Here is a 49,643-nt window from a genome sequence, read left to right on the forward strand (position 1 = left end):
TGCCAGTCTCGATGACGGCCTGCAACAAGTGACGCATATCATGCGTGGTTTGGATATTTTACCCATGACCACGGCGCAAATTAGTATCATGCATGCCGCTCGTTTGCCAGCTGTCGACTATTGGTATCACCTGCCTCTAATATGTAATCCTGATGGTCAAAAGTTATCTAAACAAAACCTTGCTCAACCGATTGATACTCGCGATCCAAGTCGGCTCATTGCCCATGCTTTGGAGCTGTTGCAGCAGCCTGCCGTTGATATAGACACCCCTACTAATATGCTTGAACAAGCGATTGCGCAGTGGGCCAATTCGCCATTACAAGACAAGCAACAGATGACCCTGACGAGCCAATAACGAAGGGGTGAAAAGCAAAAAGCGCCACTCATAATAGCGACGCTTTTCGTTTAGACAGTCTTTCTCATCTTTCTTTCGATGCTTACTGCTTCAACGCTGTTTTAGAGGCTACCGCTACCGACTACTATTCACTGCGTCGGTTAATGGCATTTACGTTGTTAGTAGTTGTTAATAATAACGGCACTGGCTTTTTTCAATCTCAGGGCTCTCTTTATATATCTTTAATAATAGCGCTACCATTACCAAGCTAATCAGCATGGATGAACCACCATAACTAAAGAATGGCATGGTCAGACCTTTAGTCGGAATGGCACCCATATTCATAGCGGCGTTAATGATGGTCTGCGCGATAAATACCACGCCAATACCGAAAGCGGTATAACTCATACGCATTTGCCGACGTTTTAGCGCATTGTAACTAATACGCATCGCACTACCGATAATCAGCGCTTCGAGCACCAATACCATGGTGACCCCAACAAAGCCCAGCTCCTCACCGGTAATGGCTAATAAAAAATCCGTATGTGCTTCTGGTAAATGCGAGAGTTTCTGCACACTTTCACCATAACCGACACCGGTAAACTGACCACGACCAAAGGCAATCAGACTACGCGCCAACTGATAATCAGTATCTTGTACATCATCGAACGGATCCATGAACGACATCACACGTACTAAGCGATATTGCGCTGTTGTCACCATGAGCACTGCACCACCAACGGCGGCGGCGGCCAATGCGACGAAATGCTTATAAGGTGCCCCAGCGATATAAAAAATCGCGAAGATGGTACCCAAAATAACGACAAATGAACCAAAATCTGGCTGCGATAACAGCAAAATAGTGATGAGCGCTACCACCAACATAATCCGCAAAAAACCATCTAAGCCATTACGAACTTCAAAAGATCGACGCACCACAAAGTCAGATACGAAGACAATCATCACCAGCTTTGCAAGCTCTGCCACCTGAAAATTGAGCACGCCCAAATTCAACCAGCGCTTGGATCCGTTAATGGGTGTACTAAACAGGGTCGCTACCAATAATATGCCGGTAATACCCAACAGTATAAACTGGGTTTCCGTCTTATACAGTCGTCGCAAAGACACACTATAATAAGGGATAGCCGCGATAACCAGCCCGATTATCATATACAGTAGCTGGTTTCTAAAAAAATGCAGCTCCGTCATACCGCGACTGAGCGCAAAAGGAATAGAAGCAGATGCCACCATCAATAAACTGAGCACCAACATGCAGCCGACGCTCGATATTAAAACGGCGCGTGCTGACGGCATAGAAAGAATGCCATCGGAGCCAGAGACTTGCTTGGATGGGGTCTGGGACGAAGAACGAAAAAAAGAAGAGAGCGCCATAATTTTATATACACTAACGAACGAAAAAACACGGCGTTCATGAAACGCCACCGTTTGAAAACTTAAAATAGATAATGCCAATCCGCGAGTAATCGTTGGCAATCACTAAAAAAAATATGAGTAAATAGGTGGTCATATGATTTGGCTGACTGGCTATGATTGACAGTAGCAGCAATCCATAAGCAAAACAATCATTTATCAAGAAAATACGCGCATCAATTTAAATACCAATGACATAATACGCGATTAATTGACAGTGGCTACTGTCCGCCATCAAAACAGCCAAGGGTTCACCTATTTAATGACTGGCAATACTCTCTAACGGTACGCTTTCTAATTGACTGACCAACTGACTAAAATGTTCACCGCGAGCAGCATAACCACTGTATTGATCGAAACTGGCACAGGCAGGTGACAGTAACACAGCTTGTACTTGCGAGAGACTACTTGATGTCACTTGTGCTACCGTGGCAAAAGCATTTTCTAAGGTTTGGCACTGGTGTAGCGCCACGTCAGCACTTATCTTCGCGGCTCGCAGGTGTTGTTCAATCAGCTGCGCATCTTCACCAATAAACAGTACTTGGCTGACATACTGATTGATAAATGGCGTCAGCTCGCCAAATTCTTGACCTTTACCTTGCCCACCCAAAATCAATAACAGCTTACCGTCTTTTGGTGCATAGACCGCACCCAGTCCTTCGATAGCAGCCATGGTCGAGCCGATGTTGGTGCCCTTAGAGTCATTAAAATAATCAATACCAGCGGTGTTTGCGACATATTCGCAGCGATGCGCCAGTCCAGTGAACTGCTGCAACGTATTTAACATACTATCTAGTGGCAAGCCGGCCAGTTCACCCAATGCCAAGGCCGCCTGTGCATTGAGCAAATTATGACGACCTTTAATCAACAGTTTGTCTGCCGATAGTAGGCGTTCTGTACCGCGAGCGAGATAAGTCTGGCCTTCAGGGTCAGTGATGAGACCATATTGACCTTTATCAGGGGCATGAATGCCCGTGCTGACTCTTGGTAAGTTATCAGCCACCAGTGGCCGCGTCAATGCATCTTCACGATTGATCACAACGGATTTGGCACCTTGAAAGATACGATGTTTGGCTTGATGATAGCCGAGCATATCGCCGTGACGGTCTAAATGGTCGGGTGACATATTCAGCACAGTTGCCACTTGCGCGCCCAAATTGCTGACCGTTTCTAACTGAAAACTCGACAACTCAAGCACAGCCAGCTCCATCTCCGTATTATCCAGTAGCGTCAACGCAGGTACGCCGATATTGCCACCGACACCGACATTGATACCGGCATCCTCAGCCATTTTTCCGACCAATGTGGTCACGGTACTTTTCGCATTAGAGCCAGTAATCGCTACTATCGGTACGGTGCAAGCGTCACAAAAAAGCTGAATATCACTGACCACTGGAATACCGGCTTGACGGGCAGCAGCAACGGCTGGGGTCGCAAGAGAGATACCTGGGCTGATAATAATACGTGCCGCTTGTTGCAATAGTTCGGCATCAATCGCGCCAAATTGGCGAATATTAATCTCAGCTGGCAACTGATCTGCTAAGCTCGGAGCAGCCTGAGCGTCAGTCACTGCGACCTGATAGCCTTGATTGGCCAAATAGCGCGCAACGGATAGCCCAGATTGTCCCAAACCGACCACGACTTGTAGACCACTGCCTTTATGAAGTAAGGCATCTGTTGCAGTGTTGGTGGTCATATCTATTCCTTCTGTTAGACAAACATGCTGTTTATAAAATGAGAAAATTATAATATAAAAACGCCATATAGCACGCAAATCGCATCAAGCAATGCGCCTATCAATATCATACAAAGTCAGCCAAAAACATGAGCAGCAGCATAATGGTATCACTCAGATTTCGGTACTGGTATTTTATGACTTTATGCTATGATGCGCCTGTTTTTATATTGAGTAGCTAATGCTATAATAGCTGCCCTAATCTGTAGGTGACTGGGTATTGACCCAAGCACTTTAGTTTAGCATGTTGTCACCGTTTACGTGCTATTCGCGTGTGATTGTCACGTCTCTTTTGCAACGATTGGTGTTGTGGTCATGCGATGTCAGACCAGCGTGTTTTTTGACAGATTATTTATCGCCTTCTACCGCAGCAAATCATTGCTGACTCTATTCGTTATTGTAGGTGCTATTTTCGACACACTACTTTAAGCAGCCTACTTTAAACATTTTTTTTAGGTAATCTCACTGAATTTATCATCATATTTATTATTGGTGAGCGTATTAGTGATACCAGTAAGTAAATCAGTAGACCTAATGATTACTGACGTTTAATAATTCAATACCTCAACATGACCCAGTGCCTGTTGTGATAAAAGAAAGATGAATAGCTATCTTTATAGCGACGCGATCATTTTATAAATGAGTAATGATTACTTTTTTTGCCTCTAACCCTATGCAGTTTACTTATGACATCTTTTATTGATAACTTACGTGACGAGTGGTTTTCCAATGTTCGTGGTGACGTTTTGTCAGGTTTGGTCGTTGCCCTAGCGCTGATTCCTGAAGCCATTGCCTTTTCTATTATCGCAGGTGTTGACCCAAAGGTCGGCCTGTATGCCTCATTTTGTATCGCAGTCGTCATCAGTTTCGTCGGTGGTCGCCCAGGCATGATTTCGGCAGCAACTGGAGCGATGGCGCTAGTCATGGTCGATTTGGTCGCCGAACATGGTTTGCAGTATTTATTGGCTGCAACTTTATTGTGCGGTGGTATTCAAATTGTGATGGGTATTTTTAAGCTCGGTAATTTGATGCGCTTTGTCTCACGCTCTGTTGTCATTGGCTTCGTCAATGCCTTAGCGATATTGATATTTGCCGCTCAGCTGCCTGAGCTTAACCCGATGACCGAGCGTGTCGGCATGACGGTTTATATTATGACGGCCGCCGGCTTGGCGATTATCTATTTGTTTCCACTGATTCCTAAAATTGGGCGCATCATACCTTCACCACTTATTTGTATCGTTGGCTTGACCGCTGTGGCGATGTATATGAACCTTGATATTCGTAACGTCGGTAGCATGGGTGATCTGCCAGATTCATTACCGGTGTTTTTGTTGCCTGATATTCCATTAAACCTAAACACCTTACTGATTATTGCCCCATACTCTATCGCGCTTGCCATTGTTGGCTTGTTAGAGTCGATGATGACGGCGACGATCGTTGATGAATTGACCGATACCCCAAGTGATAAGAATAAAGAATGCCGAGGTCAAGGTATGGCCAACGTGGTGTCAGGTTTCTTTGGTGGTATGGCAGGTTGTGCGATGATTGGTCAGTCGATGATCAACGTCAAGTCTGGTGGACGTACGCGTTTATCAACGCTCATCGCCGGTGTGGTGTTGCTTATCATGGTGGTGTTCTTAAGTGATTGGGTCAGCCTGATACCGATGGCCGCACTGGTGGCGGTGATGATTATGGTCTCTATTGGTACTTTTAACTGGCAGTCTATCCGCGAGTTTAAAACCCATCCGATGTCATTCAACATCGTCATGTTAGCGACGGTTTTGACCACCGTATTTACGCACAACCTAGCTTATGGTGTGGGCGTCGGTGTTCTACTATCGGCTCTGGCATTTGCCAATAAGATTGGTCAGTTCCTAACTATCTTTAGTGAGTATGACGACAGCAGCAACACCCGCTATTACTACGTACAGGGGCAAGTGTTCTTTGCTTCTACCACTCAGTTCTTGCAAAGCTTCGATACCAAAGAAGCCTTGGACAGCATTCAAATTGATGTCAGCCAAGCGCATTTCTGGGACGTTAGCGCCGTGGACACCTTGGATAAGCTGGTCATGCGCTTGCAACGAGAAGGCATTGATGTCAAAGTGGTCGGACTCAACAATGCGAGTCGAACCCTGATTGATCGCTTTTCTATCCACGACCGCCGAGATATTGGCCTATTGGATTAAGCAAAGGCGCATCGGCTTGATTGTTTATAAAAACATGACTTAGAAACCATGTGTATGTGAACAGATGGCTTATCATTAAACAGTTGAATAGATAGTTTAATAAACAGCTGCATTGGTAAAGAGGATTGGGCTTCAGTATTACTGCCCTCTCTTTGAGCCAAGCAGCTGTATTTTTTATTATTGGATAATGTGGTGGTCTTATGAGTAATTTGAAACCAGATAGTGTGATTGCCTGCTTGGACTGCCCTGACCATGTGCAAGCGGTGTTAGAAGCCAGCATGTGGGCAGCGACTCGCCTGCAAGCCCCTATTGGACTATTACACTCTGTTCCAAGTTTGCAGCAAAAAGCAGCGGTGGACTATTCTGGCTGTCTAAATATCGATGATGAAAACATGCTGCTCGAGCAATTCACGACTAAAGAGCACTTGAGTAACTGCGAGCTGAAAGCTCAAGGCAAGCTGTTGCTACATCAGGCGACAACCTACTGCGAACAGCAGCGACAGAAACTAAAAACCTATACCCTGCATCGGCATGAGAACCTCAATGAAAGTATCGATTATGTCGATGATAAAGCGCAACTAATCGTTATCGGTCACAAGGTTACTTGTAAGTCGACACTGAGCCAGCTGATTAGAGTCAGTCTCTGCCCCATTTTGGTGACTCATGCACCATTTTTGCCCCCTACGAGCGCTTTATTTGCTTTCGACAACAGTCCCACCTCGCATAAGCTGCTTAATTGGCTCTGTAAAACACCGCTGATTCGGGCGCTAACTGTGCATATCGTCATGGTAGGCAAAGAAACCTCTGATAACTGCGATGCACTGCGTGAAGCGTATGCCAAACTCAAGCAAGCAGGGATTAAATCCAAAAAAACACTGTTGGACTGCCGCGATGTCACTGCAGCCTTAAATTATTATCAAAATGAAAACGACATCGGTCTACTAATGACCGGTGCTTTTGGCCAATCTCGTCTTCGTGAGCTCTTACAAGGCAGCGATACCGAAAAGCTGCTGGGCAGCACTAAAACGCCTTATCTTTTATTCCCAAAAGCATAGGTCTCAATCTACCATCCAGTCCATAGTCTATATAGCCGGCACGATTCCTATAGGCGCAGAGCACAAACATAAGCACGAACCAGTACCATACTTACTCTGCCGCCTAGTGCTACTTAACCCCGCCTGCGCTCTCTAATGATTCTTCTACTCCTCTCCTTTATCCATTGCGACACCTTGCTATCTATCAAATCAATTTAGCAAATCATCACATGAAATAAATGGATAGCCTCCCCAAGCACCTAAAAAGTTGGTTATAATAAAGTTTTCGCTGGTTTAACGTCAAAGGTTGAATCACGTTGTTTATGTGAGTAAGGACGGTTTTATCATAATAGTACAATCGTTATTACTCCCCCTTTGCTTTGGTTGTTTTTGAATAAATGAGTCCACTCCTACCTACCCCCTTGAGTAGATTTGGCACAGTTCTTGAATGACTGATAGTAAGCATGGCAGCGGTACGATGCACCACAATGCCTCTATCAACCTGCGGCATCACACAAATAAGGAATTTTTTATGAAGCTAATCACTGCGATCTTAAAACCGTTTAAGCTCGATGATGTACGTGAAGCGCTTTCTGACATCGGTGTCAAAGGCGTTACCGTCACTGAAGTTAAAGGTTTCGGTCGCCAAAAAGGCCATACAGAGCTCTATCGCGGCGCAGAATACGTGGTGGACTTCTTACCTAAAGTAAAAGTCGAAGTGGCGGTCATCGATGAGATGGTCGAACCTGCTATCGAAGCAATCACTCGCATTGCTAGTACCGGCAAAATTGGTGATGGCAAAATCTTTGTCACCGCACTCGAGCAAGTCATTCGTATTCGTACGGGTGAGACTGGTCCTGACGCTATCTAAAGCGCCAAACCTGCCTATAAACACAGTGTTATAGGTCACGCCGACAGCTTTACTATTGCATCAATTCAAGGGGGAATTAACATGCAAAACCAAATCTTTGAGCTCCAGTACGCACTTGATACGTTTTATTTTTTAATGTGTGGCGCACTCGTCATGTGGATGGCAGCAGGCTTTACCATGCTGGAAGCCGGCCTTGTCCGCTCAAAAAACACCGTTGAAATCTTAACCAAAAATATCGCCTTATTTGCCACCGCCTGTACCATGTATATGATATGTGGCTATGCCATTATGTATGGTGGTGAGTTATTTTTAAGCGGCATCGCTGGTGGTGAGACACTGGTAGAAGACGCGTTAGCAGCCTCTGCGGAGAACGGCTTTGGCGGTGACTCAGTCTACTCAGCTGCCTCTGATTTTTTCTTTCAAGTGGTATTCGTCGCGACCTGTATGTCTATCGTCTCAGGAGCCGTGGCTGAACGTATGAAGCTATGGTCATTTTTATTATTTGCGGTAGTCATGACTGGGGTGATTTATCCATTGGAAGGCAGCTGGACATGGGGTGGTAATGATGTCTTTGGCCTATATAATCTGAGCGATTTAGGATTCTCTGATTTTGCTGGCTCTGGCATCGTTCACATGGCAGGAGCGGCAGCGGCTTTGGCAGGCGTACTACTATTAGGCGCGCGTAAAGGCAAATATGGACCGAAGGGCGAGATACGTGCGATTCCGGGTGCGAACCTGCCATTGGCAGCACTTGGGACATTAATCCTATGGATGGGCTGGTTTGGCTTCAATGGTGGTTCGGTGCTGAAACTAGGTGATATTGCCAGTGCCAATTCAGTTGCCATGGTGTTTTTAAATACCAATGCAGCAGCGGCAGGCGGTGCCATCGGCGCACTATTATTGGCACGTTTGATTTTTGGCAAGGCCGATTTGACCATGTTATTAAACGGTGCACTCGCAGGACTGGTTGCCATCACTGCCGAGCCTTCTACGCCATCTGCACTGCAGGCTACCATTTTCGGTCTAATCGCTGGCGCCATCGTGGTACTGTCTATCTTAGCATTAGATAAAATAAAAATAGATGACCCAGTGGGTGCAATCTCTGTTCATGGCGTCGTTGGTCTATTCGGTTTATTAATTGTCCCAATCACCAATCCAGCAGCGACTTTCTTAGGTCAAATCGCTGGGGCAGCCACCATATTCGCTTGGGTGTTCATCGCCAGCTTGATGGTTTGGTCAGTCATCAAACTAACCATAGGTCTGCGTATCTCTGAAGAAGATGAGTATGAAGGTGCTGATATAGCAGAGTGTGGTATGGAAGCGTATCCAGAGTTTGTGATATAAAACCAGAATCAGACATACAAGTAGCAGCATTCATCTTGCCAGCTTTACTGGCTTAGCCTAGCAAATATGCTACTTGTATTCACTTTCATTACTAGAGTCAGTTCGATATAAAAGGAACATATTTTTATTAGCGTCCTGCTGGTATAAATTTTTCTCGCTTGCTGTGCGCTTCGCACTACAGAGGCTTCGAAAAACTCATTCCAGCAGTACCACCCTCTTATTGAGCTGAATCAGCTCTACATTAGTTTTTAGCAGCGTCATAGTTTCTGACAAGGGTAAGGTCTTAATAACAGTATCACCTTTATAAACCTTACCCACTAAAAATCCCGCAAAACCTTTCGGTAATGCGGGATTTTTTATTTATCAAGATTAGACTTGATAATCAAAATAAGCCATCAGCTTATTTCTTTTTCCACTCTTGGCTACGTGAGAATGGACCAATATAGCCTTTTAGCTTCAAAGTGTTGCCGCTTAGGTTAGCCGTCATACGATAGTCTTTGCCTTTTTCTGGATCAGTAATCGTACCACCGCTGTATTTACCACCGCCATCAGCTTTTAGACCTTTGATGACAGTCATACCAACGTGCTTTTTACCTTTAGCAGAGTTAGTAGCGATAAGCGTACCAGTCAATACACCGTTAGACTCAGTGATTTTAACCGTACCTTTTGGCTTACCTTCATCAAACGTCTGCCATGTAGTATTGTGCAATGGGTCAGCAGCAAATGCCATAGTGGCCATACTGATACCAACAGCAGCTAGAGCAGTTTTAGTAAATAATTTCATAGATTGACTCCCTTCATACAATGATTAATCGAAACGTTATGTTTCTGATGTTCTATGCTTATCCTTTGCTAGCATCTTTTATTATGAGGTTTACGAGTTGATACTGTCTAACTGTTTGTATTAACTAATACCAAGGTTGCAATTGCTCATAAGCTTTTGTTTAAAGATTTAAGCGACATAAGCGATGTCTTGACCCATTATAAGCAATTTTTGGATTTTGCCTAGTAATTTTTTTATACTTTATTATTTCTATAAAAACAAAACTATATCAAAGAGTTACAGGAAGGGATTGTCAATATTTTCGCCCGATTGGTCATCATTTTCTTTTGACTTTACCGCGCTAGTGCTATAAAGACTATCTTTGTCAAAGGCCTGCATAATTTTGGTCGTTAGCTCATGCAGCTGCTGGGCTTGCTGATATCCAGACTCATCTAACGTCACATCAATATCACCATAAATAATAATTTTATCTTGCTGATTTTCAATGACCAGCTCACCAATTTGCATACTTTGGTGGTTGTTGGCAAATGGTTCAATCATTTTATTGTTCCTTTTCTTATTAACAGCATCTCACGTGATATTTCAATAGAGAACACTTCTAGACACATGCTTAGTCTTAACAGTAGGCATGTTTCCTAAAAAACCAGCCTTTATGCCTGCAATTGTGCCAATAACCACTCAAGTATAGCCCAAACAAACAACATCCATGTAGGCTCTTCTACCGGCTCATCAGGCAAATCTGAGCTGTCACCTGCCTTCAATGGTAAATCAAACGCTTGCGATTTGGTTTGTGAGTCCAGCACAGGCAAAACATCAATGCCGATTTCAGCCGTTAGCTCATCTAGACTAATGACGTCTATCCGCTCAGACTCATCATTGGGCGCGTAATACACGCCTGCTTGATTGGTCGCTGGAATATAGACGGCTTTAAAAAAATGACTGGGTACCAACACGCGCTTGGCAAGTTGCTTGGTCTTTTTGCCTGTGAATGCGACTCCTGTGATGGTATAAACCTCACCGTACTGCTGGGTCAAATAACGGGTGGCGGACTCGATATTACGCCAAATATAGCGATTATTACGTGGTGACTGGGGGGCGATATTGGCCAAACTAAAACTATCGTATTGCTGACTTCGAGTGGCCATATTGGCATTGGGCGCTAAGTGCCCTCGATCATAGCCAGAGCCTGAATAGTCAGACAATGAGGCACGAGCTGATTTGGGTAGCCTACTCTCTTCATGAAAGCTGTCTTCACGATCGATTTCTTTGGCTTGTCGTAGCCGCTTGCGATCCAAATACTCTGCTGACCATAGCGGTGTACGTGATACGCCAGAATACATAACGGCAAAACCATCCATGCATAATGCTTGGGTGTTATTGCTGAGCTTGGTGTTGGTAAACTCTGGATAAATACCGCCATAGAAAGACTGGCTACACTGAGTAAAGTCATCCGCTTGTGCCGACGACAACCCTATAACGACAGTGAGCACTGTCATGACTATACTGTTTTTAACACCACTTTTATGCTTGCCAAAACTTATCATTCAACTTTCAACCATCTTTGCTTGTCATTACGTATGTGTATCCTAGCAGGGGCTTAGTAATAAAGAAAGATAAGGCGTAAGTCGTGACATTTTAAATGGTATCCGCTATACTTAGCCGTTCAAAAATCAGTATCGTGCAAATGCAATGCGGTCTGTCTAAACGGTGAAGTGGGTGAGTGGCTGAAACCGCACGCCTGGAAAGTGTGTATACGTTCATAGCGTATCGAGGGTTCGAATCCCTCCTTCACCGCCAATCTTATAAAACACTCCTTTTCCCACCTTGTCCTAAACACTCCCATATACCTCTGTAACCCTTTATAAATAACGCGTCTAGCGTTTTTTTTATGTCTAGTGTTTTCCCAATCTATCCGAATATAACCCACCTATCCCGTGGCTTGTGTTGGTCTATCTGTTGGTCTATGATTTCATTAGACCTCAAAAAGACCAACATTTAGGCTTTATAATTCAGCTTTAGACCAACGTTATATTTGTAACGCTTGAATTACAAGGCTTGGAAGCATAGGGAGTAGACCAACATGTTAAGCGATAGCAAAATCCGCAAGCTCAAACCAAGTGAAAAATGTACGCCTTCACGTCCTGACAAATATAGTGATCAGTATGGGCTACAGCTTTTAGTCCGTAGCACAAGCACAAAAACATGGATAAGCGCTTATCGCTTTGATGGTAAGCAGACACGCCTCACACTTGGCACTTACCCCATCATGTCACTCGCTGAAGCCAGACAAGCCAATACTGAGATTAAAGCGCTACTAGCAGATGGTATCGATCCAAAAAATAAAAAGCGTCAAGATAGGCTCAATAATGTTCATGCACAAAAATTCAATGATTATGCGTTAGACTGGCTCGCTGAACGTCAGCGTAACGTCAAGCCACGTACCTATCAGCAAGACTATAACCGTATGCATAAAGACGTGTTGCCCCACTTTGAAGGCATTGCACTAAAAGATGTAAGCTTTGAGGATTGTCGATCAATGGCAGATGAGATCGAAAAGCGTGTGAACAAAGACGGTGAGCCGCCACGCGAGGTAACCAGACGCACTATCGATCTGGTGGCTAATGTCTTAAGACGTGCCAAACGCGAACGCATCATTGAGCAAAATCCAATCGATGATCTAAAAGCACTCTATCCTAAAGCCAAAAGTCAGCACATGAAGCATGTAGATATCCATGAGCTGCCTGCCCTACTCCAAGCTATTGAGAATTATCATGGTCATGACCAAACCCGCTTAGGTATGAAGTTTTTAGCGTACTCATTTTGCCGCACCATTGAACTACGTATGATGAAATGGGCGCATATCGACTTTGCCAACCGTTTATGGCGTGTTGATATCGATAACCTTAAAATTGCACGTAAGCACGTTGTACCGTTGTCAGATCAGATGCTAGCAGTACTAGAGGAGATGAAACCCATCACAGGACAATATGAATATGTGTTCTATCATACGGGTATGCATCAGCCGTATAGTGAGGAGTTTATTAATAACGCGCTAGATATTCTAGGCTATGCTGGTAAGCAGACAGGTCACGGCTTTCGTCACATCGCCTCAACCAATCTTAACGAGCTTGGCTACATGGGCGACGCGATTGAAAAACAGATGGCACATGACAAAAAAAGTAACATACGCGCGGTTTATAACCATGCTCAGCATTTAGAAGAGCGCCGTAAGATCATGCAGGTTTGGGCTGACTTTTTAGACTTACTAAGAGACAAAGGCGAAGTTGTAGACTTTCAAACAGCGCGGCAGCAGATTGAGCAGTCACTGATAAGTAAGCAACTAAACGTTTTACAAAATGCTGATAAGCAAGATCTGATTAAAGCGCTATTAGAGCGAGGCATCACAGCTGATGAGATACAAGAGTATATCGATAATGATTAGTATAAGTCTTTGCCATTTTTATCTGTATAGTCAATTTCGTAAGACATATTAATCAAATGATCAAGCATGGCTGTCTCTGACAGTCCTTCTACCTCTGCCATCTTCTCTAACCTAGCTTTGGTCTTTTTTGTCAATGGTAGATGATACGGTTTCTTTGTTTTGCCAGCATCGCGATACTTTTGCTGGCTCCAAGCTCTCTTCATTTTATCGATAATAATTGTTTTACTTGGAGAGTGCGTATAACTTTGTCCTTGCTTTATGTCTATAGCATCCAATGATGCTAATAAACGTAGCTCTCGATTGTTATTACCAACATAATTTTCTACGTCATATCTATATAAATTCTTTTCCACTAAATAATTACGTACCCAATCTAGATCAGCTTTTTTTAACCATTTAGAGTAATTATCGTTAGCTTCTAAAACATGCCATACCTTTTGAGTAACTTCAACTACGTCTTTTTTAAAGTCTAAATCGGAAATAACATTTTCTCGATTATTTAATCCTTTTATCAGATTATTTAAAATATTATGAACTGTGTCTTTAATATCTTTTTTACGACTTATACCAAAACGGCTTGGCGATATCATATTATTTCCAACCAGATAATTGTAGACAAATATCTGTTCTCTTTCGTTACCTTCTAGCCATTTAAGCTCATATTTTTCTAAATATAGCGTATTGAGATTATCAATAAAGCTAATTACTGTATCTATCTTATCGTCCTTACGTGTTCTCTTTAAAAGTTCTTCCTTGCATTTACTCGCATAGCGGTTTGGATCTTCAGATATATAACGTGATTTATCTCCGCTGTAAAATACACTTAGCAACACAAAATGTGCTTGATCTTCTGATAAGTCATCTATTTTATCTCTTAAAGGCTTTCTTCTTAATTCTTCCTTTAACATATATAATCCTTAATTTATCACGCGTGATATTATAGTTATATTCTCGTATTATTAAGATAGTATTAGATTATTATTATAGTGTATAAATGAGTACTAAAGTACAAGTATTTATTGAGCTAAGATACAAAAATTAGCATATATTTAATATATCTTCGTATTCTCACTAGATTTAACGTTGGTAATAATATCTGTTCATACTGACAGTACATTAAATTTTCTCTATCAGCTAACTCCATTCACTCAAAAAATATCAATATAACCCAAGATTCCTACAATTGAGGATAATGTAACGCCGATATCTCCGCAGTATTGGTAAGTGCCACTAACCGGTTATTGATATTATTATATAGCGCAGCGTTACCACACTGACTATCTCCTCACTAAACCACCAGTAGACAGAATAAAAAAATATGATGTAGCTCTACTATGTGCAAGACAAACCACATAGGAGAAATACCATGCAAAACATTAACCTCAATCAAAGTAACTTATTAACTAAAGTTCACCAACTGGTAATCGATATCATTTCTAATGAATTGAGATTTGACCTGATAATAGATGAGCTGAACGATTTGTATCATCCGTTCATGTATTACTATGAGGGTGACAATGGATTGATTTACTCGGTGCCCATTGAAGCTTTCTTTCGCAGTACGCAATATATCGTTGGTGATCAATATCCAGAAGATGTCATTTGGGATTACGATAAAACACAGCGTCTTATTAAAACACTGTCATACTATAAAAAAGATATTAAGCGTGAACGTAGTGTGTTTAGTTATCAGGAGTCTAAAAATAAGAGGACACTCGAAAAATATGTACGCCATCTGATTCATCATTACAAAAGACTGCTCTTTGTACGTATCGACCTAAAGTACGCCAAAGAAACAAGCCACCTTGTTAGCATTGAAGATTTTTATCATCACATGAGCAAATTCCGAGATCTTATCGGTAATGAGGAAACGTGCTTTGAAGATTTGCAGGGCTACGCTTGGGCTTTAGAGCATGGTGGCATCGAGGGCGGATTACATTGTCATTTGTTGCTGATATATGACGGTAATAAGAGACAAAATGATTGGTATATCGCAAAAGAGGTTGGTGAAAAGTGGAAGGTCATTACTGGTGGTCTAGGCGAGTGCTATAACTACCACAATAAAAAGACTAAGCAGGGGTATGAGCGAAACGGTAAATTAGGTATCGGCATGATTCATCAGGATAACGAACAGGAAGTTAACAACGCTCTTAGAACGTCGTGTTACCTGACGCAACCAAGCAAGTATGACCAAAAATTAAAAGTATGGCTTCCAAACATGAACACCTTTGCACATGGTCAATACCGCACAGAAAAGCGCCGAGGACTATAACCCATATCAAAATAATCTCAGATATATACTATTACCATGAGAGTACGTACAGCCTGTTTGTGTGTACGTGACTTCAGCCAATAAGGTCTGCTTTTTAGCAGGCCTTTTTTATGCGCAAATTTAGGAGTATATATGAAAACCCTGTGTCCTAGCTGTGAGTCATCTTTGGTCTACGAGATGACTGATGGTAGTCAAATCAACCTTATTGATCAGCTGTTATCCCCTGCGGTATTAGTCAGCCTTGGCGTTAGTCTTTGCAAAACACTTAAAGTACATCCTGCTATCGGTGTGGTTGCAGGAACAACGGTAGCAGCGCTTATTGAGATCACTCAGTCTCATCAAGCGCTGCCAATGCTGGTCAATAAGCAATATCGCTGTGATGACTGCTCGCATGTCTTCACTACCTTTCACTCATTTACTTAAACTCAATTTAATCATAATACAAAAGGAAAATTATCATGGCACATTTAATCGAGAGTATGGCATACGTTGGCGACACCCCTTGGCATGGCCTTGGTAGTGAGCTATCCCCTAAGCAGCCGCTTGAGGTATGGGCGCGTGAGGCAGGTATGGATTGGCGTATTGAATCGTCAGACGTCAATTTCATGGCTGAGAACGATCGAGGGCATAACCTTATCTTGCCCTTTGCTGAGCAAAAGGTCTTGTATCGCTCAGATACCTTTGATCCATTATCCGTAGTCAGTCAGCGCTATCAAGAAGTACAACCTGAAGAGATCCTAGAGTTCTATCGTGATCTCACTGAGCAATCGCACTTTGAGCTTGAAACGGCAGGGGTGCTAAAGGGTGGCCGTAAGCTGTGGGCATTGGCACGTACAGGTCAATCAGCGTCTTTACGTGGCGGTGATGTCAGTCACGGCTATTTGTTACTAGCAACCGCTTGTGATGGTACGCTTGCGACCACGGCGCAGTTTACTAATATTCGTGTGGTGTGTAATAACACGCTCGCGGTAAGCCTCGCTGATGGTAGCGGCGGTGTGGTGAAAGTACCGCACTCTACCTCGTTTGATGCTGACAAGGTTAAGCAGCAATTGGGCGTGTCGGTTAAGCAGTGGGATGAGCACATCTATGAGATGAAGCAGTTATCCGAGCGCCGTGTCACGCAAGCAGAAGCGGCTAACTATCTGAGCCGTGTGTTTAACGATCAAGACAATGACATTATCTTGTTTAACAGCGCTAAGAAGGAAAAAGACGCAGTTCCTAATGCCAAAGCGATGAATAAGGTGATGACTATGTTTAACGGTCAGGGACGCGGAGCGGATCTCGATGCTGCCAAAGACACCGCTTATGGTCTACTTTGTAGTATCACTGAGTACGTGGATCATGAACGCCGTGCGATGAACACGGATAATCGCTTAAATTCCGCTTGGTTTGGCGCTGGCGCTAAGCTTAAACAAAAAGGCTTAGAAGAGTCACTACGTATGCTGGCCTAACTGTCTTATCACCACACATTAAACCACGCTTAAAAGCGTGGTTTTTTTATGCCGTTTACTCAGATCATCAGTTATCAACGTATCAACAATTAATTTAATAAGGAATCTATCATGGAAACTATCGCATTAAACACAACCATTCCGCCAAGTCGTCGTAAGCGTAAAGCGATGCAATCTAAGCACACAAAGCCGACTGCTACTATTAATGTTAAGACTAACCGACCTAGCCCTAGTGAAAAGAAATCTAAGCAAACTACATCATCTCAGCCCAAGCGCCTAATCAATACCAAAAACTTAAGCCGTGAAGAGTGGTTAGCCGTTCGCAAACAAGGCATAGGCAGTAGTGACGCTGCTTCTGCTTGCGGTATTCATCCATATTTGTCGATGCTTGAATTATGGATGATGAAGACCGGACGCATGAGCTCAGATATCGATGAGAGCATAGAAGGCTATGCGCCACTGTATTGGGGCAATACTTTAGAGCCGATGGTAGCAAAATACTATCAAGAAAAGACAGGCAATAAGGTACGGCGGGTCAATGCTATCTTGCAGCATCCTGACGCTGATAATCATTTTATGCTTGCCAATCTTGACTATGCGGTAACAGGTAGCGATGAGGTACAAATACTGGAATGCAAAACCACTGGTGAGCATGGCGCGAAATTATGGCGAGATGGCGTACCGCTATACGTTACATGCCAAGTGCAACATCAACTAGCCGTTACTGGTAAACAAGCCGCTCATATCTGTGTCCTGCTTTACGGACACGAAGCAAAGATCTATAAGGTTGAGCGTGATGAGCGTTTGATTGCATCAATTATTGAGCATGAGCGTCTGTTCTGGCAGTACGTGGAGACGGATACTCCACCCACGCCTGATCACTCTGAGTCAGCCGCTCGTGCGCTTAAGCTGCTTTATCCTGAGCCTAAGCCTACAAGCAAGATAGACTTTAAGAGTGATGAGGGCGCAAATAAGCTGTTCGATAAGCTGCTTAGCTATCGCGCGTCAATCGAAGATCTAGAGCAGCGCCACGATCAAGTTAAACATCAACTGCAAAGCCTCATTAAAGACAATGAGGTGGCGGTCTTTGACAAGGGCGCGATCTCATGGAAGCGCTCGAAAGACAGTGTCGGTTTAGATAGCAAAGCAGTCATTAAAGCCCATCCTGAGCTGATGGATAAATTTAGTAAAACTCGCCAAGGTAGCAGACGCTTTGTGGTGTTAAACGACTAAGTTGCCAGTCACTTAACTATTCACGCATCTATTAATCAATCAGAACCAATCAATCGAAGCAAGCATATAACAGCCCACCCTAATCGGTGGGCTTTTTTTATGTCTTATCTATTTATTAAACAAATAAGGAATACCGCTATGATTAAAGGTCTAACGATAACCCCGCCCGTACTTGGTCGTATTAGCATTGGACGCGTCATCAATAAAGACGGCAAGCGTCTGCCTGCGAAAGACGATCAATTCACTATTACCAGCCAAGTGCAGAATAAGGACGGCTGGGTCAATCATCCACTTGATGCCAAACTGCGTAAAAGTAATGACAGTAAGCTGCGACAAATACCCGTACGCATGCTGTTTAATGATCCTGATCTAAACCTACGTGCTCAGTACACGCTATTTGATCGGCAAACGGGTCGCCCGTTGTGTGTCGGTGATGGCGAACACTGTCAGCGCCGTACCAACAATGGCGTGGAGCAACTGCCTTGTCCGTCGCCCGATCGCTGCCCACTCGCGCAAGGCGGCGCTTGTAAACCCTACGGTCGTCTATACGTCAATCTATCAGAGGATGATGAGCTCGGCACGTTTATCTTTCGTACGACGGGCTTTAATAGTATTCGTACGCTTGCAGCAAGGCTGCGCTACTTTGCCGCCGTGTCCGGTAATAAGCTGTCATGTTTACCACTGCAATTAACGCTAAGAGGTAAAAGCACCACGCAAAGCTATCGCACACCCATTTACTTCGTAGATCTCACGCTACGTGATGAGGTGACGCTCAAAGACGCGGTACAACAGGCTAAGGCGATTGATCATGAGCTGAGCGAACACGGATTTGATCAAAGCGCGTTAGAGCAAGCTGCCACGCTTGGTTATGCCAATTCATGCTTTGAGGTCGACGATGAGGCAAGTGAGGTAATGGAAGAGTTTTATCCGCTAACTGATGATCGTGTTCTAACGCCCAGTCAGCCACTTAACCATCAAAGTGATAAGCAGTCTAATACGCGAAGTATTGCCAAAAGCCTACGCCAAAGCGTGACAGCGGTGAGCTAACTCGTGACAGATAAACGGCATAGAAAGGAGCTGATTTGATCAGCTCCTTTTTTTATTGCTTCATCTAAGTTTAAACATCGGACTGTATGGGGTGTCATAAAAAATTATGGGACTCGGTAAGTATATGAGAGATACCGCTCTCATTCACTTACAAGGAGAGAATCATGGAACAGTTAAACGCAAATACTCAGCAAAATGTATCAGCATCAAGCATGCCACAAATACCTCGTATGCTACCCTTAAAGCAAGTTATGCACTATACAGGGCTTAGTAGTACAACTATTTACGATATGCTTGATAAAAGATCAAATCGTTACGATCCAACTTTCCCTATTCAAGTAAAGCTATCAAAGGGGCGCGTAGCATGGGTTGAAAGCGAAGTCGCTCAGTGGATTGAAGATAAGATAGCTGCTCGGTTTCATTGAGCACTATCTAAAAATAAGCCGCTTAATGCGGCTTATTTTTTTTGTCTAGAGACCATCCCAGATTCTGTGTAACTGACGTTTAGATTAAATACTTACACAAAATTTAGGAAGGTCTCCCTAGATTAAGTGCATTTAGCTAGATTTCATTCGTAGGTTCAACTTTGGACTTTAAGTTAATAAAGCCATTTCTATGAGTGACTTAAAAGCACATCAACTTATTTATGCTTTCTTTTTTCTCCTGAATTACTGTATATTTACTTTTACTAAGTTAGGAGACGAATCTATGAATAAAGTTATATTAATACTAGCCTCACTTTTAATTTCGTCAGCTACTTATGCTGAATGTACCGAACTATTGAGTGGCAAACGTTGCACTGACGAATATGGCAATCAATACACCATACAGAATACTTTATCAGGAGGAACGGAGGTAAGGGGCTATAATCCTCGTACTGGCAGTAGATGGAGTCAGAGTACTCGAAAGTCACTAGGAGGTGATATTATTCAAGAAGGTGTTGATGCTGATGGAAGAAGATGGAATCAAACTATCCATAAGGACTTAGGTGGCCGAACAGTAATTTCAGGTGTGGACTCTGACGGTAATAGATATAGAAAAGTTATTGACTAATAAATAGCTTTTGTATGGATAATAAAGTTACTTTGAATATTGAGGACATTATTGAATAATAGTGCCCTTTTTTGTGTCTGTTAGTTTATAAAAAAACCCTCAACTAGTGGAGCCCATCCCGAATTCTGTGTAACTGCAATTTAGATTAAATGCTTACTAACGCGCTCATCGAACATAATCATAAAGCGATTAAGAGCAGACGTCCAGTTACGGATGGGCATCGACCACTTTTTAGAAGCCTGCTGAGTTGCTAGATAGACAACCTTAAACGCCGCCTTGTCTGATGGAAATATCTTACGCTTATTCACAGCTGTACGAATCACGCTATTTAATGATTCAATAGCATTGGTCGTATAAATGGCTTTTCTGATGTCTTTAGGATAACCAAAGAACACGGTTAAGCCCTGAGATACGAGTTTGATGCTTACTAACGAGTACAGGCTCAAAGCTGCCACCGCGGTCTCTTGGGGTGGATATCTCAAGATCGCCTGTATCACTGCGGACTGTCTTTTTAGTGTGGCCGTTGCGCTTGTTTGGTTTATCTGCTTTCTCATGCTTGGGGTAGCCGAGATGATCTTCCATCTCAGCCTCTAAGGCAGTATCGATAAAGGATTGCATGAGCTGCTTTTGGAAGTCTTTGATGTCATCAAAGCTTTTCATGCTACCAGCCATTTGCTCAGCTAGTTTCTTGATGTCAGTTTGGTTAGTCATTGCTTATTCTCCTGTTATTGGATTATAAGCAGTTACACAGTTTTTGGGAAAGGCTCTTTGTCTAACACCGACAAGAATTTTATCGCTTTAAATCAACAAATGCTCCAAAAGGCACTTCTCCCTCAAAGTCATCATGGGTTAAACCCTGCTTTGCCATTTGTTCAGTAATATCATCTTCAAGCTGTTGCTCTTCTGGTGTAAGCTCATAATAACCTTCCATATAGTCATCACCGCGAGGATCACCCATCGTACTTTCCTTATAACCTGTAATTGAATAATATTATTACGATTTCAATCGCTAAGGCATACATAGGTATCAACCAAGCAAAAATCAATATTTGCTTTATAACAAGCCAGCTCCTTATACTAGACGGTTTGAACCACTTATTCCAAAAACCGAGCCATTCCATGAGTCAATCCACACCTAAGCAGCTACAAACCGTCCATAACAAACTGATCGCCTTTATTTGGTCTATCGCTGATGACTATCTAAGAGACGTCTACGTCCGAGGTAAGTACCGTGATGTCATCTTGCCTATGGTGGTACTGCGCCGCTTGGATAGCTTACTTGAGCCAACCAAAGATACAGTATTAGAAGAAGTCGCGTTTCAAGCAGAGGCAGGTTTTGAGGAAGTGGACGAAGACGGGCTCAAGGATGCGTCAGGCTACGTGTTCTATAATACTAGCAAATGGACGCTCAAAAGCTTGAGTGAAACAGTCAGTAATAATCAGTCCATTTTACTGGCAAACCTTGAAGAGTATCTGCACGGCTATAGCGACAACGTCAAAGAAATCATCCAATGCTTTGACTTATTTGCACAGTTTAAACACATGGCTAATAAGCAAGTATTACTCGGCGTGCTTGAGCAGTTTCTCTCTCCTTACATGAACTTTTCGCCTAATGAAAAAATTGACCCTGACGGCAATAAAATCCAAGGCTTGAGTAACTTGGGCATGGGTTATGTTTTTGAAGAATTGATTCGCAAGTTTAATGAAGAAAACAACGAAGAGGCGGGAGAGCATTTTACCCCGCGTGAAGTTATTGAGCTAATGACTCATCTTATCTTTGACCCATTACAAGGCAACCTACCGCCAAGTATTACTGTCTATGATCCTGCCTGTGGTAGCGGCGGCATGCTCACCGAGTCACAAAACTTCATTATTGAGAAGTACCCAAGCGAAGGCTTTGACCGCAGTATTTATCTCTATGGTAAAGAGATCAATGATGAGACTTACGCCATCTGTAAGTCGGATATGATGATTAAGGGCAATAACCCTGAAAACATCAAGGTTGGCTCTACCTTATCGTCTAACAGCTTTGCGGGTAAATCCTTTGACTATATGCTGTCCAATCCGCCATACGGCAAAAGCTGGTCAAATGACAAAAAAGACATCATGGACGGCAAAGAAGTGGCTGATAGCCGCTTTTCCGTAGATCTGGCTGATTATTGGGGCGTGGTCAGCACCGAACCTGCCACCCCGCGCTCAAGCGATGGTCAGCTGTTATTCTTAATGGAAATGGTTGATAAGATGAAATCGACCGATAGCGGTAGCCAAGGTTCGCGCATTGCTTCAGTGCATAATGGATCAAGCTTATTTACAGGGGATGCAGGCTCAGGTGAGAGTAACATCCGCCGTTACGTTATCGAAAACGATTACCTAGAAGCCATTATCCAAATGCCAAACAATCTGTTTTATAACACTGGCATTACTACCTATATCTGGCTGCTATCCAATAAAAAACCCCAATCACGCCAAGGCAAAGTACAACTGATTGACGCCAGCCAAATGTATCGCAAGCTTCGCAAAAACTTAGGCGATAAAAACTGCGAGTTTAGCCCAGCAGATATCATCGCCATTACTCAAACCTACCTTGATATGGCAACCGTGACGCGTCAGCCCGATGACTTTAACGATAAAGGCGACCCTATCGGTATCGCCAGTCAGGTATTTGATAATCAGGACTTTGGCTATTATAAAGTCAGTATCGAGCGCCCTGACCGCCGCCATGCGCAAATGCGGGATGATCTGATCGCAAGCCTACGCTTTGATAATCAAATCCATGAGGCAATGAGCCAAGTGTATGATGAGTTTGGTGACAAGCTCTACGATAAAGCTTTCTTTACCAGTCAAAAAGACGTGCTAAAAGAGTGGTCAGAAAAAGAAGCGTTTGGACTGTCTGCCAATCAACGTAAAAAACTGATGAACTTTAGTACATGGCAAGATCAGCGTGCGATACTGGACTATGCCACCGTCATTCGTGATGCGATCAGCAATGATCTAAGTCACGATCACAGCGCAGATACGCTCTATACTGACTTTAATGTATTTACTGATTTGGTCAAAAGCACGCTCAAAGTCAACGATATTAAGCTTAAAGCCACTGAGCATAAGCAAATACTCAATGCGGTCAGCTGGTACGATGAGAGCGGCGCAAAGGTCATCAAATCCATAAGTACCCTTAAGTCTGACAAGCTTGACGCATTAACCACGCATTTAGGCTGTAGCATCGATGACTTGCCCGACTTTGGTTATTATCCTGCCGCAAGCGTGGGGATTGAGGATGCCAAGCCCAATCAATACGTCATCTACGAATCAAATTCAGATCTGCGCGATTCTGAGTCAATACCGCTAGGCGCGAGCATCCATGAGTATTACCTAAATGAGGTCAAGCCGCACGTCGATGAGGCATGGATCGACGGTGATAGCGTCAAGATCGGCTATGAGATCAGCTTCAATAAATACTTCTATCAGCACAAGCCGCTACGCTCATTAAGCGAGGTCGCAGGCGAGCTGGTTGAGCTTGAGCAGCAAGCAGATGGCTTGATTCAAGCCATCTTGTCTCATCATTGATTTGCTTGACTGTTGCTTGACTGACAGGGTGTTATTTCATTCAATAGGGTTAAGAAAGCTAGTAAACATAAGGTCTTGCGCTTATCTTATTTGCTTGACCGTTGCTTGACTGACAAGGTAGTAAGTCACGAAATATTAGTGGCAAAGCCTATAAATATAAGGGCTTGCGCATATCTAACTTGCTTGAGCGCTGCTTGACTGACACCTATTAATAAAGAGAAAACCATGTTTGAAAAAATTGATAAATTACAATCTTTGACGGTTGAGTTGGCAAAACTACCGAGTGAGACCGAATGGGTAGAGTTTAAGGTAAATAATGAAGATCCTGATATGATAGGGAAGAACATCTCCGCCTTATCCAATACATCAGCGCTTATCGGCAAAAAACAGTCTTATATGGTTTGGGGGCTTGATGACAAAAGTCATGACGTCGTCGGCACACGCTTTACGCCGAGCCAAACACGAAAGAACAATCAAGAGCTAGAAAGCTGGCTACTACAAAAGCTGACACCAAAACTTAACTTTCGGTTTTATGAATTTGAGCTTGATGCCAAGCCCATTGTTATTTTGGAGATCCAATCTGCCTCAACCACTCCTGTGCGTTTTGATGGTGTGGAATACGTAAGAATAGGCTCTTATACCAAAAAGCTACGCGACTTTCCAGAAAAAGAACGGGAGCTATGGCGTGTTTTTGATAGAACGCCTTTTGAAGAACAAATTGCAATGCACCAGCAGAGTAAAGAGAAAGTACTGAGTCTGCTCGACTATGCCAGTTATTTCCAATTGCTTGACGCACCCCTGCCCGAAAACCATGACACTATTATGGAAGCTCTTGCTGATGACAGTCTTATCAAAAAGACAGATTCTGGACTGTGGGATATTACCAATTTAGGCGCTGTATTATTCGCCCATAAGTTGTCTGATTTTAAATCGTTAGCTCGTAAAGCGTTACGTGTCATCGTTTATCATGGTAATAATAAATTAAAGACCGTTCGTGAGATTACCTCAAATAAAGGCTATGCCATTGGTTACGAGGATGTTATAAAAAGTCTGAAACTTATCTTGCCAAGTAATGAGATCATCGGCGATGCGTTTCGCCGAGAAGTGCCTATGTATCCTGAATTGGCACTTAGAGAGCTGGTTGCCAATGCTTTAATCCATCAAGACTTTAATATTACAGGCACAAGCCCGTTAATCGAAATTTATGAACACCGTATCGAGATTATCAACCCAGGATCTTCTTTGATTGCCATCGACCGCTTGATGGATAAGCCGCCCCGCAGTCGCAACGAGGGCATTGCCTCGCTAATGCGGCGCATTGGTATCTGTGAAGAGCGTGGCTCTGGTATTGATAAAGTCGTCGCTGAGACTGAGTTTTATCAACTGCCCGCCCCTTTGTTTGAGATGTCAGACGAGTTTACTAAGATAACCTTGTTTGCGCATCGAGAGTTTAAAGATTTGGATAAAGAAGAACGTATTCGAGCCTGCTATCTGCATGCATCATTAAAATATATCAGTCATGAAGCGATGAATAACTCTACGCTGCGAGAGCGATTTGGAATTGAGGTAAAAAACAGCGCGATGATCAGTCGGGTTATCAAGCAAGCCATCGAAGCTGGCGTGATAAAAATGTATGATCCAACGGCGGGTACTCGGTCTGCCAGATATGTGCCACATTGGAGCTAAGCGTAATGACAATAAAGATAACAAATGACTTAACGCAAATAGATTGCCCGCGATATGACAGCTATAAAGATAGCGGTGTTGATTGGTTAGGTGAGATTCCTGAAGAGTGGAGTACTGAAAAAGGAAAGTGGCTATTTAATAAAATGGATCGACCTATTAGAAAAGATGACGGAATCGTTACCTGCTTTCGTGATGGCGAAGTTACTTTAAGGTCTAACCGTAGAACTGATGGGTTTACAAATGCATTAAAAGAACATGGCTACCAAGGCATCCGAAAAGGTGATTTAGTTATTCACCAAATGGACGCTTTCGCAGGTGCAATTGGCGTTTCGGATTCTGAAGGAAAGTCCACACCAGTTTATTCAGTATGCGTTCCTAAAGAGCCTGATCGAATATCACCGTATTATTACATGTATTTCATGCGTAGTATGGCTTTACGTGGCTTCATACTTTCTCTTGCTAAGGGGATAAGAGAACGTTCAACGGATTTTAGATATAATGATTTTTCTAAATTAGAACTACCCCTACCACCTTACAATGATCAGGTAAAAATAACTGAATTTATTGAACATAAAACAACCCAAATTGACCAAGCCATCACCCTAAAACAACAGCAGATCGCCAAGCTTGAAGAATATAAGCAAATCGTTATTCAAAATGCGGTGACCAAAGGGCTAAATCCTGATGTGCCGATGAAAGATAGCGGCGTTGATTGGATTGGCGAAATTCCTGAGCATTGGGAATTAGTTTCATTGAGATATTTATTCGAGTTTCTCAACTATAGAAGAATACCTATAAGTGCTGATGAAAGGGGTTATATGCAAGGAATTTACCCTTATTATGGTGCTAGTGGAATTATTGACTATGTGAACGATTATATTTTTGACGAAAAGCTTATTTTAATAGCTGAAGATGGTGCAAATTTACTAAGTAAATCAACGCCCTTAGCATTCGTAGCAGAAGGTAAATATTGGGTTAATAATCATGCTCATATTCTAAAACCAAAATATAAAGGTTTTACATTTTGGTCTAATCTTTTGAGTCTATGTGATTATACTATTTATATAACGGGTGCGGCACAACCTAAACTATCGAGAGGTAATCTGGGTAATGTAATGCTACCCGTTCCACCTGAAGATGAGATATTAGCAATTTCAAATTATCTTAAAGAGCAACTTTCTAAATTTCCTAATACTGCTCAAAAGTATGAATCGCAAATCGACCGCCTAAAAGAATACAAAACCATCCTGATCAACCAAGCAGTGACAGGTAAGATAAAGGTCAGCTAACCTTATTATCATCAACACAGACAGCTAAGTGACCCTCATGCCCAATGCCATCAACCAATTATCCGAGCTGCTTGAGACCAACGAAAATGAAGTCGTTGAGTTTAAAGAAGCCAAGACGCAGTATGACTTTAAGAAGTTATGCAAGTACTTCTCAGCGCTTAGCAACGAAGCCAACCTAAAGGCAAAGGATTGCGCGTGGCTGGTATTTGGCGTTGATGATGATAAACATATCGTAGGCACACAAGCCTACGCGGATGACGCGTTATTAGATAAGCTAAAAAAAGACGTGGCCGACCGTATGACAGGGCGTGTGACCTTTACGCCTATTCATGATGTCGACCACCCCAATGGCAGAGTGCTACTGTTACAGATACCTGCCGCGCCGCAAGGCATGCCCATTGCCTTCGACGGGCATTACTACGGGCGCGATGGCTCATCGCTTGGCGCGTTAAATCTCAATGAGCTTGAGACCATGCGCGCACCATCGCAGGTTGATTGGAGTCGGTACACCATCTTGGACGCCAGCATTGATGATCTCGACCCTGACGCTATTGCCTTCGCGCGGCTTAGATTTGCTGACAAAAACTCCAAGTTTAAAGAAGAAATGAAAGATTGGGATGATCGTAAGTTCTTGGATAAAGCCAAGCTGACCATCAAAGGACAAATCACCCGCGCTGCTATTTTATTACTAGGCAAGAGCGAATCTGAGTATTTAATTAACCCCGCTTCTGCAAAAGTCACTTGGATACTGAAAGATAAAGACGGCGTTGAGAAGGATTATGAACACTTTAGCTGTCCGCTATTGCTGGCCGTCGATGAAGTATTCGGTAAAGTTCGTAATCTCAAGTATCGCTATATGCAAGGCAATACCTTGTTTCCTGAAGAAGTGGATCAGTATGACCCCTACCTAATCAGGGAGTCCTTGAACAATGCCATCGCCCACCAAGATTACACACGTGGCGGCCGCGTGAGCCTTGTTGAGTTTGAGGACGGTAGGTTAGTCATAAAAAACGAAGGGCGGTTTATCCCGGTCAGTGTTGAAGCGGTGGTCAAAAAAGACGCTCCTGAGCATCGCTATCGTAACAAGTTTTTAGTTGATGCGATGGTCAACCTAAATATGATCGACACCATCGGTAGCGGCATCAAAAAGATGTTTATGATTCAGCGCAACAAGTTCTTTCCATTACCAGAATACGACTTGACCAACAACAAGGTTGAGGTAACCATTTACGGTAAGATTATCGATCCCGCTTATGCGCAAAAGCTGGCGCAATCGCCTAATCTATCGCTTGAGGATATTATCCTACTCGATAAAGTACAAAAGGGTAAGCTGCTAAACGACTATGAAGTTAGATATCTTAAAAACCGTCAGCTGATCGAAGGTAGAAAACCAAACTATCATATCGCCAAGCACATCGCGAAACAGACCGATGAGATGGCAACTTACATTAAAAACAAAGGGTTTGATAATCAGTATTATAAAGATATTATCTTGCAATGCCTTGAAGACTTCGGTGAAGTGAAACGGGCAGTATTTGATGAGATACTTTTTGAAAAGCTACCAGACGTGTTATCCGAGCAGCAAAAAAAAGCCAAAGTACGAAACCTACTACAAAGTTTACGCAGAGAGAATAAGATCACAGCACGAGGTAAGACTTGGAAGCTAACAGATAGGTGAAAAGGCTTGGTATTATTTAGACATTCAGTACAAATTTTTAGACATTCAGTACAAATTTTTAGACATTCAGGCAGATTTTTAAACATTCAGGCAGATTTTTAAACATTTAAGCTTAATTTTAGACATTCAGGTGTGATTTTAGACACTGAGATATAGATTTAGACATTGGTGATCATGCACCACCCAATCACATTGATAATAATAAAAAGGATCTGACATGGCAAACCAACCGTCTACATTTAGTGAACGCGAGCTTGAAGACCATATCGTGAATAGCATGGTCGGCATGGGCTACATTCAAGGCGCATCCAATGACTTCGATAAACGCTTTGCAATTGATAAGGTTTTGTTTTGGCAGTTTCTGCAAGACACACAGCAAGATGAGCTGGATAAAATCATCAAGTTTAACCCCAATGATTGGCAAGATAAGATCTTGCATAGGCTTGATCGTATCATCAAAAAAAACGGTATTCTGCATATTTTAAAACACGGCTTATCCGTCGATGATGCCGCCTTTAATTTGCTCTACCCTGCCCCACTTGCCAGTAGTAGTCAAAAGGTTAAAGATAACTATCAAACAAACCTATTTAGCATTACCCGCCAAGTGTATTATTCAGCCAATGAGCCACGCAAGTCCATTGACCTTGTGCTGTTTATCAACGGCTTAGCCCTTATTACCTTTGAGCTAAAAAGCACGCATAAGAGCCAAACGGCACGGTTTAACGCCCTCAAACAATACCAAAACGATCGTGACCCAAAAGAGCCGTTATTTAACTTCGCACGCTGTGCGGTACACTTTGCGCTAGACAATCAAGAAGTCTATATGACCACACGTCTAGCTGGTGCTAAGACGTTTTTTTTGCCGTTTAATAAAGGCAACAATGGCGGCAGTGGTAACCCGCTTAATCCTGATGGCTTTAAGACCGCTTACTTATGGCAAGAGGTATTGGCGCAGGACAGCTTGGTAAATTTACTCAGCCACTTCATACGCTTAGGCTGTGATGACCCTGACATCAAAAACCCTAAGCTTAATGACAAAACGCTGTACTTCCCTCGCTATCATCAAATGAATGTGGTCAGACGACTTATCACTGACGTGCAAGAAAACGGTGTCGGTAAGCGTTACCTGATCCAACACTCAGCAGGCTCAGGCAAATCCAACTCAATTACGTGGCTTGCCTATCAGCTGATCGAAGCGTACCAAAATCCAAGTCATGATGACCAATACCATACCGCAGAGATTCAAAAGCCGCTCTATGATTCTGTTATCGTGGTCACTGATCGCAGGCTACTGGACAAGCAAATCCGCGATAATATCAACCAGTTTAGTGAAGTCAAAGGCATTATCGCTCATGCCGAGCGCTCTAGCGATCTGCGTGATGCGTTAGAATCTGGCAAAAAGATTATTATCACCACCATCTTTAAGTTTCCGTGGATACTTGATGAGATCAGCGAAATGGCAGATAAGAAGTTTGCCATCTTAATCGATGAAGCCCATAGCTCGCAGGGGGGCTCAGTCAGTGATGACATGAATAAAGCCCTTGGCGTAAAAGATGACAACGACACTGATCAATCTAATGATGCAGAAGCGCACGAGGACAGCCAAGATAGAATTAATAAGGCCATTGAAGCTAGAAAGATGCAAGGGCATGTCAGCTATTTTGGTTTTACCGCTACACCAAAAGACAGCACGCTTGAAAAATTTGGCATCAAGCAAGCCGATGGCAGCTTTGAGCCGTTTGATTTGTACTCGATGAAGCAAGCCATTCAAGAAGGCTTTATTCTTGATGTGATCAGTAATTACACCACGTTCCAGTCGTATTATCAGATTCAAAAAACCATTACAGAAGATCCTAAGTTTGACACCAACAAAGCGCAAAAGGCGCTAAAAGCGTACGTCGAGCATACTGAGCAAACCATCACTACCAAAGCTGAAATTATGCTTGATCACTTTATGGATAACGTCTATGGCAAAAACCGTCTGAATGGTCATGCCAAGGGCATGATCGTCACGCAAAATATCCCAATGGCGATACGTTACTACAAAGCCCTAAACAAACACCTCAAAGAAAAAGGCAATCCGTTTAAAATCCTCATTGCTTTCTCTGGCAGCAAAAAGGTAGACGGTATTGAATATACTGAATCTGGTATGAATGGCTTTGAAGAGTCTAAAACCAAAGACGCCTTTGATACCGATGAATATCGCTTACTCGTGGTGGCGAATAAATACTTAACTGGATTTGATCAGCCAAAGCTCAGCGCCATGTATGTCGATAAAAAACTGGCAGGCGTACAAGCGGTACAGACGCTCTCACGTCTCAACCGTTCCGCGCCAAAGTATGGCAAAAAGACTGAGGACTTATTTGTACTCGACTTTTATAACACCACCTCAGATATTAAAGCTGCCTTTGATCGATACTACACAGCGACCACTTTGTCTGAAGCGACTGACATTAATGTCTTGCATGAGATCAAAGACAATCTAGACAGCAAAGGCGTGTACGAGGCACATGAAGTTATAGAGTATGCCGACCTGTTCTTTGGTAACGAGCCTATGGAAGTGCTGGAGCCAAAGGTAGATGTTTTTGCCGATCGCTTTAACGATGAGCTCAATCTATCAGATGAAACTAAGATCGAATTTAAGATGCAAGCCAAACAGTTTGTTAAGCTCTATGGCAGAATTGCAGCGATCATTCCATTTAACATGGTCGATTGGGAGCGCCTATATTGGGTACTAAAACCATTGATCCCGAAGCTAAACGTGCAAACCACTGAAGATAAAGCGTTAGATGAGCTGCTAGAATCGGTCAACCTCAATACTTACGCTATTGAGCGTACCGCATTGGGGCAAAAAATCACCCTCACCGATGATGAGGGTGAATTAAAACCATCTAACCCTAATCCGTTAGGCGTCTATGATCCTGAATCTACAGAGGACGTATTAGATAAAATAGTGGAAGAGTTTAATGAGCGCTGGTTTGAAAACTGGCACGCAACACCTGAAGAGCAGCGCTTTAAGCTTGTAAACTTGGTTAAGCGTATTCAGGAGCATCAAGACTTTAAGTATAAATATAATAGCCTTGAAGATGAGCAGGCACGCAAGCTGGAGTTTGCTAATATCGTCAAAGAGATTGTTGTCTCAGACCGCCGTAAGGAAGTGGACTTTTATAAAAAGTTTGTGAGTGATGAGAACTTTCAGATGGCATTTATGCACAGCCTACGGATGCTGGTGGATAGAGAGGCTGATGAAAAGCGATAAGGAACAGATTAGATGGATATTAATAAGATAAGGGGCTGTCCTAGATAAGTAAAATTATTTAGGATAGCACTATGAGAAAGAGTAAACTAAGTTGGTATAAACAAAGCAGACTCATCGAGTTATTTGTTGCTGGTTCTACCGCCAGAACAGCAGCAAGCCTAGTTGGTGTTAATAAAACGACAGCAGTTATTACTTTCATAGGCTACGAGTGCTTATTTACGAGAATAGTCAAGACCCTGGTCTATTTGAAGGCGAAATCGAAGTAGACGAATCATACTTTGGTGGCACTCGTAAAGGCAAGCGAGAGCGAGGTGCTGGTAGCAAAGTGCCCGTGTTTGGTCTATTAAAGCGTAATGGCAAGGTCTACGCTTGTATTATACCCAATGCTAAAGCAGATACTTTGATCCCCATCATAAGAGAAAAAGTGAAGCCTGATAGCATTGTTTATACTGACTCATTTAAAAGCTATAACGCATTAGATGTCAGTGAGTTTACTCATTATCGTATCAACCACTCTAAAACCTTTGTTAATGACAAGAATCATATTAATGGTATAGAGAACTTCTGGAACCAAGCTAAACGACATCTACGTAAGTTTAACGGAGTTCCAAAAGAGCATTTTCACTTCTATTTAAAGGAATGTGAGTGGCGTTTTAATCACAGTGACCCAAAGTCGCAATTACTACAATTAAAACAATGGGTTAAACAGGGTTTGAACTAGTTATCTAGGACAGCCCCAATACTTTTTATGAATATTATAAGAAAGGAGTTATTAATAAAAAATATACTAGTGATGAGTCTGAAGATTTAATTAAAGGAGTTGAGGACTATTCCTTTACTAAACAAGAGGACCTTTTGTTTGTAGAAGATAAGCATAGTTTTACTCCTGAGGCTTATGAAAAATTTTTAAAGGAGAGGTTTAACTTGATTATTGAAAAATTTTATAGCCTTTATAAAATAAAACAACTTTAACACCTTAGCGTTCAGCTACACTTCTAATGGATTAATCGCACTTTTTTACGTGCACACAATGAGAACACTACCAATATCATAGTTAAGAGATCGTTTGATCTATTCGGGGTGGGGCAAGCAGTATTAAGCAATTTAAGCGGTGATATACAAAGATAAGAGTCATTAATCAACAAATAGCTCAAAGGCTGACTATTAATTAATAGGATAGAAATGCGCAAAGAACAAAAGATATTATTTATTGCAGATAAGCCTTCTTTAATCAACGCTTATAATATTGCAAAGTTAGTAAATGTTAACTCAATATCTACTCCAGCAGTAATAAACGTTGCTAAATTGATCGTGACTAATAGTATGATTGATACCATAGCAGCTGCAAGAACTGCGGCAAATTTTTTTTCAAAAGGTAAAGTTTCTACTCCTAAGATAAGCAATGAAGTTATGTTAGCAGCTATTCAACAATCACTAGGTTTAGGCGCTACAGTAAGTTATGTTCCTTTGAATGAAGCAAGCAATATTGCACTAGGTATGGGAGAAGTTCCTAGAAATAACTGCTTTTATATCTCGCATCCTATAAAAGATGATATATACATACCTTTACAAGATTATAATAAACTATTAGCAAAAGAAAAAAGTAATGTGTTCATGGAACTTGCGGCTGCGCTAGGTGCAAAGTCTATATACTTAGAGGACGCAAGCTTTTACAACACTAAGGGTCAAATAGAAACTGACTTCAGTGTGTTAAAACCTGCAGCTATGGATATTGGTATAAATGCAAAATTTGAGAAAGATGGCAGTATAAAAAAGGAAGTCTACTCCTCTTTTGATGAGCCTAGAAGAGCGCCAACTGTCCCTATACATTTACAGACGTGGGTTGATATCGATTCTGACTTAAGCCTAATGGCAACTCATAGATTAAATAATGGACTGCGTTCGCATCAAATTAGCCTGACGTTTGATGACAGTTTAAATGGCGCAGCAGAGACAACCGCAATAATAACTTCAACTAATAAAGGCGTTAGTCTCAAAGCATCAGCCAGTAGAAACATCTCATCGACATGGGTTTTTAAAGTCGAATATCATTCGATTGATGATGAATAAAACAGGCCTAACCAAAAAAGCTTTTTTAGTGATAGTATATGTTTGAAACCAAATAGCACTGTAGAAATATTTGGTTACGATTTATCCTGAGATAAATCCCAATATACCTCTTGCATCCAATACTTAGAAGATGTTGGTCTAATAGTTGGTCTAAATCACGTTATATAAACAACAATCATTTTAAAATCAATTACTTATATCTATAGTTAGACTTCCTCCTTCACCGCCAATCTTACTCTGCTTTATCAAAGCCTCTAGTTTTCCACTCTATCCAAATTTCTTTAAAACATCTGCTAAGTGTTAAGCAATAACGCTTAACTTTATCTTGCCTGATTTTTCTAGTTATTTTATTTAAACTTATTTACTAAACCCCGCCTGCGCCTTTACTAGACGCCTCGCTGTTTTCTACCAGTATCGCGGCAGCGGTTTTTTTGAGTATCGCCCACTGTTCATCATCGACATGAATGCCCTCCTTCCATGAGCGCTGATGGGTCTTAAACAGCTCATCCGTCAATATCTTATAATCAGAATATTATATTTTACTAAAAATCTAAGTTAACGGTAGCTAGCTCAAGGATTATATCGTTGGTATTATAATTATCTTGCAGTTCATTAAACACAAGCAGTTTTCAGCTATGTCCAAAACCTTACTCATCCGTATACTCCTACTCATTGTCGGTATCATCATCACCATAGACTGCGCTGTATTGATGATTATTGGCAAGATTAACTTTGGCTCAGTAGTGCCATTTATTATTGGCGTAATTTTTGTCATTCATGGCATTTACTGGGAACGAATTCGCCGTTTCATCAGGCATCACCCTCTATTTAAGCGAGTATGGTATGGCTTATGGGGTTTGTTTATCCTGTGGCTTATCAGCTTTATGGTGTTTGTTTGGTCACTGCAGCAGCAGATTGAACGAAGCCAGCAGCCAGCGCCGACAGTGGCAGCTATCATTGTATTAGGTTCAGGCACAGTCGCAGGCAAACCCACTCCTACCTTAGCCAAGCGCTTAGATACTGCGGCGCCTCTCATTGATGCACAACCAAACGCCATAGTAATAACCAGCGGTGGTGTTGGTTTTCAGCGTAGCCGTAGCGAGGCTGATATCATGGCGTCCTACTTACACGAGACGCACCGCATTCCGTTTGAACGCATCCTACAAGAAGGTAAAAGCACCAGTACAGAAGAAAATTTAGCCAATAGCCAAGCCCTATTAGCGGCGCAAGGCGTCTCTATTACTGACCCTATTGCTATCGTTACCAGTGATTTTCATACCATTCGCGCAGCCAGGATTGCGCGACATCAAGGCTATACACACTCCATCACTATCGCCAGTCCAACACCGTTATCCATTCGTTATAATGCTTGGTTCCGTGAGTATTTTGCTTTTGTCAGCGGTTGGTTATTCGGAGAATATTAACGCGCCTTATGATACGGTAGCGTAGTGCTCTTATCAGTGAAAACCAAAAGCAATCGATAGTGAAGTTTTAAAAAGGAAGTCAGACATGGATTGGGCAGGTATTTTTATTCACGACACCACTTGGGCGTTCGCGGCTGAGGTGGCTCTACGGGCGGCGGTGATGTTTGGTCTCATCATCATGTTTTTACGCTTTACGGGTAAGCGCGGCGTGCGTCAGCTGTCTATCTTTGAGCTGACCATTATTTTATCACTAGGCTCTATTGCTGGTGACCCCATGTTCACCGAAGATCTACCGATTATCCAAGCTGTGATTATCATGAGTGTGGTGATTGGCCTGTACCGCCTATCTACTTGGTTTATGATGAAGTACCAGCCTTTTGAATATTTATTGGAAGGCAAGCCCGTCTATATCGTCGAAAATGGGCTGTTGGTACTGGAGAAAATCAAGCAAGGCAAGATGTCGCATGATGAGTTTTTTAGTGAGATGCGCAGGCAGGGAGTTGAGCATTTGGGGCAAGTTCGCATTGGTCTGCTTGAGACCGATGGCAACTTTAGCTTGATATTATACCCTTTAGATGACACCCGTTATGGTCTGCCGCTATTCCCTAAACCTTACAAAGCCGTCACACAAGTAGAGCCAAACTTTCATTATGCTTGTATGTACTGCGGTAACGTCGACCATCTCACGCGCGCTGATGAGTTATGTATGCGCTGTAAAAATAAAAGCAGGCGTTGGGCGAAAGCAATCAACAATGAAATCGTGACTTAAAGCATGTCCTAAGGAGTATCCTCGTAAAAAAGCCACATTCTTATTTTTTATAGGCTTATGTTGCTACCGTATTGATACTGGTACTAATATGGATACCAATCAACACGGTTGATATTTTTGAGTGCGTTATAATCAGTAAAAACTGCCGATAAAAAATAACGGATGGCCTCATGCTTTTGGATATTTTCTTAACCATTCATTTTATCTTGCTGATATTAATTTCATTGCGTGTTCTGGCTCGCCATGACTTAACCTCACCTGCACGGTTGGCTTGGATTGTCATCCTTTTCATTTTGCCTTACCTTGGCGTTGTGGTTTATTGGATGTTTGGCGAGGTGCATTTAGGACGTGATTTTACCCGCGAGCGTGAGCAAACGATTGATAGACTGCGTGCACGTAATCCCGAGGTGCTTGGCAGTCATTCAGCATTGGTGCAAGCCGTCAAACCTGAGTATCGAGCAGCATTTGCTTACTCTGCCAATGCCACAGGCTTTCATACAACGGTGGGCAACCAAGCGGAGCTGATGGCAGATGCAAGCGAGACGCGCAGACGCATGATTGCTGATTTTGATGCGGCGACCGATCATATCCATGTGTTGTACTATATTTGGCTAATTGATGGTATGGGTATCGATACGGCCCAAGCATTGATACGGGCAGCAAAGCGCGGCGTCACCTGCTGCGCCATGGTTGATGGGATGGGTTCACGTAAAATGGTGCGCTCAAAGTTATAGCAAGAGATGAAAGACGCAGGTGTCCAAGTCAGCGTCGCCCTACCGATCAGCAATATCTTAAAGGTGATGATGTTTAGTCGTATTGACTTGCGTAATCACCGCAAGATTACCGTGATTGATGGCAAAATTGGCTACTCTGGAAGTCGCAACTGTGCCGATCCTGAGTTTTTGGTCAAGCCTAAATTTGCACCGTGGGTGGACATTATGCTGCGAGTCGAAGGACCAATCATAGCGCAAAATCAGATGCTATTTGCCAGTGATTGGCTAAGTGAAAACCCCTATACGCCACTCGAAAGCTTTGCATACTACACACAACCAACAATTAAGCCCCATACAGAGCCGCAGGGGTCTTATGCTATAAAAAATGAGGTAGATAACGATTCAAATATTGTTTTAAACAATGATGAAAAAGTGCACAACGGCTTTGCCGCACAAGTATTCTCTGACGGACCGACACAGCGCCACGGTACCACGCCGCAGTTTTTGGGTGCATTAATTAGCCAAGCACAGCGCAGCCTCATTATATCAACGCCCTACTTTGTACCTGACTATTCACTGGTCAGTATTTTATGCGCCACAGCCTACCGCGGTGTAGACGTTACGATGATTTTTCCACAAAATAACGACTCTATCGTTGTTGCTGCCACCAGCCATAGCTACTATTGGCAACTGCTTGAAGCCGGAGTGAAAATCTATGAGTACAAGCCAGGCTTATTACATGCAAAAACCTTGACTGTCGATGGGGAGATTGGCCTGATTGGCTCGACCAATTTAGATTTGCGTAGCTTTGATTTGAATTATGAAAACAACATCGTTTTTAGTGATAGAGCACTTACCGCTGACATCGTTGAGCGTCAACATCAGTATATTGCTGACTCTGATGAGGTGACCCGTGAGCAGGTCGAAAACTGGCCGCTGCCCTACAGGATTTGGAATAATATCGTTGCGACAATGGGACCTGTGTTATAAGTGGCATTTTAACGCATTTAGACGACTATTCATTGAAACTCACTGAATTGAGGACACGCCCTAGAGTAAGGTCGCCATCCAATCATTTAAAAAGTGTACTCCTCATTTAACAAGCGCTCCATTCATTTGAAAAGCTGCTTAGGTATTAGCACTCTTTTGCAAGACATACACCACAAACTTGGCCTCTGTCTGAAATGGCGATGTCTCGCTACTGGCGAGCAAGGCTTGCCGATTTTCTGCGCGAGCACGATAAGCATAAGGCGTCATGGTCATCAAATCAGCCAATTCATCTGCCGATAGTCTCAGTACCGTACTGACACGATGTGTACCTATCAGCGTGAATAATGGCGCTAACTCTTGTAAGAACTTATCAGAATCATGCTCGCGTACACTATCAAACAATGCCTCACGCATCGTTGCTAAATGCCCAATATCAGGCTTGGCTATGATTAAATACCCTGCATCAATCAATACATCAGAAAACGCCTCTGGCAAAATAGGGCTAAAGATACTACTGATACCTGTCACGCTATGAGCGTGCAATGGCAGATGAGCTGCACTGGTCACCAATGGATAAATGGCTGTCTTAGCAGCGCTATCTTTGTCTTTCTGATACCATAATTGACTGGCTGCCTTGCTGACTTTAGCAAGCGTAGACACGGCAGGCTTGCTGATATCAGCCGCTATCAATGTCTCTATGACATCTGCTCCCATTTGCGCCATTGCTTGGGTATAGTATCCCTCACCGCAACCGACATCCAACCAGTTGACAGCAGCTTTATCTCGCTCCGCCACCGATGTGGTTACTCGCTCATATTGCGCCAACAGTTGCGCCATTTGCTGCCCAATTAACGCTTGTAATAGCTGATAATGCCCTGCATTCAAAAACCGTTGACGTGCATCGATAGAGGCCTGGCTATCACCAGGCGCTTTGGACTTCTTTTGTTGCACTGGTAACAGATTGACATAGCCCTGACGCGCCACGTCAAACGGATGCGAGGTTTGTTTTGGATGCAAGCTGCCATCACAGCGCCATGTATCAGTTGCTGGCTGCATGGGTGAGTGGCAAAGGGGACAAATAAATAAAGACACGGGTTTCTCAAAATCATACAAATATGGCTGTCATTTTAACAAAATTCAGGCCTATCAAGGCATAAAAGGCACGATAAAAAATAAGGCATGATAAAAAACAGAGAGAAGACTCTATAATCAGCCAATAAAAAAGCCATCTCAATTTGTGAGATGGCTTTTTGACAAGATATTTATTTAAGACAAAAAGATGCTTGGTGAGAGTATGCTTAACGCAGTTTTAACGTCATCAAACCCAGAATCACAAGGAGAATGGCAATAATCCAAAACCTTGCCACCACTTGCGTTTCTTTCCAACCAATCTCTTCAAAGTGATGATGCAGTGGCGCCATCCGAAAGACACGTTTTTTGCGTAGTTTATACGAGCCAACCTGTAGCATCACGGACAACGCTTCAGCGACAAACAGACCACCCATAATGGCAAAGGCAATCTCTTGACGAGTCATGACAGCAATCGTACCGAGCATCGCGCCAAGCGCAAGTGCACCCACATCACCCATGAATACTTGTGCAGGATGCGCGTTAAACCACAAGAAGCCAAGACCTGCCCCTATCATCGAGCCACAGACAATAATGACCTCAGAGTTGTAAGGAATATAAGGCACATGCAAGTAATCAGCGAAGCGCACGTCACCTGACACATACGCCATAGCACCCAAACCTGCCGCAACCAATACCACGGGCAAAATAGCTAGGCCATCCAAACCATCGGTTAAGTTGACCGCGTTAGAGGCACCATTAATCACAAAATAAGTAAAGATAATAAACCCAATACCAAATGGTACCGCTGAGAATGGAATAATCCAATTCTTAAAGACAGGCAATAGTAAATCCTGCATCTCGCGGGTGGTTGCGATATCTGGCTGTAGTGTGGCGATATAGTATAACGACACCCCGACGAACAACGCGCCCATCGATAGCCAAAAATATTTTTTGCGAGCAATCAAGCCTTTCGGGTTTTTATATTTAATCTTCAGCCAATCATCAGCCCAACCGACTGCGCCAAAGATAATCATGACGATGAGCAAAATCCACACATAAGGATTGTCCAAGCGCGCCCACAGTAAGGTTGATATCCCAATCGCACTCAGAATCAACACCCCACCCATGGTCGGCGTGCCTGTCTTAGCCAAATGCGACTGCGGCCCATCATTACGAATGGCCTGCCCATACTTGAGTGCACGCAAATGCCTAATGACTCGTCCACCGAAGAACATGCTAAAAGTCAGCGCGGTAACAACCGCAAGTAACGCGCGTAGCGTCAATGAAGAAACCGCAGAAAACGGCGTATAATACTGGCCAAGCCAGCTAAATAACCAAACTAACACCGCCTACTCCTCGACTAGCGCATTGATAAGTGTTTCCATTTCCATGGAACGTGAGCCTTTGAACAACACAGTACAAGGCTTCGCTTGTTGCGCTTGCAAATACGGCTGTAAATACTTTAATAAACTGTCTTTATCAGCAAAGGCATGTGCGCTGATGTCAGAAATCTCTTTGGCACCTGCCACGGTGTATTCTGCATATTCACCGACACAAAGCAGTACATTGATACCAGTAGTGGCAATGGTACGTCCCAAGCTTTGGTGCTCACTGACTGCCGCATCTCCCAGCTCACCAATATCACCCAAGACCATGACTTGGGTGCCCGTTTGCGCCGCCAGTACTTTGGCTGCTGCGCGTACCGAATGTGGGTTGGCATTATAAGTATCATCGATAAGACGATGCATACCCAGTATCTGACTATTCAAACGACCTTTGGCTGGACGTGCATTTTCTAGCCCAATCACGATGTCACTGACAGCGATATTGAGCGCGTGTGCACAGGCAGCCGCCGCCAAGGCATTATTGACATTATGCTCACCAGCCAGTGGCAAATTAATATCATGAACTTGGCTACCAATATGCAATTTAAATTCGCTGCGTTCAGGCTCGACATCGAGATGACTGGCACTGACGTCAGTATTACCAAAGCCAATCACATGTGATGTATGATTTTCAGCGATACGGCGCAGTTTATTGGTAAAGTCATCCTTGTCAGGGACAATCGCAAACTGCGCATCGGTTAAGGTGCTATAAATCTCTGCTTTGGTTTGGCAGATACCATCACGACTGCCAAACTCACCCAAATGAGCGGTGCCAATGTTTAGAATACAAGCCACATCAGGCTGTACAATCTCAGTGGTATAAGCAATCTCACCAATGTGATTGGCACCCAGTTCTAGGATGGCATAACGATGATGATCTGATAGCTCAAGCAGCATCATTGGCACGCCCAAATCATTGTTTAGGTTGCCACGGGTGATGAGCGTCGGCGCTAATCTACCAAAGATACTGCCTAGCATCTCTTTGCAGGTGGTCTTACCGCTAGAGCCAGTAATGGCAATCACGGTCAAATCTTTATGTTGCTGACGACGATAAGCAGCCAATTGCCCTAATGCCAAACGAGTATCACTCACAACCAGTTGCGGGATACTCGTAGAGATAGGACGAGAGACGATGGCTGCAACTGCACCTTGCGAGGCTGCCATATTGATATAGTCGTGACCATCAAAGTTCTCACCGCTCAATGCCAAAAAGACATCACCCGTCTTTATCGTGCGGGTATCGGTGGCGATACGGTTGCTGGTCACAGCATTTTTTGCTAATTCTGTCTGTCCGGCGTTTACTTGTTCTGCTGATAGCTGCCAATGACCATCAAGTGAGGCTGTCGCGGCGAGCAAATTATCCACCTGCCAGACATAGAGCCCTGGCGACTGGATGGTATTGTCGTTGTCGGCTGTCATAGTGATTACCTTGTATGATGACTACTTAATTTTTATAAATACTGTATTGTTAGACTTAACACTCTTAATAATAACGGTTGGATAAGGGCTGAGATGTCAAAAAATCATGGCAATGTTAATCATGACAATTCACACTACTTCCTTATACTCGCCCAACTTTTTCTAGCGCGTGCTGCAAGACAACACTGTCATCAAAGTCATAACGAACGTTATTAATCTCTTGGTAGGTCTCGTGACCTTTGCCAGCGATAACGACGATATCATCATGGCTCGCTTGGCTGACTGCGTACTCAATCGCAGTTTGCCTGGCCGGCTCGATATGGGTGCGCTGGTACTGCTCATCGCTCATTCCAGCCTGCATATCTTGCAAAATCGCCTTTGGATCTTCGGTACGCGGATTATCAGCCGTTAATACAACTTTGTCTGCCCCAGCCAACCCCGCTTGCGCCATTAACGGACGCTTGCCTGCATCACGGTCACCGCCGCAGCCAAACACTGCCCATAATTGACCGTCACAATGCGTCCGCAAACTGGCCAAAACCTGACTGAGTGCGTCAGGTGTATGCGCGTAATCAACAATAAAGCAGCCATTCACAGACGGCACACGCTGCATACGTCCAACGGCACCTTGCAGCTGCGGCACAACCTCAGCGATACGCTCTATACTAACGCCTAGTGCGACAGCGGCTGCGATAGCGGCGAGTAAGTTAGCAACGTTAAAACGTCCCAGTAGTGGACTGACTATACTGATTTGAGTGTCTAAAGGCGTAGGTGGGACAATGTCAGTGGTATCAGCTTTGTCATTAATATTGACGGTCGCGCTAAAGTCACACCGTAGCGCAATTTTCACGCCCTCTAAGCTTGGGGTAATATGATCGGCGACAAAGGTTGCAGATTTTGTCGCACCCAAACTGTACGTCCATACCGTCAAGCCGCTGACATGAGCTGTATCTAACATGACCTGAGCATGCTCATCATCAATATTAATAACCGCATGCGTCAACGCTGGAAAGTGTGCTTTATCAAACAGTTTGGCTTTTGCCGCGGCATACTCCTCCATATCGGCATGATAATCTAAATGGTCGCGGCTCAAGTTGGTATAGATTGCTACAGACACTGGCATGCCTTGCAAGCGCTGCTGATCTAGACCATGGGAGCTGGCTTCCAATGCCAATAATTCAGCATTCTCGGTACCCATTTGATATAAGAATTGCTGAACCGCTAAAGCATCACCAGTGGTATGGCTGGCCTGCACCAATGCCCCAAGTCGACCATTGCCCGCGGTGCCCATCACTGCGCTGCTCATACCCGCTAGTTGGGTCAGCTGCGCCACCAATTGGCTGATAGTGGTCTTGCCATTGGTACCTGTCACCGCTACTACCTGTGGCAAATTCACAGGCTGCTGATATTGCAAGCGTGCTTGGATGAGACTGCCTAAGAAGTCTCGAATAGCGGGTATATATAGGACAGGACAAGGCAGTGCCTCTAACAGATGCTGACCATCGAGGGCGTTATCATCAGTCAGCGCAATATTAACGTGCGGTGGTACATTCGCTTTGCTAAGCAAAGCTCTAGGATCAATTTCTGAGACAATGAAAGCAGCACTTTTGGCAGCCTGCAACAGATAGTCACGACTTTTTTGGCAGTTGGGGATATGGCTTTTTAAGAGAATAAACACGTCGTTTGCCGATACCTGACGGCTATCTAAGCGAAACTGATCAAACGGTATCTCAGCAACCGACGATGTATGAGACATTTGAGATGTCTGATTTGACACGCCCCCTGATGCATCATCTATGGCGACCATCATCGTGGCTAACGGCGACTTTAGCGGACTGCTATTGCTGTTATTAACCTCCATTAGCTGCTGTAAGGTAACAGTGCTACTGGGCGATGATGTAGACAGGGTCATTGGCGAATCCTAAATTGGCAAATCCTAAACGGTTAAAAACTCAGCTTATCAAAAGCTGAACACTCAATTATAGTGATATTTATGGTGCTTCGGTTTTCAGTGGCTTATCTAAAGGCACGTTATACAAACGCAGCGCTTCTTTCATCACATTATGAAAAACTGGCGCCACGGTCAAACCCGCATAAATCTGCGCTCGCGGGTCTTCGATGAGCATCACGCCTACAAGCCTTGGGTTTGATGCCGGTGCCATACCAGCAAAGACGTTACGATACTGATCGGTATAGTAGCCACCGTTCGGGTTGATACGGCGCGACGTCCCTGTTTTACCAGCAACGCGGTAACCATCAATAGCGGCACCTTTAGCCGTACCACCTTGCTCGGTGACGCTCTCCATCATCTGTACGATAGCCATCGCCTGCTCATGTTCCATAATACGCTTGCTCGGCTGCGGCTTGTCATCTTTGATTAATGTCAGCGGATGCATCACACCACCTGCCGCCAAAGCTGAATACGCCTGCGCTACCTGCGCGAGTGTCACTTGTAGACCGTAGCCATAACTGACGGTCGCACGGCGTGAGGTTTCTTTCTCTTTTGGTGTGACCACTAGACCACTGCCCTCGCCGGGGAACTGCAATGGGGTTTTTGCTCCAAAGCCGAACTGCTTTTGCATATTGGTAATAGCATCCGGCGGCAAAGATAAAGCAATCTTCGTCGAGGCCACGTTACTAGATTTCTGTAACAGCGTGCCCATATTAATCATACCCAAATTATTATGGTCGCGAATGGTATAACCACGGACACGAATCGAACCAGGATTGGTATCAATTAATGAGGTCGCGGTATATTTACCTGAGTCTAAGGCGGCAGCAACGGTAAACGGCTTCATCACCGACCCTGGCTCAAAGACATCCAGCAGCGCGCGGTTGCGTTGGTTTTCACCGGTCATCTCATTTAAGTTGTTAGAGTTAAACGATGGCCATGTTGATAATGCCAACACCTCGCCAGTCTGTACATCAACAACCATACCCGTTGACCAACGCGCTTTTTGTAAGCGACCTGTCTTTTCCAGCTCTTTGTAGAGTAAATACTGTAGACGCGAATCAATGGTCAGCGCCACATCTTTACCCGGTATTTCTGGCTCGACTTGTTTAATCTCTTTGAGGCTGTTTTGTTTGGCATCTTTTAATACCAATACCCTACCATCTTTGCCTGCCAATTCTTTTTCGTACTGACGTTCAATACCAGCACGCCCTTCATAGCCACCTTCTGGATCGTTGGCATTTTGCCCCATAAACCCGAGCAATTGCGAGTTAGGCTGCGGCTGTGGATAATAGCGCTGAAAAAAGTTCTTCTCATAGACACCAGGGAAGTCTAGCGAGCTGACACTTTGGGCAATTTCTGGCGTGACTTTATTCAACAGCGGCAAATAATGCGAGCCTGCACCTGATGGTAGCGCTGCTTTGACCGCCTCTTCATCAGTCACATCGATACTGTCATCGATGGCCGTGACTCGTTTTAGCTCAGTGACTGAGATATTGGCCGCCGCTGCAAGGGTGGTCAAGTCCATATTGTCCAAACGTTTTTGCATACGCGCACGCAGTTGTGGACTGTCAGGATTGGTCAGAATAATACGTTTAAGCTCGTAGTATTCACGTGCATAATCATGCGGACTGAAAGAAACGGTCGCTAGCGGCGCGCTGACCGCCAGTGGCAAATTATTACGATCGGTAATCATGCCGCGGTAGGATTTTTGCGTGCGTACGCTGGTGATAAGCTCGTTGCCTTTATCTTGATAAAACTGCGCATTGGCGACTTGAATATAGTAAGCACGGCCTATCAACGCTGCCAATATGACCAGCGCCACACCCCAAACTGTTAAAAACCGAGTTTTATCTTGCTCAAAGCCGCCACGAGAAGAGGCGCCAGACGCTTTGTTTAAAAAGGTGGTTTTGCGGTTTTTGACACTAGTATAAGCACCTTGGGTATCGTTCTTTTTTAGACGACCAAACAGCTTGGCCTTGCGGCTACCTGAAGCGTTGCTATCAGCTTTACCGCTCGTCTGCCCAGATTTGGCTGCACTGGCGCGGCGTAACGGCTTAGTCACCTTACCGCTGGCGGGTTTTTTGCTGCTACTCTTGGCAGCAGCTTTGTCAGTGGCTTTAGACTTCTTCTCACTCATCGCCCTGCCTCCGCTACATCAGCATCGGTTGTAGCACTCTCAGAGACAGCATCGGGAGCCACATCAGGAGAAAGGTCGGTAGTAGCGACAGGCGTGACAACATCTGAATCATTGGTTGCGACCGCATCTGACTCTGTAGCGGCAGCGGGTGCCAATGCCGTCGCAGCACCTGGCTGAATAATCAGCTTATCCTTTAGCGTGGGTGAGTACATTCCCAACTCAGCGACTGCACGACTGGCGATTTGCGGCGTAGCACTAAAGGTTTGCTGTTCAATCAGCAAACGCTGATGCTCAACTTGGAGCTTGCGCTCTTGTTTTTTCATATCTTGCAAAGTTTTATAATCCTGATGGTATTGCTGAACTTCTTCGGCGGTCTTTATGCCGCTCCATACGATCGCAGCGGCTAACAGCAATAGTACGCCCACATAAATTCTGACCACATTAAATCGGCGCACGAATAGTTCGCCGACATCGGTGGTATGGGGCGTAGCGGTGCGACGGTTTGCAGGTTTGCCAGATATTGCCATGACGATCTCAAAAAAGTGAACTTAAAATGTAAAATCGGTAACTGTATCAGCATCATGAATATCATGATTCGTCAGCACCATCAAAAAACAACCATATCAACCAATCATAGCCATAAACGATAAGTAGTCCAAAAAGCCAAGCCAACCAAATACGCTAAACAAAAAAGTAACTGCTGAGCCTAGCAGGCAATATTTACAGCTTTTTAACAGTAGCGTAGTTATTAGAACATTTGGGCATTATTCAGATAGAGAATAGTAACCATATACTACGTAATAGCTTTCTATTGAATAGCTCGCCTACCTAGCTCTATTGCTTGTCATCAGTCACGTACTCAATATCGCTGCGAGTCGCCAATCGTAACCATGCGCTACGCGAGCGTGGATTTTGGCTGACCTCATCTTTGCTAGGTCCCACGCGTTTTGGCTTGCTAAAATAACGTGGACGCTTAGGCGGCATCGGCAAGTTTTCATCTTCTAGATACTGGCCTTTACTATGACGTTGCAAAAACTGCTTAATACGGCGATCTTCTAAGGAGTGAAAACTAATCACTGCCAGCTGCCCACCCGATTTTAGAATCGGAATGCTTTGTTCTAAAAAACTATCAACATCGCCAAGCTCATTGTTAATGAAGATGCGCATCGCCTGAAAACTTTGTGTTGCTGGATGTTTACCACGCTGCCAGTTTGGATGCGCCACCTTTATCACTTCTGCTAGCTCAAGCGTCGACTCATAACTGTCCATCTGCTTAATCGCACGGGCAATGCGGCGGCTATGGCGCTCTTCGCCAAACTCATAAAGCACATTGGCTAGAGTTTCATCATCGACTTTCTCTAACCACTCGGCAACAGACTGTCCGCGACTGGTATCCATACGCATATCGACCGCGCCATCGCGCATAAAACTAAAACCGCGACTGCCATCGTCAATCTGCGGTGAGGAAATACCCAAATCTGCCATTAGCCCATCAACTTTCGTGATACCCATCGCCGCTAAACTGTCAGTCAAGGTCGCAAAGCTGTCATGCACCACTTTTACGCGGCTGTCAGTACTTGCCAATTCGTGAGCAACGCTAATGGCCGTTGGGTCTTTATCAAACACAATCAAGGTTGCATCATCGGCCAACTGACTCAATAGCAAGCGACTGTGACCACCACGTCCAAAAGTTGCATCGACGTAGATGCCACTCATTTGTAAGCTATTCTGTCCTGTATCGTCCGTTTGCTTGGGCAGTGATCTGACACCCAACACCGCGGCGACCGTTTCTTGCAATAGCACCGCATCATGAACAAAGCTCAATTCATCAGAGGTGGACTTGTCTGTGACAGGCTCTTGAGCAGGCTGAATATCAGACTCGCCCAGCTTAGCGGCAGCACTGTCTACTGCAGACAGATGATCTGCCGACTCAGCATTATCAGTGGCTGACGAAGTGGTTGTTTTAAGATCTTGCTTACTTTTTGGCTTATTATTCGATATGGACACAAACGACTCAGTAGATGACGACCATTTTGGTCAGTAATAGTAAAAAATCAGATGAAAATAAACAAGTTATGACTTGCCTAGCATTATTATCGCAAGGATACACTGGTAGTCAAGCGCTAGGAGGGCTTTTCGTTAAAAATATCCCATCTCTCTGTTATACTAGCGCTATATTTTACGCTATTTTTCCACATGGACGGCTATTGTTTATGCCGTATTTTTTGTGCAGACCTTTGATTCACATTTGTCATTGGCATTTTTAACCATTATTTTTTATTGCTATTTTTGACTGCCATATTCATTCACCACCCTATTCTGAGATTTTTATGATGCAACCATCAACTTCTACTAGCAGTACGCGCCCTGTCCGTACTCGAATCGCACCCTCTCCGACTGGCTTTCCGCATGTCGGCACCGCTTATATTGCGCTATTCAATTTAGCCTTTGCCAAAGCCCATGGCGGCGAGTTTATTTTACGTATCGAAGACACTGACCAAACGCGCTCAACCGAGCAATCTGAAAAAATGATTTTGGATGCGCTACGCTGGGTCGGTCTTGACTGGGCGGAAGGTCCAGATATCGGCGGTCCACATGCACCTTATCGTCAGAGCGAGCGTAGTGATATTTATAAAAAGCATGCAGAGCAGCTGATAGAAAACGACCATGCGTTTCGTTGTTTTTGTACCAGTGAAGAGCTCGATACCATGCGCGCTGAGCAAATGGCCAATGGCGAAACGCCGCGTTACGATGGTCGCTGTGCCCATTTAGCACCTGAAAAAACCGCGCAACTGGTAAGCGAGGGCAAACCAAACGTCATTCGTATGCGCGTGCCAACCGAAGGCATCTGTCAGGTGCATGACATGCTACGCGGCACGGTTGAGATTCCTTGGACACAAGTCGATATGCAAGTATTGCTAAAAACCGACGGCATGCCAACCTACCATCTAGCCAACGTCGTCGATGACCACTTGATGAATATCAGTCACGTCATGCGCGGTGAAGAGTGGCTAAACTCTGCACCTAAGCATCAGCTGCTTTATGAGTATTTTGGCTGGGAGATGCCTGTGCTTTGCCACATGCCGCTACTGCGTAACCCTGACAAATCAAAGCTCTCTAAACGTAAAAACCCAACCTCTATCACCTATTACCGTGATGCCGGCGTACTACCTGAAGCGCTGCTCAATTATCTTGGTCGTATGGGCTACTCAATGCCTGACGAAGCTGAGAAATTTACCTTAGAGGAAATGATTGCCAGTTTTGATATTCAGCGTGTGTCGCTTGGCGGTCCTATCTTTGATATCGAAAAGCTCAATTGGCTAAATGCTGAATGGCTACGTGAACTCACGCCTGAACAGCTAAAAAACAAAATTTTAGAGTGGGCAAGTGACAGCGATAAATTAACCGCTATTGCCGCCGCCATTCAGCCACGTATCGAATTACTGTCTGATGCCGTCAATTGGAGTGGCTTTTATTTCCAGAACCTCCCTGATATCAATGCAGAAAGCTTTACGCATAAATCACTGACGCCTGAGCAAATCATCGAAATGCTACAACTGGCGCTTTGGCAGCTAGAGACCTTACCGACATGGTCAGAAGAAAATATCTATGCCACCCTAAAAGGCCTTGCTGCGCATCTAGATATTAAGATGCGCGACTTTATGGCACCGTTCTTTATCGCTATCGCTGGTAGCACCTCATCGACGCCAGTGATGAACTCTATGGCGATTATCGGCGCTGACATGACGCTGACACGCTTGCGCCATGCAGTTGACGTTCTAGGCGGCTTGGGTAAAAAGAAGCTGAAAAAGCTTGAGAAACAAGCGGCAGAATTACCAGACTTCTTAGCTGATAAATAGTTTGGCTGCTGAGTAATAAGTCAGATGAACCACCCACCACCTAAAGAGGTAGGGGTTTCTTAGGTAATACCCATACTTGATACGATATTTTGTATCAGCGGTTAGGCAAATGGACTAAGCTAACCCCGTCGTACCGACGGTTTTGATTGTTGCCAGTC

39 protein-coding genes, 1 tRNA gene and 2 pseudogenes (1 of these 42 only partly in view) are annotated in these 49,643 nt (G+C 43.8%); 26 read left to right on the top strand and 16 right to left on the bottom strand.

The genetic code is table 11. The features are described from left to right. Positions 1 to 355, top strand: partial view of a tRNA glutamyl-Q(34) synthetase GluQRS gene (gene gluQRS, locus QL919_RS03810; RefSeq protein WP_290188258.1) — the end only. Its footprint begins 596 nt before the window's first position; 355 of the gene's 951 nt are visible here — the last part of the coding sequence; the start codon falls outside the window, past its left edge; the stop codon is at positions 353 to 355. Between the two features lie 168 nt (positions 356 to 523). Here gluQRS and ftsW read toward each other — a convergent pair whose 3' ends face one another. Next, a complete protein-coding gene (gene ftsW, locus QL919_RS03815) occupies positions 524 to 1,726 on the bottom strand; it encodes a putative lipid II flippase FtsW (protein ID WP_290188259.1) in 1,203 nt (400 codons plus the stop codon). 298 nt (positions 1,727 to 2,024) lie between these two features. After that, positions 2,025 to 3,461 (bottom strand): UDP-N-acetylmuramoyl-L-alanine--D-glutamate ligase, encoded by a 1,437-nt coding sequence (murD, locus tag QL919_RS03820; protein ID WP_290188260.1) that lies wholly within the window; start codon positions 3,459 to 3,461, stop codon positions 2,025 to 2,027. 725 nt (positions 3,462 to 4,186) lie between these two features. On the opposite strand from murD, the gene QL919_RS03825 reads away from it, so the two are divergent. From QL919_RS03825 to QL919_RS03840, 4 genes are all read left to right on the top strand, one after another. Then, on the top strand, positions 4,187 to 5,686 hold the full coding sequence (locus QL919_RS03825) for a SulP family inorganic anion transporter (protein WP_290188261.1): 1,500 nt from the start codon (positions 4,187 to 4,189) through the stop codon (positions 5,684 to 5,686). Between the two features lie 200 nt (positions 5,687 to 5,886). Further along, the gene (locus QL919_RS03830) at positions 5,887 to 6,741 is read left to right on the top strand and encodes a universal stress protein (RefSeq protein ID WP_290188262.1); all 855 of its coding nucleotides are present in this window, start codon (positions 5,887 to 5,889) and stop codon (positions 6,739 to 6,741) included. Between the two features lie 511 nt (positions 6,742 to 7,252). Continuing rightward, positions 7,253 to 7,591 (top strand): P-II family nitrogen regulator, encoded by a 339-nt coding sequence (locus tag QL919_RS03835; RefSeq protein ID WP_010197981.1) that lies wholly within the window; start codon positions 7,253 to 7,255, stop codon positions 7,589 to 7,591. 81 nt (positions 7,592 to 7,672) lie between these two features. Beyond that, on the top strand, positions 7,673 to 8,935 hold the full coding sequence (locus QL919_RS03840; RefSeq protein ID WP_290188263.1) for an ammonium transporter: 1,263 nt from the start codon (positions 7,673 to 7,675) through the stop codon (positions 8,933 to 8,935). 400 nt (positions 8,936 to 9,335) lie between these two features. Here the strand turns inward: QL919_RS03840 and QL919_RS03845 are convergent, their stop codons facing one another. The 3 genes from QL919_RS03845 to QL919_RS03855 form a co-directional block, all read right to left on the bottom strand. Further along, a complete protein-coding gene (locus QL919_RS03845) occupies positions 9,336 to 9,719 on the bottom strand; it encodes a DUF2147 domain-containing protein (RefSeq protein ID WP_290188264.1) in 384 nt (127 codons plus the stop codon). A 276-nt stretch (positions 9,720 to 9,995) separates the two neighbouring features. Next, positions 9,996 to 10,259 (bottom strand): hypothetical protein, encoded by a 264-nt coding sequence (locus QL919_RS03850; protein ID WP_290188265.1) that lies wholly within the window; start codon positions 10,257 to 10,259, stop codon positions 9,996 to 9,998. 110 nt (positions 10,260 to 10,369) lie between these two features. Further along, positions 10,370 to 11,215, bottom strand: coding sequence for a DNA/RNA non-specific endonuclease (locus QL919_RS03855; protein ID WP_290188266.1), 846 nt, complete (start codon positions 11,213 to 11,215; stop codon positions 10,370 to 10,372). 210 nt (positions 11,216 to 11,425) lie between these two features. Here QL919_RS03855 and QL919_RS03860 point away from each other — a divergent pair. Both QL919_RS03860 and QL919_RS03865 read left to right on the top strand, forming a co-directional pair. Further along, a tRNA-Ser gene (locus QL919_RS03860) sits at positions 11,426 to 11,516 on the top strand. A gap of 283 nt (positions 11,517 to 11,799) precedes the next feature. Continuing rightward, positions 11,800 to 13,161, top strand: a complete 1,362-nt coding sequence (locus QL919_RS03865; protein WP_207990683.1) for an integrase arm-type DNA-binding domain-containing protein — start codon at positions 11,800 to 11,802, stop codon at positions 13,159 to 13,161. Here QL919_RS03865 and QL919_RS03870 read toward each other — a convergent pair. Next, positions 13,158 to 14,069 (bottom strand): hypothetical protein, encoded by a 912-nt coding sequence (locus tag QL919_RS03870; protein ID WP_290188267.1) that lies wholly within the window; start codon positions 14,067 to 14,069, stop codon positions 13,158 to 13,160. The two genes, QL919_RS03865 and QL919_RS03870, sit on opposite strands and share 4 nt — an antisense overlap. Positions 14,070 to 14,527: 458 nt before the next feature. On the opposite strand from QL919_RS03870, the gene QL919_RS03875 reads away from it, so the two are divergent. The 7 genes from QL919_RS03875 (at position 14,528) to QL919_RS03905 (ending at position 20,217) form a co-directional block, all read left to right on the top strand. Next, positions 14,528 to 15,433 (top strand): inovirus-type Gp2 protein, encoded by a 906-nt coding sequence (locus QL919_RS03875; protein ID WP_290188268.1) that lies wholly within the window; start codon positions 14,528 to 14,530, stop codon positions 15,431 to 15,433. Positions 15,434 to 15,565: 132 nt separating this feature from the next. Further along, positions 15,566 to 15,856 (top strand): hypothetical protein, encoded by a 291-nt coding sequence (locus QL919_RS03880; RefSeq protein WP_290188269.1) that lies wholly within the window; start codon positions 15,566 to 15,568, stop codon positions 15,854 to 15,856. Positions 15,857 to 15,891: 35 nt separating this feature from the next. Further along, positions 15,892 to 16,884 carry a DUF932 domain-containing protein gene (locus QL919_RS03885; RefSeq protein WP_290188270.1) on the top strand — a complete coding sequence of 331 codons (993 nt, stop codon included), beginning with the start codon at positions 15,892 to 15,894 and terminating at the stop codon, positions 16,882 to 16,884. 168 nt (positions 16,885 to 17,052) lie between these two features. Then, positions 17,053 to 18,117, top strand: a complete 1,065-nt coding sequence (locus tag QL919_RS03890; protein WP_290188294.1) for a lambda-exonuclease family protein — start codon at positions 17,053 to 17,055, stop codon at positions 18,115 to 18,117. A 138-nt stretch (positions 18,118 to 18,255) separates the two neighbouring features. Then, positions 18,256 to 19,164: a hydrolase or metal-binding protein gene (locus QL919_RS03895; protein ID WP_290188271.1), complete on the top strand. Its 909-nt coding sequence runs from the start codon at positions 18,256 to 18,258 to the stop codon at positions 19,162 to 19,164. A 164-nt stretch (positions 19,165 to 19,328) separates the two neighbouring features. Then, on the top strand, positions 19,329 to 19,589 hold the full coding sequence (locus QL919_RS03900; protein ID WP_290188272.1) for an AlpA family phage regulatory protein: 261 nt from the start codon (positions 19,329 to 19,331) through the stop codon (positions 19,587 to 19,589). A 190-nt stretch (positions 19,590 to 19,779) separates the two neighbouring features. After that, a complete protein-coding gene (locus QL919_RS03905) occupies positions 19,780 to 20,217 on the top strand; it encodes a hypothetical protein (RefSeq protein WP_290188273.1) in 438 nt (145 codons plus the stop codon). A 140-nt stretch (positions 20,218 to 20,357) separates the two neighbouring features. On the opposite strand, the pseudogene QL919_RS03910 reads toward QL919_RS03905, so the two are convergent. Next, positions 20,358 to 20,928: pseudogene (locus tag QL919_RS03910) on the bottom strand (transposase). Between the two features lie 79 nt (positions 20,929 to 21,007). Continuing rightward, positions 21,008 to 21,175 carry a hypothetical protein gene (locus QL919_RS03915; RefSeq protein WP_290188274.1) on the bottom strand — a complete coding sequence of 56 codons (168 nt, stop codon included), beginning with the start codon at positions 21,173 to 21,175 and terminating at the stop codon, positions 21,008 to 21,010. A gap of 161 nt (positions 21,176 to 21,336) precedes the next feature. Here QL919_RS03915 and QL919_RS03920 point away from each other — a divergent pair, with 161 nt between their 5' ends. From QL919_RS03920 to QL919_RS03950, 7 genes and pseudogenes are all read left to right on the top strand, one after another. Then, positions 21,337 to 23,781: a class I SAM-dependent DNA methyltransferase gene (locus tag QL919_RS03920; protein WP_290188275.1), complete on the top strand. Its 2,445-nt coding sequence runs from the start codon at positions 21,337 to 21,339 to the stop codon at positions 23,779 to 23,781. Between the two features lie 225 nt (positions 23,782 to 24,006). Continuing rightward, the gene (locus QL919_RS03925) at positions 24,007 to 25,467 is read left to right on the top strand and encodes an ATP-binding protein (RefSeq protein WP_290188276.1); all 1,461 of its coding nucleotides are present in this window, start codon (positions 24,007 to 24,009) and stop codon (positions 25,465 to 25,467) included. Positions 25,468 to 25,472: 5 nt separating this feature from the next. Continuing rightward, entirely contained in the window at positions 25,473 to 26,756 is a 1,284-nt protein-coding gene (locus tag QL919_RS03930) for a restriction endonuclease subunit S (RefSeq protein WP_290188277.1), read from the top strand. 37 nt (positions 26,757 to 26,793) lie between these two features. Next, positions 26,794 to 28,434 (top strand): RNA-binding domain-containing protein, encoded by a 1,641-nt coding sequence (locus QL919_RS03935; protein ID WP_290188278.1) that lies wholly within the window; start codon positions 26,794 to 26,796, stop codon positions 28,432 to 28,434. Positions 28,435 to 28,651: 217 nt separating this feature from the next. Further along, a complete protein-coding gene (locus QL919_RS03940; RefSeq protein ID WP_290188279.1) occupies positions 28,652 to 31,693 on the top strand; it encodes a type I restriction endonuclease in 3,042 nt (1,013 codons plus the stop codon). A gap of 71 nt (positions 31,694 to 31,764) precedes the next feature. After that, a pseudogene (locus QL919_RS03945) lies at positions 31,765 to 32,414 on the top strand (IS1595 family transposase). A gap of 461 nt (positions 32,415 to 32,875) precedes the next feature. Then, complete coding sequence (locus QL919_RS03950; protein WP_290188280.1) at positions 32,876 to 33,763, top strand: hypothetical protein; 888 nt, start codon at positions 32,876 to 32,878, stop codon at positions 33,761 to 33,763. Between the two features lie 364 nt (positions 33,764 to 34,127). Here the strand turns inward: QL919_RS03950 and QL919_RS03955 are convergent, their stop codons facing one another. After that, entirely contained in the window at positions 34,128 to 34,277 is a 150-nt protein-coding gene (locus QL919_RS03955) for a hypothetical protein (RefSeq protein ID WP_290188281.1), read from the bottom strand. Between the two features lie 121 nt (positions 34,278 to 34,398). On the opposite strand from QL919_RS03955, the gene QL919_RS03960 reads away from it, so the two are divergent. The 4 genes from QL919_RS03960 (at position 34,399) to QL919_RS03975 (ending at position 37,659) form a co-directional block, all read left to right on the top strand. Beyond that, positions 34,399 to 35,187 carry a YdcF family protein gene (locus QL919_RS03960; protein ID WP_290188282.1) on the top strand — a complete coding sequence of 263 codons (789 nt, stop codon included), beginning with the start codon at positions 34,399 to 34,401 and terminating at the stop codon, positions 35,185 to 35,187. 85 nt (positions 35,188 to 35,272) lie between these two features. Further along, positions 35,273 to 35,956 (top strand): YetF domain-containing protein, encoded by a 684-nt coding sequence (locus QL919_RS03965; protein ID WP_290188283.1) that lies wholly within the window; start codon positions 35,273 to 35,275, stop codon positions 35,954 to 35,956. Positions 35,957 to 36,126: 170 nt separating this feature from the next. Then, the gene (locus QL919_RS03970) at positions 36,127 to 36,690 is read left to right on the top strand and encodes a PLDc N-terminal domain-containing protein (protein ID WP_290188284.1); all 564 of its coding nucleotides are present in this window, start codon (positions 36,127 to 36,129) and stop codon (positions 36,688 to 36,690) included. A gap of 6 nt (positions 36,691 to 36,696) precedes the next feature. Continuing rightward, positions 36,697 to 37,659 carry a phospholipase D-like domain-containing protein gene (locus tag QL919_RS03975; protein ID WP_290188285.1) on the top strand — a complete coding sequence of 321 codons (963 nt, stop codon included), beginning with the start codon at positions 36,697 to 36,699 and terminating at the stop codon, positions 37,657 to 37,659. 138 nt (positions 37,660 to 37,797) lie between these two features. Here the strand turns inward: QL919_RS03975 and QL919_RS03980 are convergent, their stop codons facing one another. From QL919_RS03980 to rsmH, 7 genes are all read right to left on the bottom strand, one after another. Beyond that, complete coding sequence (locus tag QL919_RS03980) at positions 37,798 to 38,715, bottom strand: putative RNA methyltransferase (protein ID WP_290188286.1); 918 nt, start codon at positions 38,713 to 38,715, stop codon at positions 37,798 to 37,800. Positions 38,716 to 38,957: 242 nt separating this feature from the next. After that, a complete protein-coding gene (mraY, locus tag QL919_RS03985) occupies positions 38,958 to 40,076 on the bottom strand; it encodes a phospho-N-acetylmuramoyl-pentapeptide-transferase (RefSeq protein WP_192528835.1) in 1,119 nt (372 codons plus the stop codon). Positions 40,077 to 40,079: 3 nt separating this feature from the next. After that, positions 40,080 to 41,534: a UDP-N-acetylmuramoyl-tripeptide--D-alanyl-D-alanine ligase gene (gene murF, locus QL919_RS03990; RefSeq protein ID WP_290188287.1), complete on the bottom strand. Its 1,455-nt coding sequence runs from the start codon at positions 41,532 to 41,534 to the stop codon at positions 40,080 to 40,082. A gap of 142 nt (positions 41,535 to 41,676) precedes the next feature. Beyond that, on the bottom strand, positions 41,677 to 43,446 hold the full coding sequence (locus tag QL919_RS03995) for a UDP-N-acetylmuramoyl-L-alanyl-D-glutamate--2,6-diaminopimelate ligase (RefSeq protein WP_290188288.1): 1,770 nt from the start codon (positions 43,444 to 43,446) through the stop codon (positions 41,677 to 41,679). Between the two features lie 79 nt (positions 43,447 to 43,525). Then, positions 43,526 to 45,625, bottom strand: a complete 2,100-nt coding sequence (locus QL919_RS04000; RefSeq protein ID WP_290188289.1) for a penicillin-binding protein 2 — start codon at positions 45,623 to 45,625, stop codon at positions 43,526 to 43,528. Further along, positions 45,622 to 46,152, bottom strand: coding sequence for a cell division protein FtsL (locus QL919_RS04005; protein WP_290188290.1), 531 nt, complete (start codon positions 46,150 to 46,152; stop codon positions 45,622 to 45,624). The genes QL919_RS04000 and QL919_RS04005 overlap by 4 nt, the downstream gene beginning before the upstream one ends. Positions 46,153 to 46,459: 307 nt before the next feature. Beyond that, entirely contained in the window at positions 46,460 to 47,497 is a 1,038-nt protein-coding gene (gene rsmH, locus QL919_RS04010) for a 16S rRNA (cytosine(1402)-N(4))-methyltransferase RsmH (protein WP_290188295.1), read from the bottom strand. Between the two features lie 458 nt (positions 47,498 to 47,955). Here rsmH and gltX point away from each other — a divergent pair, with 458 nt between their 5' ends. Further along, positions 47,956 to 49,485, top strand: a complete 1,530-nt coding sequence (gene gltX / locus QL919_RS04015; RefSeq protein WP_290188291.1) for a glutamate--tRNA ligase — start codon at positions 47,956 to 47,958, stop codon at positions 49,483 to 49,485. Positions 49,486 to 49,643: the final 158 nt, after the last annotated feature.

The organism is Psychrobacter sp. APC 3426, assembly GCF_030408035.1.
Taxonomy (GTDB): Bacteria; Pseudomonadota; Gammaproteobacteria; order Pseudomonadales; family Moraxellaceae; genus Psychrobacter.

Bases quoted from the DNA above. Each gene is read 5' to 3' on its own strand.
- QL919_RS03830 (WP_290188262.1), top strand. From the start codon at position 5,887: ATGAGTAATTTGAAACCAGATAGTGTGATTGCCTGCTTGGACTGCCCT.
- QL919_RS03935 (WP_290188278.1), top strand. From the start codon at position 26,794: ATGCCCAATGCCATCAACCAATTATCCGAGCTGCTTGAGACCAACGAA.
- ftsW (WP_290188259.1), bottom strand. From the start codon at position 1,726: ATGGCGCTCTCTTCTTTTTTTCGTTCTTCGTCCCAGACCCCATCCAAG.
- QL919_RS03870 (WP_290188267.1), bottom strand. From the start codon at position 14,069: ATGTTAAAGGAAGAATTAAGAAGAAAGCCTTTAAGAGATAAAATAGAT.
- QL919_RS03825 (WP_290188261.1), top strand. From the start codon at position 4,187: ATGACATCTTTTATTGATAACTTACGTGACGAGTGGTTTTCCAATGTT.
- QL919_RS03895 (WP_290188271.1), top strand. From the start codon at position 18,256: ATGATTAAAGGTCTAACGATAACCCCGCCCGTACTTGGTCGTATTAGC.
- QL919_RS03880 (WP_290188269.1), top strand. From the start codon at position 15,566: ATGAAAACCCTGTGTCCTAGCTGTGAGTCATCTTTGGTCTACGAGATG.
- QL919_RS03845 (WP_290188264.1), bottom strand. From the start codon at position 9,719: ATGAAATTATTTACTAAAACTGCTCTAGCTGCTGTTGGTATCAGTATG.
- murD (WP_290188260.1), bottom strand. From the start codon at position 3,461: ATGACCACCAACACTGCAACAGATGCCTTACTTCATAAAGGCAGTGGT.
- QL919_RS03965 (WP_290188283.1), top strand. From the start codon at position 35,273: ATGGATTGGGCAGGTATTTTTATTCACGACACCACTTGGGCGTTCGCG.
- QL919_RS03975 (WP_290188285.1), top strand. From the start codon at position 36,697: ATGAAAGACGCAGGTGTCCAAGTCAGCGTCGCCCTACCGATCAGCAAT.
- gltX (WP_290188291.1), top strand. From the start codon at position 47,956: ATGATGCAACCATCAACTTCTACTAGCAGTACGCGCCCTGTCCGTACT.
- QL919_RS03900 (WP_290188272.1), top strand. From the start codon at position 19,329: ATGGAACAGTTAAACGCAAATACTCAGCAAAATGTATCAGCATCAAGC.
- QL919_RS03915 (WP_290188274.1), bottom strand. From the start codon at position 21,175: ATGGGTGATCCTCGCGGTGATGACTATATGGAAGGTTATTATGAGCTT.
- QL919_RS04005 (WP_290188290.1), bottom strand. From the start codon at position 46,152: ATGGCAATATCTGGCAAACCTGCAAACCGTCGCACCGCTACGCCCCAT.
- murF (WP_290188287.1), bottom strand. From the start codon at position 41,534: ATGACAGCCGACAACGACAATACCATCCAGTCGCCAGGGCTCTATGTC.
- QL919_RS03885 (WP_290188270.1), top strand. From the start codon at position 15,892: ATGGCACATTTAATCGAGAGTATGGCATACGTTGGCGACACCCCTTGG.
- QL919_RS03840 (WP_290188263.1), top strand. From the start codon at position 7,673: ATGCAAAACCAAATCTTTGAGCTCCAGTACGCACTTGATACGTTTTAT.
- QL919_RS03835 (WP_010197981.1), top strand. From the start codon at position 7,253: ATGAAGCTAATCACTGCGATCTTAAAACCGTTTAAGCTCGATGATGTA.
- QL919_RS03850 (WP_290188265.1), bottom strand. From the start codon at position 10,259: ATGATTGAACCATTTGCCAACAACCACCAAAGTATGCAAATTGGTGAG.
- QL919_RS03970 (WP_290188284.1), top strand. From the start codon at position 36,127: ATGCTTTTGGATATTTTCTTAACCATTCATTTTATCTTGCTGATATTA.
- QL919_RS03865 (WP_207990683.1), top strand. From the start codon at position 11,800: ATGTTAAGCGATAGCAAAATCCGCAAGCTCAAACCAAGTGAAAAATGT.
- QL919_RS03855 (WP_290188266.1), bottom strand. From the start codon at position 11,215: ATGACAGTGCTCACTGTCGTTATAGGGTTGTCGTCGGCACAAGCGGAT.
- QL919_RS03925 (WP_290188276.1), top strand. From the start codon at position 24,007: ATGTTTGAAAAAATTGATAAATTACAATCTTTGACGGTTGAGTTGGCA.
- QL919_RS03940 (WP_290188279.1), top strand. From the start codon at position 28,652: ATGGCAAACCAACCGTCTACATTTAGTGAACGCGAGCTTGAAGACCAT.
- QL919_RS03875 (WP_290188268.1), top strand. From the start codon at position 14,528: ATGCAAAACATTAACCTCAATCAAAGTAACTTATTAACTAAAGTTCAC.
- QL919_RS03980 (WP_290188286.1), bottom strand. From the start codon at position 38,715: ATGCAGCCAGCAACTGATACATGGCGCTGTGATGGCAGCTTGCATCCA.
- QL919_RS03920 (WP_290188275.1), top strand. From the start codon at position 21,337: ATGAGTCAATCCACACCTAAGCAGCTACAAACCGTCCATAACAAACTG.
- QL919_RS03930 (WP_290188277.1), top strand. From the start codon at position 25,473: ATGACAATAAAGATAACAAATGACTTAACGCAAATAGATTGCCCGCGA.
- QL919_RS03905 (WP_290188273.1), top strand. From the start codon at position 19,780: ATGAGTGACTTAAAAGCACATCAACTTATTTATGCTTTCTTTTTTCTC.
- QL919_RS03890 (WP_290188294.1), top strand. From the start codon at position 17,053: ATGCAATCTAAGCACACAAAGCCGACTGCTACTATTAATGTTAAGACT.
- QL919_RS03960 (WP_290188282.1), top strand. From the start codon at position 34,399: ATGTCCAAAACCTTACTCATCCGTATACTCCTACTCATTGTCGGTATC.
- QL919_RS04000 (WP_290188289.1), bottom strand. From the start codon at position 45,625: ATGAGTGAGAAGAAGTCTAAAGCCACTGACAAAGCTGCTGCCAAGAGT.
- QL919_RS03995 (WP_290188288.1), bottom strand. From the start codon at position 43,446: ATGACCCTGTCTACATCATCGCCCAGTAGCACTGTTACCTTACAGCAG.
- QL919_RS03950 (WP_290188280.1), top strand. From the start codon at position 32,876: ATGCGCAAAGAACAAAAGATATTATTTATTGCAGATAAGCCTTCTTTA.